A 57,671-nucleotide genomic window follows, 5' to 3' on the forward strand; every position below is an offset into this window, starting at 1 on the left:
TGCGACAAGCGCGGCCGGCGCGTCGGACGCCCGCCGGCGTGTGAGGCACGGTTCCGGCGCGGCAACCGCCCGCGCCCAGGGCGTTGCTCTGGGCTGAGCGCTCGCAGGCTTTCAGCCTGCCGGGTGGTTGCGATCCCCACCCAGGGCGGCGTCGCTCCGCTCCTGGCCCTGGGCTGGGTTCTCACACCCCTTCGGGGTGAAAACACATTAGCGATTGCTCATCCCGTTCATCACTGACGTGACTGGAGGTTTGACCGTGCCATCCCCGCGCTGCACCCTGCTGCCGCTGCCGGATCATCAGGTCGCGTTCCTCATCGACGGCCGCGAGCGCCTCCGGTGGCACGACGGCCCGCAACACCCGCGGCCGTTCTTCTACCCGCTCGTCGGCCCGGCGTCCGGGCTGTCGCTCACGCGAATGGGGCACCCCGGCGCGCCGGACCACGACCACCACCGCTCCATCTGGTTCGCGCACCACAAGGTCCTCGGTATCGACTTCTGGGGCGACCGCTCCCCGGCCCGCGTCCGGCAGCTCGACTGGCTCGCGTACCAGGACGGCGACGCCGAGGCGGTCATGGCCGTGAAACTCGGCTGGTTCGACGGCCACGACCCGAAGCCGCTCCTGGAACAAGAACTCTTCGCCGCCGTCCGGCCGGGGCCGCGGGACGAGACGCTGCTCGAACTCCAGACCGCGTTCCGGCCGACGGCCGCGAGCCTGGAGTTCGGCAAGACGAACTTCGGGTTCCTGGCGGTCCGCGTGGCGAAGGCAATCTCGGCGTTCTTCGGCGGTGGGGTCATCACGAACAGCGACGGCAAAACGGGCGAACCGGCGATTTTCGGACAGCCGGCGAAGTGGGTGGACTACTCCGGCGAGCAGCCCGGCGGGCACGCGGAAGGGGTCACGTTCTTCGACCACCCGTCGAACCCCGGCCACCCGACGGCCTGGCACGTCCGCGAGGACGGCTGGATGGGCGCGTCCGCCTGCTTCCGCGAGCCGCGGACGATCACGAAGGCCGAGCCGCTGACGCTCCGCTACCTGCTCCACGCCCACCGCGACAAGCTCGACCCGCCGCGGGCAAACGCGCTGTTCGACGAGTTCGCGGCCATGAAGCCGTTCATGTTGGTGAAAGCCCCGGCGAAGCACACAGCCTGGGGCGTCAAGCGCGGTTGAGGCAACTTGCCGGTCGTGCCAAATCTTCCGCCGGGTTTGTACGGAAGCACTGAAGTTGAAGAAGTTGCACGCCGCTCCCGCCCGTTCAACGCACACATCCCGCGGCCGCGCGGCGGCGAGTCTTTGTTTCGAGGCGGTTTCTGCTTTCTTTCGGCCGTGACGTGTGTTTGGCACGGGCCGTGCGATTGTTCCCGGCATCAACCGGAACCCCTAGCACGGAGGCCACAACCATGTGCAACAATAACGCGACCCAAGCCGCCGAAACCACCACCTCGACGCGGTCCGTCGAAGACATGCTCCACGAGATCGCGTTCGTCCTGCGGATGACCCGGAAGGTGACCGGCGAGATGAAGCGGGACCGCCGCGAGGCGATGGTCGAGAAGCTGCAACGCCGCGGCACGAAGCTCGACGAGCTACTCGCGCTGCCGGTCTGATTCACCGCATTGAACGCGGTGGCCGCGGGGCGAGTTCCAACCGGCCGGTGTTGCTCCGGGCGAGTTGGAACCCCGCCTCACGGCAGGCCGGCCCACTTCCGCAGGACCCATTCGAGCGTCAGAAGCACCAGGAAGATGCCCAGCACCCACCACGACCGACGGAGGGGGCGCTCGATGAAATACTCCCGCGTGGCCGACTGCGCCGCCAGCGCGTCGATCAGTTCCTTCGCCGTCTCGATGGAATACACCTTCCCGCCGCCCGCCTGGGCGAGTTCTTCCAAGAGCGACAGGTTCGCCGCGAGATCGACGAGTTCCTCGTTGTCCGGCGGCGCGACCTCGAACGTACACCGCAGCTTCGTCGCGCGGCCGTCGGGGCCGGGCGGGCCTTGAAGTTGGTCGGCCCACTCCGGGATTTCCAACTCCACCGCGTACTTGCCCGGCGTCAGGTCGTGGGCCTTGCCGCTCAGGTCCCGCGGCCGGCCCTCCGGGTGCGTCAGCGGGATGAGGCCGACCGGCGTTTCCTTCCCGTCCACGTCCTCCGGCAGCCGGATGACCCGCGCCCCCTTGAGGGCGTTCGGGCCGAGCTTCTTCACCGCGTCGGACGTGCGGACGACGACCTCCACGTCCTGCCCGCCGGCGTAGATCGGCTCCCGCGTGCCGAACCGGATCGTGCCGCTGGCGTTCGTCACCGGCAAGAGCCGGTCGGACGCGGCCCATTGCGCCACCTGCCCCCAGAACCGGTGGTGGAAGAAGTCGCCGGTCTTGAACCGCCACCGCCACGTCGAGTCGATGCCAACGTACAACACCCGGCCGAACCCGTAGCTGTGCCGGGCGATCACGGCCCGGTCCCGCGGCCCGCCGCCGGGCACGGCCGCCAGCGACTCGGCCCCGTCCTTCAGCTCGCCGACGGCGGCCCAGTAGTGCAGCGGGAACCGGTCCCACGCCGCCCGATTCTGCCCGGCCGAGTCGCCCATCGAGAGGAACCAGCTCCGCTCCCCCTCGCCGGTGATGTTCAGCGGGAACCCGTCGTCGCTGTTGAACGGCTTCGGGTTCTTGATCGGCAGCAGCTTGCGGAACGGCTCGTTCTCTTGATCCGCGTAGACCATCGGCAGCGCCCGCTTCCCGGCCAGCATCACGAGCGTCCCGCCGGCCTCGGCGACGTACTTCTCGATCGCCTCCCGCTGGGCGGGGTTCATCTGCGTCGGCTCCACGTCGCCGAGGACGATGCAGTCGTAGGACGTGAGCACTTCCAGGTCGTCCGGCAGCTTGTTCGCCGGCGTGCCCATCTTGCGGAGTTCTTCGTCGCTCAGCTTGCCGAGCCGCGGCTGGCGGAACACGACGCTCCGCACGTCCATGTTCGGGTCGCGGCCGAGGCAGGTGTGCAGGTAGTGGAACTCCCACCGGCTCTCGCCGTCGATGAGCATGACCTTCGCCCGGTCCTTGACGACGTTGACGCGGGCCGTCCGCTTGTTGTTCTCCGGGAACCGGTCCTTGTCGCCGGCCTCCGCGGTGACGGTCATCAGTTGCGGGCCGGGTTCGTCCATCTTCGCCTTGAACGTCAGCGGATAAACGGCGTCCCGGCCATCGTGGTCCACCGACTCTTCCAGCGGCGGCTTCCGCTGCCCGTCCGGGTTGGTCGGGAAGTCGAGCGTCACCTTCACCTTCCCGGCCGGCCAGCCGGTGATGCGGACGCCGACCTCGACGGGGACGATGCTCCCTTTAAACACGGTCGCGGCCTGGGCCTGGGCCGTGACGACGGCGATGTCCGTCGGCGGGTCCTTCGGGGCGATGGCGACGGAGAAGATCGGAACCTTCCGCTGCCCGAGTTCGCCGGCGCGGATCGCCGGGGACTCGCCCCAGTTGTGGCGGCCGTCGGTCAGCAGCACGACGCCGAGCAACTTCGCCCCCTTGTCCTCGTTGCCGTCGCCGGCCGACTCCGCGGCGCGGGCCAGCGGCAGCTTCAAGTCGGTATAAAGCGTCGTCTGGCCGTCCTTCTTCGTCGGGGAGAGAGCCTCTCTCAGCCGTTCCGCCGTGGCGGGCAGCGCGACCACGTCTTTCCCGAAGCCGATGAGTTCGAGCTGGTGCTTCTCCTTCACGGCGTCGATCAGGCCGAGGCCGTCCTTCGTGAGTATCCGCGAGCAAATCTCCAACCGGTTCACGTCGTCGATCTTCTTGATGACGGCCGCGAACCGCTCGGCCTCGCCCGCCGCGCCGAACCCGAACCGCGGCGCGCCGCCGGATTCGCTATCCTTCGCCCACGATTCGAGTTGGGCGTCGGTCGCTAGGTCCGGCACGAGCTTGAGCGCCTTCGCGATCCGCAGTTTCTCCGCCGTCGGCCGCGACGGGTCGGTCACCTTCATGCTGTCCGACCGGTCCACGGCGATCAGCACCTTGCCGGGGACTTCCTCCTTCACTGACCGGGCCAGCACCGGCTCGAACGCGAGCGTGACGAAGACGACCGCGAACGCCGCGATCCGCAGGCCGACGAGCGCCAGGGCGAACCGCCGGCGGATCAGCCGCATCTCGTACCGGTAGAGCAGCACGAGTAGCGCGAAAAAGAGGACGACGCACAGCAGCGTCAGCCCGCCGCGGGTGGAGGCGGACAGGCCGGGAAACGGCAGCGACAGCCGGAGGAAGGCGTCGGTGAACGGGAGGCTAACGGAGGTCATGGACGCCCATCGACGCGCGGGGACTGAACAAGCCGTAGGTAAGGAAAAGTATACCGTATCCGCGGTGCGAAAGAGTGAAACAAAAATCATTAGGACCGACCTACCTTGTCGATTCGGCCATTCAAAGATTAGAGTTTCACCAACGAATCTCTCCCGAGCCGTCATGTTGAAGACGTGTCCGAACTGCGAGCGGTCCCTCTCCGAGCAAACGGACGCGCGGTTCTGCATGTATTGCGGCAAGCCCCTCGACGACACCCGCATCCGCGGCCTCGCGAACGTCGGCGACTCCAGCGCCGCGTCCGAATCCCCCACCCTCATCCTCGATCCGGTTTCTGACCCGGACCTCACTACCGACTACCGCACCACGTCCCACCCGGAGCCGCAACCCGACCCGCCGCCGCCCGAGCGGGTGGGGTGCTACCGGTTGCTCCGCAAGCTCGGGACCGGCGGGATGGGGCAGGTGTTCGAGGCCGAATCCGACGACAGCGGCGAGCGGGTCGCTCTCAAGCTGCTGTCGCCGAAGCTCGTGACGAACCCGACCTCGGTCGAGCGGTTCAAGCAGGAGGGCCGCCTCGCCAGCCAGATCAGCCACCCGCGGTGCGTGTTCGTGTACGGCGTGGACGCCGACGAGGGGCGGCCGTTCATCGTCATGGAGCTGATGCCCGGTAGCACGCTCAAGGACCTCGTGGACAAGCGCGGCCCGATGGCATGGGACCGGGCCGTCCACCGCATCCTGGACGTGCTCGACGGCCTCATCGAGGCGCACCGACTCGGGATGCTCCACCGGGACGTGAAGCCGTCGAACTGCTTCCTGACGGACGACGACCGGGTGAAGATCGGCGACTTCGGCCTGTCGAAGTCGCTCGACAGCCGCCACCAGCAGAAGCACCTCACGAGTTCCGGCGCTTTCCTCGGCACGGTCCTGTTCGCCTCGCCGGAGCAAATCCGCGGCGACGAAGTTAGCTACGACTCGGACGTGTACTCGGTGGCGGCAACGTTGTACTACTTGCTCGTCGGCCGGCCGCCGCACCACCACACGAGCATGACGGCGGCGTTGGCGAAGGCGATCTCCGAGCCGCCGCCGTCGATCCGGGCGCAGCGGCCGGACGTGCCGCGGGAAGTCGAGCGGATCGTGTTCCGGGCGCTCGACCGCGACCGCAACCGGCGGTACGGGAGCCTGGAGGAATTCCGCGACGCGCTGCAGGACGTGCTGCCGGAACGGCAGCGGCCGCCGCGGATGCGCGACCTCGTGTCCGCGTACCTGATCGACGTGATGTTCTGCATCCTGTTCCTCACGATCCCGTTCGTCGTGCTGTACGACTTGATCGTCGCGAAGCCGAGCGTCGCGGACGGGATCGAGGGGGACTGGCTGTTCCTTGCCATCCTCATCGCGTACTTCACCGTCTCGGAAGGGTGGTTCGGCTCGACCGTCGGCAAGCTGCTGTTCCGCCTGCGGGCGACCCGGCTCGGCCAGGTCGGGCGGCCCGGCCCCGGCCCGGCGTTGACCCGCACGGTCGTGTTCCACGTCATCGTCGTCGCGCTGTTGATGCTCGCCGGCGTCTTGATGCTCGTGCCCGCCGTCGGGCCGGTCGTCGGCGTCGCCGTCCTGTTCGCGGGCGTCGTCGGGCTGTTCCTTCAGCGGAAGCAATCGAGCACGCAGCAGGGCGTCCACGACTACGCGAGCGGCTGCCGGGTCGTGCAGCGGCCGCGGAGCGAGCACCGGCCGCGGCTGAAGAGCCAGTTCGAGAACCCGTTGGAACACCCGACGGCCGACCCGCAACTGCCGGCCGTCGTCGGCGGGTTCTCCGTCCGCGGGCGACTCCAGGACCTCGCGGACGGCGCGGCCGTGTGGGTCGCCGAGGACGAGTCGCTGAACCGGCGGATTCTGTTGTGGGTCCGCCCGGCGAAGCTGCTCCCGGACGGGCTGCCGCCGTCCCCCGTGCGGCCGGGGCGGTTGCGGGCCGTGAGTACCGGCGAACTGGTCTGGAACGACGGGGCCTACGGGTGGGTCGCGTTCGTGGCCCCGACCGGCGCGCCGCTCGTCGATGTCGTCACGAAGGAACACCTGCTGTCGTGGGCCGACGCCCGGATGGTCCTCGAACAGGTCGTGCTGGAACTCCAGGACAGCGAGGCGGACGGCAGCACGCCGGCCCGGCTGGGCGTCGATCACTTGTGGGTCGAGCCGAACGGCCGTGTTCACCTGTTGGAATTCCCGATCCCGCCGAAGCGGCTCAAGGCCGTGCCCGCGTCGCCGAACGCATTGGAATTGGTCCGGCAGGTGGCCGCCGTCACGCTCGAAGGGGGCGTGAAGCCGTCGGGGACCGGCATCGAGTCGCCGCTCCCGCCGCACGCGACGCGGGTGGTCGAGCGGCTGTTCCGGGCGGACGACCCGCCGACGCTCTTGGCCATGCACGAGGAGCTACTCGCCAGCCACGCCCACCAGCCGGAGGTGACGAGCGGGATGCGGACGGCCCACCTCGGCCTCGTACTCGCGATCTCCGGGTGGGCGCTGTTCGCGGCCGTCGTCCTGTCCCTGGGGTTCTGCGTCCGGTACGCCGTCCGGGCCGACGAGGCCGCGAAGCAGACGCTGGCCGTCCTGCACGCCCTCGATTCGCCCGAAGTCGTGGCCGCGTGGCGTGAGAACAGCCCGTTCCTCCGGGACGTGCTGGCCCCGGAACACCTGCCCGGCATGAAAGCGGCCCTGGCCACGGAGCACGCCCGCGCGGTCGAGCGGTTGCAAAATCAACGGGAGACGTTGAGCCGGCCGGAGCGCGTGTTGGCCGACAGCTTGAGCGCGTTCCAGAACGCGCCGGACGAACTGTTCCGGCAGCCGGAGTACCACGCCGTGGCCGAATACCGGCTGCTGCTCGCCGCCGGCGGGCGGAATAACCCGGAGGCGGTCGAGGGGGAGGCCCGGCGGGTTCACGCGGCCGGCGACTCGTTCCTCCTGGTGCTGATCGTCGTCGTGTTCGCCGCGTTCGCGTTCGCGTTCCGCGGTGGTGTGTCGTACCTGCTGTCCGGGATCGCCCTCGTCCGCCGCGACGGCCGCCCGGCGGGCCGGTGGGTGTGCGCCCTCCGCGAGGTCGTGATCGGCGCGCCGATGTTGATCGTGCTTCTGTTGAACACCTGGGTCCAGGCCCTACACCCCGACTGGGTGTACGTCCGGCTCGGGTTCGTGATGCTGACCGTGGTGACGTTCCTCGGCTACCTGATCGTCGGGCTGCGGTACACCCACCAGGGGCCGTATGACGAGTTGGTGGGAACCTACATGGTCCCGGCCTGACCGGCCGGCCGGCGGAACTCGGCCGCGTACCGCGGCGCAACGAGGACGACGAGGGCGAAGACGCCGATCAGCAGCGACGGCATTTCCAACAGGACGGCAAAGTCGAACTGCCCGGCCGCGTGGCCCGGCCGCACGGTCCGTTCACGCAGCGTCCACCCGCCGACGGCCAACACGCCGAGCGAAGAAAGAATTCCCAACCACCAGCCCCAGCCGTGCCGGGCCGTCACGCCGCCGCTGGCGAGGACGTTCAGCCCGGCCACCACGAGACGGACCGCGGCCGCGGCGTACACGGCCATTTCCTCACCCTCGGCCCGCTTCCAGAAACTCGCGGCCGAGTAAATCGCGCCGACGACGAGGAACGCGGCGGACACCCAGAGCAGCTGCCCGACGGCATCGACCATCGGGCTACAATCGTCGAACGGGTCGAGCCGGCGGTACGGCATCACCGGCGCGGCGGTTGGCTCCGTGCTCCCGGTTCGATCCACTACCTCGAGCGGGACGAGCGGCTGGGCCACGGTCACGAACGGCCCCTCCGCGGCCAGCGCCCGTTCGGCACACCCGCAGCCGGGGCATGCCACGAGTTTGCCGAGGTTCCCCGAAGTGGTCGTCAGCCGAATCCGACAGACGCGGCACGGCCGGATTTCGACCGTCCCTTCCAGGAGCAGTTCGTTCGGGTCCAGCGCCACGGCGGTGACGGGTTCGCTCATCCGGCCTCCGGTCCGAAAAACTTTCCTCTCGCACCCAGACGTATTCGGGGCTAGAATCCATCTTAATCAAACGGGTTCTCCTGCCAGCGTCGCTCCCGCGACCCGAACCCGGTCCCGCCTCGAGGGTTTCCATGCCTTCCCTCCGCCGCGTTTCGCTCGCGCTCGTCCTGCTCCTGTCGGCCGTGCCTGCCGCGTTCGCCCTGCCGCCCGTCGAGGGCGAGCGGAAAGACCTGATCGGCCAGCCGACCGGCCTGCAGATTAGCCCGAATACCGTCACCCTTACCGGCGTCCGCGACGCCCGACAGCTCGTCGTCACCGGGCAGTACGCGAACGGCCAGCTCCGCGACCTGACGCCCGCCGTTGACGTGAAGGTCGAGCCGGCCGGGATCGTGGAAGTTTCGGACGGCCTGTTCCTCCGCGGGAAGAAGGACGGCACGGCGAAGCTGACGATCACCGCCGGCAGCCAGACCGCGACGGCGACGATCACCGTCTCCAAGATTTCCGAGGCGACGCCGGCCAGCTTCCGGCACGACGTGGTCGCCGCGCTGAACGTCGGCGGGTGCAACATGGGCGCGTGCCACGGCACGCCGAGCGGGAAGAACGGGTTCAAGCTCAGCCTTCGCGGGTTCGACCCGGCGGCGGACTACCTGCAACTCAGCCGCGAGCAGTTCGGCCGCCGGTCGGACAAGCACAACCCGATGGGCAGCCTGTTCCTGCTGAAGGGCATGGGCCGCGTGCCGCACGAGGGCGGGTCGCGGTTCGGGCCGAGCAGCCTGCCGGCCGAGATGGTCGCCGCGTGGCTCGGCGAGGGGATGCAGGACGACGCCCCGACGTTGCCGGCCGTGCAGTCCGTGACGGTACTCCCCGGCTCGCGGGTGCAGCTCGCCCCGGCGAAGTGGCAGCAACTCGCGGTCGTCGCCACGTTCGCGGACAAGAAGGCCCGCGACGTGACCCGGCTGACGAACTTCAGCAGCAGCGACCCGGCCGTGGCCGACGTGACGCCGACCGGCCTCGTCGAGTTCAAGCGGCCCGGCGAAGTGGCCATCCTGTGCCGCTACCTCGAAGAGATGGTGTCCGTCCGGCTCATGTTCCTCGAACCCCGCGAGGGGTTCCAGTGGCCGAAGACGCCGGAAGCGAACTACGTGGACACGCACGTCTTCGCGAAGCTGAAGCAGATGACGATCCTACCGTCCGACGTTTGCACCGACTACGAGTTCGTCCGCCGGGCGTACCTCGACAGCATCGGCCGACTGCCGACCATCGACGAGTCGAAGGCGTTCCTGACGGACAAGGCCGCGGACAAGCGGGCGAAGCTGGTGGACCATCTGATTCAACAGCCGGAGTTCTCGGACTTCTGGACGCTGAAGTGGGCGGACATCCTGCGGTCGAGCCGGAAGACGATCCAGCTCAAGGGGTCGCACGCGTTCCACGAGTGGCTTCGCAACAAGATCGCCACGAACACGCCGATCGACGTTATGGTGCGGGAGTTGCTGACGGCGGACGGGAACACGTTCAACAACCCGCCGGCGAACTACTACCGGATCGCGAAGGACCCGCAGAGCTTGGCAGAGAGCACGGCCCAACTGTTTATGGGCGTGCGGATGCAGTGCGCGAAATGCCACAACCACCCGTTCGAGCGGTGGACGCAGGACGACTACTACGGGTTCGCGGCGTGGTTCGCCCGCGTGAAGCAGAAGCCGGAGCCGGGCGTCGCGAAGGCGAACGCGGCGACGGCGGCCGAGGTCGTGTTCACGGCCCGCGAGGGCGAGGTGACGCAGCCGCGGACCGGGAAGGTGATGAAGCCGCGGTACATCAGCGTCGGCGACGCGGACGTAAAGCCCGGCCAAGACCGCCGCGAGGTGCTGGCCGAGTGGCTCACGTCGCCGGGCAACCCGTTCTTCGCCAAGAGCGTCGTGAACCGCGTCTGGTTCCACCTGATGGGCAAGGGGATCGTGGACCCGGTGGACGACTTCCGCGACTCGAACCCGTCGAGCAACGACGAATTGCTCGACGCGCTGGCGAAGGACTTCGCGGCGAAAAAGTTCGACCTGCGGCAACTCGTGAAGACGATCATGACCTCGCGGACGTATCAACTGTCGGCCGTGCCGAACGAGACGAACAAGGACGACGCGAAGTACTTCTCGCACGCCGTCACGAAGCTGCTGACGGCCGAGCAACTGCTCGACGCGCTGTGCGACGTGACGGCCGTGCCGGAGAAGTTCGCCGGGCTGCCGGCCGGGACGCGGGCCGTGCAACTTGTGGACGGCGAGGTGAACCACCCGTTCCTGAAGGCGTTCGGCCAGCCGGCGCGGGAACTAGCGTGTGAGTGCGAACGCGAGAGCGACGGCAACCTCGGCCAGGCGCTGCAGCTCATCAACGGCCCGACCGTGAACGAGAAGGTCCGCAACGCGGCGAACCGCCTCGGCACGCTGCTGACGGCGAAGAAGTCGGAGGCCGAGATTCTGGACGAGATTTACCACGCGGCGCTGGCCCGGCCGGCGTTCGACGACGAGAAGAAGGTCGCCCTCGGACACATCGCGAAGGGGGCCGACAAGCGGAAGGCGTGGGAGGACGTGCTGTGGGCCGTCATCAACACGCGGGAATTCCTGTTCCGCCATTGATCACGAAGTGAAAGGAAGAAGCCCGGCCGAACGGCCGGGCTTCGTTTTTTTGATCGTGGGGAGTTACTTGATCGGCAGCGTCACGACACCGTACCCGTGGGCCGTCCACACACCCGCGGCCGCCATCATCACCATGCCGGCGAGGCCCATCGCCCACTTCGCGGACGGGTGCGTCAGCGACTCGCCGCCGAACACCTTCAGGCACTCCTCGGCCACCCAGTTCACCGCGTACACCGGCCACGCCAGCACCGGCACGCCGGCGGTCGCCGCGGCCTCCGCCGGCGGTTCCACCGTCGTCGTCGGCTCCGGGTCGTTCGACGGCATCGGCAGCGGGTTGACGTTGATCTCATCCAGTTTGATCCGGCCGAACTGCGGCATCTCGACCGCCGCGACGAGCGGCACTTCCGCCGGCGGGCAGTACGGCAGCGACGGCGTGACCGGGACCGTTGGCGTCGCGAACATCGCGTCGTTCGACACCGTCGGCGGCGTCGGCTCGGCCGGCTCCGGCGGGTCCGGCGGCAGCAGGTACTTGCTCGTGACCGGGGCCTCGTGGCGGGTGACGTCGATCGGCTCCGGCATCGCCGTGAGATCGACCTCGTCCGCCGCCGCTTCCTCCGGCGACGCGAAGCTCGGCACGGTCAACGGGGCCGCGACGTAAGGTTGTTTGGGGGCCGCCGGCGTCGGCCGGTCCACCCGCCACGACTCGCCGACCGGCGGCAGCGGTAGCTCGGCCGGCATCGCAACGGGCTTCGGCTCCGTCGTCGGCGTCGGCAAGGCGAGCATCCGCTGGAGGAGGGCGTCCAACTCTTCGAGTTGTTGCCGGGTCAGGTCGTTGGCCGAGGGGGTGGTCGTCATCGCGTATCCGTCCACGCGGGGTGGGTCGTCCAGTGGCGAAGTTTACGCAAACGGCCCGTTCGGTAAAAGATCAATCTTCGCGTCCGGGTTCCATTTTCCCGTGCGATATTTTCCGTGTACGATAACCCCACGGTCTCGAATCCCACCCGCCGTGTTCGCTCGTTCTCCCCGGAGCGTGCCCCCTTGAACCGCTTCGTTCTCCCGGCCGGGTTGTTGGCCCTCGCCGTCGGCTATCTCTCGTCTGGCCCGCGCCCCGCCACGACCGCGGCCGACCCCGCCGACGACTACGCCAAGACCGTCCGCCCGCTCGTCACCCGGTACTGCCAGAACTGCCACTCGGACAAGCGGCAGGAGGCGGACGTGAATCTGCAGACGTTCGCGACGCTCGCCGACGTGCGGAAGGGCACGAAGGTGTGGCAGAAGGTGGCCGAGATGCTCGACTCCGGCCAGATGCCGCCGCCGGAAGCGAAGCAGCCCACCGACGACGAGCGGACGAAACTCAAGACGTGGGTGAAGGCGTTCCTCAAGGACGAGGCCCGCGCGCACGCCGGCGACCCCGGCCGCGTCGTGCTGCGGCGGCTGAGCAACGCCGAGTACACGTACACGCTCCGCGACCTGACCGGCGTGCCGGCGCTGACGCCGGCGAAGGAGTTCCCGGTAGACGGGGCGGCCGGGGAGGGGTTCACGAACACCGGCAATGCCCTCGTCATGTCGCCGACGCTGCTCACGAAGTATCTCGATGCCGCGAAGGGGGTCGCCGCCCATGCGGTCCTGCTGCCGGACGGCCTGCGGTTTTCACCGAGTGCCACCCGCCGCGACTGGACGAACGAAATCCTGGCGGACATCCGCGCGACCTACAACCGGTACACCGACGCCGGCGTCGGGTCGAAGGTCAGCCTGCAAGGGCTGGTATGGGACGGCAAGGAGGGCGGCCGGCTGCCGGTCGAGAAGTACGTCCGCGCCACGATCGTCGAGCGCGACGCGATCCGGGCGAACCGGAAGTCGCTCGACCAGGCGGCGAAGGACCACGGCTTGAGCGCGAAGTACCTCGCGGCCGTGTGGGACACGTTCACGACCGCGGAGCCGTCGCTTTTGCTGACGGACTTGCGGAAGCGGTGGGCCACCGCGACGCCGGACGACACGGCCGCTATCATGGCCGACATCGAGCGGTGGCAGGCGGCGCTGTGGAAGTTCAACAGCGTCGGACACATCGGAAAGCTGGACGGCCCGAAGGCGTGGCTCGAACCGGTGAACCCGCTCGTCCCGCGGCAGGACGTTCGGTTCAAGCTCCCGCCCGCGACCGGCGACGAGGTCCGCTTCTACCTCGCGGCGTCCGACGCCGGCGACGGCAACGACCCGGACTTCGTGACGTGGCAGCAGCCGAAGCTGCTCGCCGCGAACAAGCCGACGATCCTGCTGAAGGACGTGCGCGCCGTCGTGCAAGACCGCACCGCCCGCCGCACGAAGGCGTTGGAGAAAACCGCAGATTATCTCCGCGCCGCCGGCGAAGTCGCGGTGGCGAAGGCCAGTGTCGATCCGGCGACGCTTGCGAAGAAGCACGACCTGGACGAAGGCGTCCTGCGCGCGTGGCTGGCCTACCTCGGCGTCGGCGACGGCGGGTCGGTGGCGATTCAGAGCCACTTCAAGACGAAGCTGCCTCGCGTCGGCGGGTACGCGTTCATCAACGGCTGGGGCAGCCCGGAGACGCCGATGATTCTCGCGAACTCTTCGGACACACACGTGCGCATCCCCGGCAACGCGAACCCGCACTCGGTCGTGGTCCACCCGGCCCCGGAACTGCAAACCGCCGTCGGCTGGCAGAGCGCGACGACCGCGACGATGAGGGTCGAAGTGAAAGTGGCTCACGCGCATCCTGAGTGCGGTAACGGCGTGACCTGGGTGCTCGAACACCGCCGCGGCGCGACCCGCCGGCGGCTCGCCGCGGGGACCGCGCAGGGCGGCCGCGAGCAGAAGATTCCGGCCGTCGAGAAGGTCCTGGTGCGGCCGAACGACCTGATCGCGCTGCTGATCGGCCCGCGGGACGGCAACCACGCCTGCGACCTGACCGGCGTGAACCTCACGCTAACGGCCGGCGACAAGACGTGGGACCTGGCGAAGGACGTGTCCGGCGACATCCTCGCGGGCAACCCGCACGCCGACGCGCACGGCAACAAGGCCGCGTGGCACTTCTACACCGAGCCGGTGGCCGCGGCCGGCGACGCCGGGTTCGTCGTCCCGACGGATTCGATCCTCGACCGTTGGGTGAACGCTGACCAGCCCGGCGAGAAGGTGAAACTCGCGGAATCGTTTCAAAAAATGCTGCTCGGGCTCGCCCCTGCGAACGGCGACACGCCAGACGGCGTGTTATGCCGTCAACTCCGCTCCCTCTCCGGGCCGTTGTTCGGCAATCTCTCGCCGGCCGCGGACGTGAAACTCACCGAGACGAACGAGTGGGGCATCGACCCGGCCCTGTTCGGCAAGCACCCGGCCGGCGGCGCAGTGGACGCGAACAGCCTGTGCGTGAAGGCCCCAAGTGTTGTTGAAGTGCGGCTGCCCGCCGACCTCGCCGCCGGGTACGAACTCGTCACCGCCGGCGTTCCCGTTGGCGACGCCGCGAGCGTGCAACTCCGGGCGTCGGCCGCCAAGCCATCCACGACTTCGCTGGAGCCGGGCCTGCCGGTCCTCGTCGCCGAGAGCGGTCCCGCCCGTAAGCGTCTCGCGGCTCAGTTCGACCAGTTCCGCGACTTTTTCCCGCCCGCGGCCTGCTACACGAAGATCGTGCCGGTCGATGAAGTGGTCACGTTGACCCTCTACTACCGCGAGGACGACCGCCTCGCCAAGTTAATGCTGACGGACGCCGAGCGGGTGCGGCTCGACCGGCTCTGGGAGGAACTGCACTTCGTCAGCCAGGACGCGCTGACCAGCGTGGACGCCTTCCAGCAACTCATGGAGTTCGCCACCCAGGACAGCAACCCGAAGCTGTTCGAGCCGCTGCGGAAGCCGATCCACGACCGCGCGGCCACGTTCCGCAAGCAACTCGTGGACGCCGAGCCGAAACATCTCAACGCCGTCCTCGACTTCGCCGGCCGCGCATACCGTCGGCCGCTGACAGCGAAGGAGGGGGAGGAACTCACGGGCTTGTACCGCAAGCTCCGCGCGGAGTTGCCGCACGACGAGGCGATCCGGCTGACGCTCGCCCGCGTCCTTGTTTCGCCCGCGTTCCTCTACCGTATCGAGAAGCCGGGACCGGCGAAGGACGCCGTGGCGGTGACGGACGCGGAACTCGCTACCCGCCTCAGCTACTTCCTCTGGTCGTCCGCCCCCGACCCCGACCTGTGGGCCGCGAAGCCGACCGACGCGGGCGAGTCGGTGCGGCAGATCAAGCGGATGCTCGCCGACGGCCGCACCCGGCGGCTGGCGACCGAGTTCGCGTGCCAGTGGCTGCACGTCAATAACTTCGACCAACTGAACGAAAAGAGCGAGCGTCATTTCCCGACGTTCACGGCCCTCCGCGGCGACATGTACGAGGAGACGGTCCGCTTCTTCACCGACTTCTTCCAGAACGACCGGTCGGTCCTCGATTTGCTGGATGCCGACCACACGTTCGTGAATGAGTCGCTTGCCAAGCATTACGGCATCCCCGGCGTAACCGGCCCGGAGTGGCGGCGGATCGACGAAGCGAAGAAGCACGGCCGCGGCGGCATCCTCGGCCTCGCGACGACGCTCACGACGCAGTCCGGCGCGTCGCGGACAAGTCCGATCTTGCGCGGCAACTGGGTGTCCGAGGTGCTGCTCGGCGAGAAGTTACCGCGGCCGCCGAAGGACGTACCGCAGTTGCCGGACGACGAATCCGCGACGGCCGGGCTGACCGTCCGGCAGTTGGTCGAGAAACACACGACGGACCCGAAGTGTGCCGTCTGCCACAAGCGGATCGACGCCTACGGGTTCGCCCTGGAGCGGTACGACGCCATCGGCCGGCGGCGGGAGAAGGACCTCGGCGACCGGCCGATCGACACGAACGTGACGACGATGGACGGCGCGAAGTTCGACGGCATCGACGGCCTACGGACCTACCTCCTCACCACGCGGAAGGACGCATTCGTCCGGCAGTTCTGCAAGAAGCTGCTCGGCTACGCCCTCGGCCGCGGCGTGCAGTTGTCGGACGAGCCGCTGCTCGACGAGATGCAGGAGCGGCTCAAGGCGAACGGCTACCGCGTCGGCGTGGCGCTGGAAGCGATCGTCCGAAGCAAGCAGTTCCGCGAGATTCGCGGCAGCCAAAACACGACCGAAGACTAACCTTCAACCGAGGCAATCATGTCCACCCACGTTCTCTCCCGCCGGGCGATGCTCCGCGGCGTCGGCGTCACGATGGCCCTGCCGTGGCTCGAATCCGTCCGCGTCTGGGGCGACGAGCCGAAGGCGAAGGCGAGCGACGCCCCGGTCCGCGTCGCCGTGTTCTTCGCCGGGAACGGGTTCCACGGCAAGGAGTGGTGGGCCCGCGGCGAGGGCAACACGCTGGAGTTCGGCCAAGTCCTGAAGCCGCTCGCCGACCTCCGCGAGAAGACGACGTTCATCGGCGGCCTCTACAACGCCGAGGCCCTGAAGGGGAACATCCACAGCTCGCAGACCGGCAACCTGCTGTCCGGCGCGCCGCTCGCCTCCGGCGGCGACATCCGCTCCGGCACGAGTTTCGACCAACTCGTCGCGCAGACCTACGGCCGCACGACGAAGGTTCCGAGTCTCGTGCTGGCGTGCGAGGCGGCGAACCCGTCGGTCCACAAGAACTACTCGATGCTGTACAGCTCGCACGTCTCGTGGACCTCGCCGACGACGCCGACGCCGCTCGAACTCTACCCGGCCCTCGCGTTCGACCGGCTGTTCAAGGACGGCGCGCAGAAGGGGGACAAGAGCGTCCTCGACGCCGTCCTCGCCGACGCGAAGGACTTCCGCAAGGACATCAGCAGCGGCGACCAGCGGAAGCTCGACGAGTACCTCGACTCGGTCCGCGACGTGGAGCAGCGGATCGACACGGCCGGGAAGAAGGGCGAGTTGCAGGGCTGGCGGCCGACACTCACCAAGCCGAACATGCCACGGCCGAAGGACGGGCTGCCGCAGAACGTCGCCGACCACATGCGGCTGATGTGCGACATCCTCGTCCTCGGCTTCCAGACCGACACGACGCGGGTTTGCACGCTGAAACTGAACAACGACCACTCGTCGCTGCGGTTCCCGCACCTCGGCGTCGATTACATGATCCACCACCTTCTGTCCCACTCGGACACGGCCGACTGGCTGAAAGTCAACCAGTTCTTCGTCGAGCAGCTCGCCTACGTCGCGAAGAAGCTCGACGCCATTCAGGAAGGCGAGCGGACGGTGCTCGACAACTCGATGCTGCTGTTCCTGTCGAGCATGATGACCGGCAGCCACGACAACAGCCAACTGCCGGTCGTGATGGTCGGCCGCGGCGGCGGGCGGGTCGCCGGCGGCAAGGTGCTGAATTACCGCGACAAGCCGAACCGCCAGATGTGTCGGCTGTACCTGTCGATGATGGACAAGATGAACGTCCGCCCCGGCGCGTTCGGCGACGCGAAGGAGATGCTGAACGAACTGTAAGGCTTCAACAGCGAGTCGGTATCTTCAACCGCCTCCCGCGGCCGGACGACCTGCCGCGGGTTTCCCTTTTTCGTGGGGACGACCCCGCACCAACGCGAGGTGCGTTATGGGCTGGGTCTACCTCCTCTTCGCAGGGCTGTTCGAGATCGGTTGGGCGGTGGGGCTGAAGTACAGCCACGGGTTCACCCGGCTCTGGCCGAGCGTCGGCACGGTCGCCGCGATGGTCGTGAGCCTGTTCCTGCTCGGCGTCTCGCTCCGCACGCTGCCCATCGGCACGGCCTACGCCGTGTGGACCGGCATTGGCGCGGTCGGCACGGTACTGCTCGGCATCACGCTGTTCGGCGAGTCCGCGAGCGCGGCCCGGTTGATTTGCGTCGGGTTAATCGTTTTCGGCATCGTCGGGTTGAAGCTGACCGCGCCGGCCGTCAAACAAGGAGGAAATGATCGAATCGAAGGGCGGCCATAGTAGGCACACTCCGTGTGCCGTTTCCTTCCTGCCGCGAGCGCCTTCACGGAGTCGCTGCGACCCACAGCAAACGGCACACGGAGTGTGCCTACTACTTTGACCCGAAGCAGTAGAGCGTCCCTTTGTCGGTCCCGACGAGCACGCAGTCGGGGCCGACGGCCGGGGAGCCGGTCACGGCGCTGTCGAGGTTGATCTCTTGCACCTTCTTGCCGGTCTTCAGGTCCAGGACGTAGAAGTTGCCGTCGTTCGACAGGCAGCCGACGTACACCCGTTCGCCGACGACGACCGGCGACCCGTCCACCTGCCCGTCGGTCGTGAAGTCCCACCGCCCCGTGCCGAGCTGCCGGTCGATGGCGTACACCTTCTTATCCTGGCTGCCGATGACGACGAGCTTCTCCGTCGTCGCGGCCGAGGCGTAAAACGGCTGCTGCCGCCGCGGGGCCTCGAACGTCCAGACCTTCTTCATGTTCTTCAGGTCGATGGCCACCACCTGCGACTTGCCCATCGTTCCGAAGTACGCGAAGTCGCCGACCACGGATGGCGTCGCGGCCGCCTGGTCGTCGAGGTTCACTTGGCCGAGTTCCTTGCCGGTCTTGGCGTCGAGGACGTGAAAGATGCTGTCGCACCCGGCCACGAACGTCCGGTCGCCGACGACCGTGGGCGTGCCGTTCGACCCGCCGTCGATCGGGAACTCCCACACCTTCTTGCCGTCCGGCCCGACGCAGTAGAGCGGGATGTCGCGGGAGCCGAGCAGCACGTTCTCGCCGTGGAAGTTGACGCCGGACTTGATCGCCCCCTCGACGGCGAACTCCCAGACCGGCTTGCCGTCCGCGGCCGTCAGGCAGACGAGCTTGCCGTCGGTCGTGCCGACGTACACCCGGTCCTTGCGGACGGCCGGCGACGCGGACACGGTGGACCCGAGCGGGGCCTTCCACTTTTGTTGGCCGGTCTTCAGGTCGATGGCGTAGACGTGCTTGTCCGCCGAGCCGACGTAGACGACGCCGTTCACGATGGCGACCGCACCCTCGATGGCGTTGCCGGTCTTGAACGTCCACCGCTCCTGGAGTTGGTCCGGCAGCTTCGCGTTCGCCACCCCGACGCCTTCCGGCGTGCCGCGGAAGACGGGCCAGTCGTCGGCCGTGAGGGGGATGAAGGGGATTGAAAGGAGCGCGAGCGAAAGGAGGAAGCGGGTCATCGGGTCACCACGCGGCACGGTAGATTTCCAGGATTTCCGGCTCGCCGACGGTCCGCGGGTTGAACCGGGCCGTCCACTGCTGGTTCGCCTCGTGCGCCAGCAAAGGGAGGATACCGTCGTTCACGTTCGCCTCTTTCAGCGAGGTCGGCAGCCCGGCGGCCTTGACGAGGGCCGTAATCCGCTTCGCGAGAATCTCCGCCGGCGGCTCGTGGTTGTCGAGCTTCGCCTCGCCGACGAGTTGGGCGTAGAGGGGGTGCGCGGCCGGGGCGTTGAACCGGACCACGTGCGGCAGCATGAGGCCGATGGCGACGCCGTGGGTGATGCCGTAGTGGGCCGTCAGCGGGTTCGCGCAGCTGTGGCAGACGCCGAGCATCGCCGCCTCGATGGCCATGCCCGCGAAGTGCGAGCCGAGCTGCATCGCGGCGCGGGCGGGCAAGTTGTCGGGTTCGCGGAGGACCGTCTCGAAGCTCGATTCGAGGTGCTTCCAGGCGGCGAACGAATACGTGCGGGACATCGGGTTTGCCTTCGTGCAGACGAACGACTCGACGGCGTGCGCGACGGCGTCGATGCCGGTGACGGCGGTGACCGTCCGCGGCTGCGAGAGCGTCACCTCCGGGTCGAGGATCGAGACGCGGAACGCGGCCTTCTTGTCGCCGCAGGCCATCTTCATGTGCGACGAGGCGTCGGTGATGAGGGCGTAGCTCTGGGCCTCGCTGCCGGTCCCGGCCGTCGTCGGCACGCCGACGCTCGGGAGCATCGGCTTCGTCGCCTTGTCGTGCCCCTTGTAGTCGGCCATCCGGCCGCCGTTCGTGTAGATGAAGTTGATCCCCTTCGCGCAGTCCATGCTCGACCCGCCGCCGACGGCGACGATCAGGTCAGCGCCGGCCGCCAGCGCCGTCGCGACGCCGTCGGCTACCTCTACCTCGGTCGGGTTCTCCTTGACGCGGTCGAAGACGGTGACGTGAAACCCGGCCGCGCGGAGCGACGCCTCTGCCCGGTGCGGGTGGCCGGCCTTCTCCAGCCCCGGATCGGTGACGAGCAGCACCCGCGACCCCGGCAGCGACCGCGTGAGTTCGCCGAGCCGGTTCAGCCCGCCGGCCTCGAACACGACCCGGCCGAGCGGCTGAACGTCAAACGCCTGCGGTGTGGCCATCGGCGATCTGGAGGGCGCGTTGTTTGTAGAGGTGGGTGAAGAGGTTGCCTTCATGCGGCTGGTCCCAGGTCAGCCGATTGGTCGGCAACGGCCCGATGTTGAGGCGGTCGATGTTCCCGCACGCCATCGCCTCGCCGACGAACCCGGCGTCGTTGGTGAGGACGGTCGCCGCGAGGGTGTAGCCGATGCGCTTCAGCACGTCGGCCTGCGGGCATTCTATCACGCTCGCGTAGGGGAACAAAAACTCCTTGTTCGCCAGCGGGTGCTCCGGCGTCTCGCACCGGACGATGGTGGGCAACAGGTACGCGAGCCGGCCGTCCTTCACCAGCCGCGGCGTGCCGCGGAATTTCTCGGTCACGTCGGTCGCGCCGGGCGTCTTCAGCGACTCGTCGATCAGGTTGTTGATCGCCTCGCCGACCTCCGGCTTGGCGAACGCGCTGATCTCGCACGCCGGGTCGTCCCACGGCCGCGGCTTCACGCCGGCCAGCTTCTTCGCCAGCGCGTCGGCGATCTTGTCCGCGTTCTTCGGCGTCCACACGGCCGAGGCGTTCACGCACGCCCGGCCGCCGTTCGCCGCGATGGCCTCCACGAGCATGTCGAGGTACTTCTCGTAGTTGTCGGCCTCGTCCTCGCCGAAGATGATCTTGCTGTACCCGGTCCCGTGGATCTCGACGCGGTGGTCGTTCTTGTACGGGGCCATCGTCCGGTCGTCGCCGAACGCCATCGACCGGCCGCACAGCCGGAGGATGTCCCCGGCCCCGGCGTGGTCGGCCGGTAGGAAGCCCAGGACGTGGGCCGGGATGCCGGCCTTGAGGAACGCCTGGAGGACGCGGTACGGCGTCCACGGCTCCTCGCGGCCGGGCTTGAGCAACAGCGGGATCTTGAACGCGAGCGTCGGCACCCACAGCGAGTGGACGCCCGGCGAGTTCGACGGCAGCACGGCCCCGAACACGTCGGTCGCCGGGAAGAACGCCTGCATCCGGCCGTTCTTCCGCGTGTACCCCTTGTCGAGCGCCTCCAGGTCCAACCCGCGGGTGAGGCCGCCGATGACTTCCTCGATGTTACTGAGGACGTAGTGGACCTTGCGAGCGTTCCGGTCGCAGAAGACCATCGGCGAGCCGGTCGTGGCGGACAGGTTCCGCACGTAGTCGGCGAACGTCAGCTCCGCGTCGCCGCACGGCAGCGTGCCGTTGAGGAAGTAGTCCGCGGCCTTCTTGTACATCGCGAGGATGTCGCGGATGGGAATCGCGGCGAGGTCCTTGCGGGCGCGCTCGCACGTCCCGATGTCGCGGGAAATCTGGCTGCCGGTGACCTGGCTGACCTCGGCGACCGGCTCGCCGGTGACGTGGTGGACGAGGGTGGCCTTATCGAGGCTGGTGTACGGCTTGCCGAACCGGAGCGCGGGGATGCGGATCATCGTCGGGGGGTCCTGGGTTTCTTCTTCGAGTGCTTACTCAGTAATTCTACCGCCCAGTCCGCGTCGGGCTTACGCAGGCCGACGGACGGGGGCGAAGCGTAGTCGATGCGATTCTCGTACCCGGCATCGGCGTAGGCCCGGTTGAGGCAGGCGCGGAGGTCGAGGGCGATCTCTCCGTGCTTCGGCTTCAACGGAATCGGGAGTACCGGCATGGGGTCGCGGACGGTGAAGGCCCACAACGAGGCCCGCGGGTATCGGTTGGCCCGGCTGACGAGGGCGTAGTAGTCCGCCTGCGGCCGCGGCCGACCGACGGGCACGCGCTCGCCGTCCAGCAGGAGGTCGATTTCGACAAGGTTCGTTCCGGTGGCGAGGTACTCGTCCCGCTTAAACAAGTAACTGTCGCGGTCCTCACCGGGCTTCTTGTTGGATGGGCTGAGGACTTCGATAACCGACACGAGTCGGTTGCCCGGTTGATCGACGACTTTCAAAAACTTGTGTGCCTTCTTCTTGGCTAGCTTCGCCATCATGACTTCGTTCGTCGGCTTCGTCACCCGGCTCGGCTTGGCTGCGACAGCCGTAACGCCGGTTTCCGCGACGTATGCGTCCGGATACCCGAACGGTTGCCGGTCGTCCGCGTCCTCCTCCTCGACCCAGACGTGCTGTTCCACGTCCGCGTAGTAGCCGTCCGGTAAGTAACTGGTCAGCGCCGCGCCAATCGCGACGATGAATCGCGTGTGAAAGCCCGACCAGAAGGCCGGGTCTTCCAGGTACGGGTCCATTCCGGGGAACGGCGACGGCATCGGGCCACCTTTAGTACACGCCGACGACCGTGGACCCGGCGATCTCCGAGAACGGCCGCACGCCGCTGACGCCGTCCCACGGGTACTTCTCGAACGGCTTCTCCCGCTCCCCCTCGTCCCGCTCCGGGAACCGCGGCACGAAGAACTCCTTCGTCAGCGTCGTCAGCAGCACCCGGCCGGTCCCGCCGTAGGGGACGATCTCGTCGTAGTTCTTCGGGTTCACCACCTGGATGACGGCCCGCGGCTGCGGGGCGTAGTACGTGATCTTGAACCCGTCGTCCGGGCCGATCGGCTTCGAGCACGCCAGCCCCATGAGCGTGTTGCCGTAGGTCGGCGTCATGTACACGTCGCCGTTGTCCAGCATCTCCTCGTAGGCTTCGCGGGTGAACTGCGGGGTGAACTCCGTGCCGCCGGAGAAGATGCCGACGATGCCGGTGCTCTTGATCGACCGCAGCCCGCCGGCCGGGACCGGCTTGCCGAGTGACCGGTACTTGTCCTCCAGCTTGCCGGCCCGTAGCGCCTCGTCGAGCGCGGCGAGAAGCTTCGGCGTCGTGAACATGCACTTGATCTCGTGGCCGCCGGCGAGGACCGTCAGCGCCTGGTCGATGCAGTGCTCCTTGTACGCATTCGCCTCGGAAATCTTCCGGTCCTTGATGCACTTCACGACCCACCGCGGGTCGAGGTCCACGGCGAAGCAGATGCCGCCGCGGTACTGGGCCAGGTGCTCGATCGCCAGCCGCAGCCGCCGCGGGCCGGACGGGCCGAGCATCAGCCAGTTGCTCCCCCGCGGGAAAGCCTTGTCCGGCAGCGTGTCGGACATCATCTCGTAGTCGATCTTGAAGTCGTCGATGACGATCCGCGACTTCGGCAGCCCGGTCGTGCCGCCGGTCTCGAACACGTAGACGCCGCGGTTCGCGAACGCCTTCGGCACCCACTTCCGGACCGGGCCGCCGCGGAGCCACTCGTCCTCGAAAATCGGGAACCGCTTAATGTCGTCGAACGACTTCACGTCGGTCAGCGGGTTGAAGTCGAAGGACTTCGCCTTCTCCAACCAGAACGGCGTGCCGGTCTCCGGGTTGAAGTGCCACTTCACCGTCTCGACGAAGTGCGCGTCGAGCTGCTTCTTGGCGTTCGCGATCTTTTCGTCGAGCGACCCGCCGGTCACGGGCGTCGGCTTGCCAGGCGTATCGGGTAACACGGGTGTGCCCTTGTGGGAGGATGTCTTGCTATTGATAGGTCCGCAGCCGCGGCCGAAGTCTAACGGAATCCGCCCGCGAATCGCCGGGATTCGCGGGCGGTTCACGGTTACTTCTTTTTGAAGGCGGACACCGACTTCTCGGTCATCACGTACAGCACGCCGTCGGCCACGACCGGGGTGCTGCGGACGGCCGCGTCGAACTCGACCTTCGCGAGTAAGAACTCTTTCTCGATCTCCTTCCGCATCTCCTGCGTCTTCGTCCGCAGGTCCTTGTCGTCGGCCGCCTCGATCGTCAGCTCGTTGATCGTCTTCGGCGTCTTCGCGTGCTTGAACACGAAGATTTCGCCGCCTTCCGTCGCGAGGTAGACCTTGCCGTCCACGTAGTACGGCGACCCCCAGATCGCGCCCTTCGTGTCGTACTGCCAGAACTGCTTGCCGGTCTTCGCGTCCAGGCAGTGCAGCTGGCCCTGCAGCTCCGAGATGTACACGACGCCGTCCACGATCGCGGCCGTGCTCATCGTCCGGCCGAAGACGAAGTCGCGGGACGCGACCTTCCGCTTCTCCGGCCCGCCGAAGTGCCACACGACGGCGGAGTTCGGGTTCGGCTTGCCGGTCATGACCTCCTTGCCGTCGGCCGTCTTCTCGACCTTGTCCACGACCTCCGGCGAGATGTCCCCCTTCTTCCCGGCCGGGTCGATGCACCAGAAGTGCGAGATGCCGGTGAAGTGCTCCGGGTCCTGGCCGAGGCCGATGAACACCTTGCCGTCGTGGACGACCGGCGTGCCGACGAAGTCGTTCCGCGTCCCGGTGCCGCCGAGGTCGTAGACGGCGCTCTTCGGGTTGGCGTCGAACTTCCAGATGATCTCGCCGCTGGCCGGGTCGAAGCTGTACAGGTAGCCGTCGCCGCCGGGGAAGATCACCTGCTTGACGCCGCCGATCTCCCCGTACACGGCGTTCGACCACTGCCCGTGCATGATGTCCTTGCCGGGGACGTTGCTCTTCCACTTCAACTTGCCGGTCTGCTTCTCGACGCAGACGAAACTCGGGGCCTGCGGCGTCGGGATGTTGATGTGGTTCTCGTCCACGCCGTTGGCCGTGACGACGTAGACGTAGTCGCCGACGACGAGCGGGCTGCACGCCGCCATGTTGTGCGGGAAGACGTTCTGCTCCCCGATCATGTCGTACTCCCAGATGATGTCCGCGTCCGTCTTGTCCTTGTACTTCTCGGTCGTGACGCCCTGGTTGCCGTCCGCGAGGCCGTTCACGTCGGCGCAGACGAGTGTGCAGCGGTTGCTGACGTAGTAGACGCGATTCCCCTCGACGAGCGGGGTGGAGCAGATGCCCTCCTTCGGCCAGTCGTTGACCTGGCCGGACGGGAGCTTGTCGTGGACGGCCTGCCAGAGGAACTCGCCGGTCTTCTGGTCGAAGCACATGAGGTTGCCCTTGTCGATCGGCTCCTCCTCGCCGTCGGCGTTCTTCCGCACGTCCCGCTTGTTCCGCGGCTTCTCGTTGTTCGTGCCGACGAACACCTTGCCGCCGGCGATGATCGGCCCGCCGTAGGCCCGCGACCCGAGTTCCGCCGTCCAGAGTTGCTCCGGCCCGCCCTGTTCCGGCTTCTCGACGACGTTCTTGTCCACGAGGTTGACGAAGTTCCGGTCCGGCGTGCCGCCGAACATCGTGACCTCGCTGCCGCCGGCCTTGACCGCCACGTCGGCCTTCACGGCCTTCGCGTCGGCCGGCGTCGGCTTGGCGTCGTCTAACTTCTTCGGCTTCGCGTCCGGCGTCGGCTCGGCCTTCGCCTCCGGCTTCATCGGGCCCGGGGCCGGCGTCGAGACGGGGACCTTCGCGTCAACCTTCGCCGTGTCGTCCTTTTTCAAATCGGCCTTCGCCACCTCGGCCGGTTTCGCGTCGGCCTTCGGGGGAATGCCCTTCATCGCGACGTACCCGACCCCCGCTACCGCGCCGAGCGAGAGGAGGGCCGCCGCCAGCGTTCGTATCGCCTTCATGTGTTCGTCTCGTGTGGTTCGGGGTCGGGTTACTTCTTGGCGTTCGGGGTGACTTTGAGGTTGTCGTAGTAAATGTCCGAGCCGGGGGCCGTCGTCCCGTCGTCCTTCGCCTGCATGTTCGTGACGTACCCGTACAACGCGGCCGCGCCTTCCGTGTTCGGCAGCGGGTCGTCGAATTCGATGGTCCACTTCTCCGGCTCGGGCTTGCCCTTCTCCCAGACCTTGCCCTTGATGCTGCCGCCTTTTCCGCCGGGTGTGACGGTGAACTTCGCGGCGTACCAGACGCCCGGCTTCCAGTCGAACTCGATGGCCTTGTTCACCCGCAGTCGGGCCTCCCACGACACGATGCTGAGCGTCCGCTTGTTGTTGAATCCGGGGTCGGGCTTTCCTTCGAGGACGAGTAGGTAGCGGCTGTTGATCACGCCCATGTCCGGCAGCTGCCCGCGGACCTCGGTGCCTTGCAGGTCGCACTCGATGGTGTAATCGGCGGCGGCCGGGCCGGTGATGTACCCGTTGGCCCGCGCGAACGGCGGGCGGCTGTCGGTGTTCACCTTCGCGAGCACCTTGTTCTTCTTCCCGCCGTCGTCGATCTCCTTCACGAAGTATTTCGCGTTCGCGTTCACCCACCCGCCGGGGGCGACGTTCACGGGGACCTTCTCGAAGTCGTTCGCGTAGGGAAGCTGAGGCACGACCCGGACGCGGGCGAGCGGGGCGGTCAACTTCCCGACCTTCGCCGCGACGTACCCCTGCTGGCTCGGCGTCTTGTCGATCACGACGGCCGCCGTCGCGCCGCCCGGCTTCAGTTCGGCCTTCAGCGCCGGCGGCGTCGGCTGGCCCATCGGGACCGGCGGCACGGCCAGCGTCCACTCGACCTTCGCGTCGGCCGGTGCCTTCACCTCGCGGCCGTTCGCGTCCATGAACACCACCTTCAGGGCGAGTTCCTTGCCCGGCGCGACCGCGACTTCGGCCGGGAAGATGCGGATCGACGCCGGGGCCGCGGCCTCGTTAAACGGCGTCTCCGCGGTCGCGGCCGCGGCGCTCTTGGCCTCCGCCGGCCTCGCTCCGGCCTCGCCGATGCAGTACGTGAAGTCGCGGGTGGAGAAGTACAGCCGGCCGTTCACGGCGATCGGCGTGCCGTGCGTCTCGACGAACCCGGACCCGGCCGCCACCCGGAACGGGATGACGTTCAGCTCGACGGGCGGCTTTTTGCCCTTCAGTTCCAGCACGGCCAGCTTCGCGTTCACGTCGAAGATAAACAGCTTGCCGTCCACGACGAGCGGCGCGCCGCGGGAGACCGTGCCGAACTTGTACGTCCAGAGGCCGTCGCCGGTCTTCGCGTCGAAAGCGTACAACTCGCCGGCGTCGTCCGGCAAGTAGAGGATGCCGTCCGCGATGGCCGGCGACGCGAGGCCGAACCGCACGCCCTGCCGGCTGCCGCCGGTCGCGAGCTTGATCCGCTTCGTCTCCCACACCAGCTTCGGCTGCTTCGTGCTCGGGTTCACCTGCGCGGCGTCCACGCAGATGACCTTGCCGATCGGCCCGCCGCCGAGGTTCTCTTCACCGTGCGAGATGAAGACGTGGTTGCCGCTGACGACCGGCGACGGGTTCACCACGCCGGCCCCGAAGGCGTAGGACCAGACGTGTTCGCCGTTGCGGACCTTGAGCGCGTGGACCGCGCCGTCCGCCCCGCCGGTGATGAGCAACCGCTGGCCGTTGATGACTTCCACGACGGCGTTCGAGTAATACGTCCCCTTCATCATCCGCTGCGGGTTCGACACCTCCTGCCACCAGACGACCTCACCAGTCTTGCCGTCGAGGGCGAGATACCGGTTGCCGCCGCGGGCGTGGTTGCCCCACGACGAGTTCACGAACCCGACGATGACCAGCCCGCTGTCGAAGATCGGCGACGAGATCCGCCCGCCGTACCCGGTGATGCGGCCGAACTCTTCGGTCAGGTTCCGCTGCCACTTCACGTCGCCGGTCTTGGCGTCGAACGCGAAGACGTGCCCCTGCGTGCCGTGGCAGTAGACGAGGCCGGCCTCCGGGTCGGCCGTCAGGCTCGTCCACCCGAGGCGGCTCGACACGATGTCCGTGTGGAAGACGTTGAACTTCTTCTCCCAGACCTGCTCGCCGGTGGCCTCCTTCAGGCAAACGACCCGCTCGCCTTCCGTCAGCCCGCTGCCGGACGCGGTGATGAGGTAGAGGTGGCCGTTCATGACGAGCGGGGCCGACCGCCCGCCGACGTTCGACCGCCAGATCAGGCCGTTCTTGCCGACCTGGTTGACGCCGAAGCTGCCGGGGATGCCCTTCTCCGGCGAGAACCCGGTCTGGTCCGGGCCGCGCCAGTGAATCCAATCGGCCGCGGGGGTCGTCGCGGCCGCGACCAAGAGGGCCGCCAGTGCCGCGACGCGGGGGAGGGGGGATCGGGGTCCGGCCGACATTCGTGAGTCTCCTCGTGACGGGGTGCGGGCAGGTGGGGTCAACGTTTCACGACCAACCGCTTCGCCTTCATCTCGAACCGGGGCAGGCTTCCGGGCGGAAGCGTCGTCACCTGGGCGCGGAACAACAGTTCGTCCTGGATCGCCCGGCGGACTGAGGCGGCCACGTCCGGCGAGTCCGCCGCGGCCGGTTCCAGTTCCAGCCACAGGTCGGTCAGCGGGCCGGTGGTGTCGATCGTCAGCCGGTACTCCGCGACCTCCGGGAACCGCCGGACGATGGCCTCGATCGCCGCCGGGTAGACGTTGTTCCCGCGGACGTGGAACATCTCGTCCGCCCGGCCGAGGATGCCGCCCTCCAGCCGAGTCGTTGTACGAACTCCGGCCGCCGCCCGCACCAGGTCGCCGGTGCGGTAGCGGATGACCGGGCAGGCGATCCGCGTCAGGTTCGTCAGCACCAGCTCGCCGACCTCGCCGGGCGGGGTCGGGCCGCCGGTCGCGGGGTCGATGACCTCCGCATAGCACGCCTCGTCCAACACGTTCATGCCACCCGGCTCGTCGGGTAACTCCAGCGCGACCGGGCCGACCTCCGTGAGGCCGTAGTGGTCGATGACCTTCGCTCCCCACCCCGCCTCGATCCGCTGCCGCGTGGCCGGGATGTTCCCGCCCGGTTCGCCGGCGAGGATCAACAATCGCACGGCCGAGTCCGCAAGTCGGATGCCTTCCCGCTCCGCCACTTCCGTCAAGTGGTAGGCGTAGGTCGGGGTGGCGAAGACGACCGTGGCCGCGTGCTGGGTCAGGAACCGCAGCCGGGCGGTGCTGGTCATTCCGCCGCCGGACAGGACGCGGAACCCGGCCCGCGCCGCCCCCTCGAACCCGCTCCAGAAGCCCAGGAACGGCCCGAACGAGAACGGGAAGAACAACACGTCCGACCGGGTGAGGGCGAGGTCGCGGAAGACCGTTGCCCAGCAGTCGAGCACGGCCGACCAGCTCTCCGGCGTGTCGAGCCAGCAGAGGGGCGAGCCGGTGGTCGTGCCGGACGTTTGGTGGAACCGCGTGTACCGGTCGCGGGGGTCGGTGTGGTTCGTGCCGTAGGGCGGATTCAAGGCTTGGTCGCGGACGAACTCGGCCTTCGTCGTGAGCGGCAGCCGGCCGAAGTCGTCCCAAGCCGTCAGCACGGGAACCCGCCCGCCGTACTTCTCGCGATAGAACAGGTTGCCGTTCAATTCCGCGAACAGGTGGCGGACCCGGTCCCACTGGCGGGCGCGAAGGGCGGCGATGGCATCGCTCACGCGGTCACGTCCTCCGGCGGCGTCGAGGGCCAATACCCGGACCGGTCCGCCGCCTTACAAGTGCGAGTTACTTTTTCAGATCGAAGCAGTACAGGTAGTCGAAGTCGCGGAGGAACAGCTTCCCGTGCGCGACGACCGGGTGCGCCCAGATCGCCCCGCGGCCCTTGTTCGTCGGGCTGCGCTTCGGCAGCTTCAGCTTGCCGACGGCGTTGAACCCGGCGTCCGTCGCCTTGATGACGGTCAGGTCGCCCGACCGCTCCTCGTAACACAGGAAGTGGCCGTCCACGTAGGTGATCGACCCCTTGCCGATGCTCTTGTCCTTCCAGACCGGGGCGTCCTCCGCCTTCTTGAACGCGAAGCAGACCCACCCCTCCTTGTCGCTGTGGCCGTAGACGAAGTCGCCGAGCTGAATGACGCCGCCGTGGTGGTTCTGGACCGTCTCGTACTTGGTGTACACCTTCTCCGCCTTGACCGTGTCGCCGCTCGCGGACAGCTTGTAGCACTCGCACCCGGCCTGGTAGCCGGCAGTGAAGAACGCGTACCCGTCCGCGACGATCGGCGTCGGGATCACGGCCGTCTTCCTAGCGATCTCGCCGACCTTGAACATGAGCTTCCCGTCCTTCGCCCGGACGCCGAGGGCCGAGGTCATGGTCTGTTGGACGTAAATCCGGACGCCGCCAACGTCGGCCGCCACGACCGACGAGTAACCAGCCGCGTCGTTGAAGTCCTTGCACGCCCAAGCCGTCTTGCCGGTCTTCGCGTTGAGCGCGACCATGCCGGTCCCCTTGCCGGGGGTGCAGATCACGTTCTCGCCGTCGATCAGCGGCGACTCGCTGTAGCCCCACGTGGGGATCACGCCGCCGAAGTCCTTGACCAGATTTTTCCGCCAAACTTCCTTCCCGTCGGCCGCCTTCAGGCAGAGCAGGTCGCCGGTGGACCCGAGGCAGTAGAGGTGGTCGTTGGCGAACGTCGGGGTGGACCGCGGCCCGCCGCCCCACCCGTCGAGGAACTTGCCGGGGCTGGTCTTGAACGGCGTCCGCCAGACTTCCTTCCCGTCGGCCAATTTCAAGCAGAGGACGTGCTCGGCCGACCCGGCGGCGTTCGCGTCGCCGCCGAGGAGGAACACCTTGTCGCCGACGACGGTGGGCGACCCGTACCCGATGCCGACCTTCAGATTCTCCCACGCGACCGCCGGCCCGTTCTCCGGCCACCCGGCGATCAGCCCGGTTTCGGGCGACTTGCCGTCGCGGTTCGGGCCGCGCCACTGCGGCCAGTCGCCCGTGGAAGCGGTAGATGGGGCGGCCAGCGCGAACGCCGCGAGGAGCAAGGCGGAGGACATGAATCGACCTCAAGGAAGGAGTAGAGGCAGGTTACTGCATGATATAGGTCGCGCGGTTAGCCGGGCTAGGCCGGGGCGATGTGCCGGACGAACTCCGGCGTGACGTGCCGCACGGCCCCGTCCCCTTGGTCGAGTTCGAGGCCGTCGAAGCCCAGGTCGAGCAGCCGGCCGGCCTCGTGGGTGCCGTCCGCGAGTTCGACGACGACGTGCCGGCCGAGCAGCCCGAACCTCCACTTCCAGTCGGATTCCAGGGGAACCCGCTCCCCGTCGAGTAGCCGGGACCACTCGGCGTCGAGCTTCCTCACAACCGTCTCGGTCGCGGTGTGCAGGTCGAACTCGCGGTTGGAAAGAATGCCCAACGAGGTCGCGTCGAGCAGGTTCGCACTTGTGAAATCGGAATGAGACTGGTTCAGGTTCAACCCGAAGCCCACGACGGTCGCGCGTCGCTGCTCGATGAGGATGCCGCAGACCTTCTTGCCGCGGACGAGCAGGTCGTTCGGCCACTTGATGCGGGCCTGCACGCCGGTCAGCTCGCGGATCGCGTCGCCGACGGCCACGGCCGCCCACGCGGTCAAGATCACCGGGCGGTTCAGTTCCGCCGGCGGGCGGAGTGCGACGGACGCTAGGAGGGAGGCTTTCGGCCGGCTCTCCCAGACGCGGCCGTGCTGCCCGCGGCCGCGCGTCTGGTGACGCGCGACGACGAGCGTGCCGTCGTCGAAGTCGGCGGCCGTGTCGTTCGTGCTGGTTAGCGAGTCGAAGACGAGCACCTGCCGGCCGACGTGTCGGGTGTCGAACGTCCAGGTTTCGGTCGGCGGGGTCACGCGAGGAAGTCGAGGGCGATGTCGAGGGCGACGGCCGAGTGCGTCAACGCACCGACGCTGATCCGGTCCACGCCGGTCTCGGCGATGCCCCGGATGGTCGTCAGCGTCACGCCACCGGACGCTTCCAGCAGCGTCGCTGGCGACACGGCGTTTCGCTTCGCGACGGCCGCTCGCATCACGTCCGGCGGCATGTTGTCGAGCAGCACGATCTCCGGCTTCGCGGGCAGGACGCGGTCGAGTTGGTCGAGCGAATCGACTTCGACCTCGACGGCCAACCCCGCGTTGCCAGGGAAGGCGCGGGCCAGCTCGACGGCGCGCCGCACGTCGCCGCTGACGCCGGCGATGTGGTTGTCCTTGATGAGGATCGCGTCGTACAGCCCGATCCGGTGGTTCGTTCCGCCGCCCATGCGGACCGCGTACTTCTCCAACTGCCGCCAACCGGGGGTCGTCTTCCGCGTGTCGAGTACCAGAACCGGTAGACCGGCCACGGCGTCCGCGAACTTCCGCGTCTGCGTCGCGACGCCGGAGAGGCGCTGGATGAAGTTGAGGGCCGTCCGCTCGGCGACGAGGATGGCTTGCAGCGGCCCCGACACGCGGGCGATGGTCGTCCGCGGTTCGACCCGTTGGCCGTCGGCGATGAGCGACTCGAAGCGGAGGTCGCGGGAAACGGTTTCGACCACCATCGCGGCCGCCGGCAGGCCGGCGATGGTGCCGCCGCTCCGGGCGACGAACGCGGCCGTGGCCTGCTTGTCCGGCGGGATGAGCGCGAGCGTGGTGCGGTCGTTCGTCGTGCCGAGGTCTTCGGCCAGCGCAAGGTCCACCAACCGGCGGCAGGCGAGACTTTCGGACGCGGAGATACCACCGGGCATCAGCGCATCCCCGCGGCGGCGGTCGCCCGTTCGAGCGCTAGCGTCATCTGGCGGTCGGCGTCCGACTCGACGAGGTCCGGCAGCACGCCCTGGCGGTGGAGCGGCGTGCCGCCCGCGGTCAGCACCTTCGCTATCGTCAGCACGAGGGTGCCGGACCGCATCTTGTGGACGCCGCCCGAGTCCGCGCCGTCGGCGGCGGACAGCTTGAACGGGAACTGCACGACGCCCTTGCCGAAGCTCGGCATCCCGACGACCGTGGCCCGGCCGTGTTCCTTCAGCGCGCTCGCCACCACCTCGGCGGCGGACATCGTCTTCGTGTCGATCAGGACCGTCAGCGGCACGTCGAGGGCCATAATCCCACTTTCCGAAGAGAATACGCGGTCGGAAAACTCGGGAACCTGGGCCTCGGTCGTCGCGATGATGCCGGACGGCAAGAACCGCTCGGCCACCCGGACGCCGGCGAGGAAGTGCCCGCCGGTGTTGCCGCGGAGGTCGAGGACGAGCGACCGCAAGCCCTGGTCCTTCAGCCGCAGGATCGCGGCGTCGAGTTCCAACAGCGTCGCCTCGCCGAACGACGCGAGTTTGACGTAGCCGACGCCGTCCTTCGTGTTCAACATCGAGACTTGCCGCACGGTGGGCAGCGGCGTCGGCAGCCGCACCGGGACGGACATCAGCGTCTCGCCACCGAGGACCTCGATCTCGTGTGTGCCATCGAGCGGCTGGCGGAGGGCTTCGGTCAGGCCCACGGCCGTCGCCGGGGCGAGCGGGCGGCCGTTGACGCGGCCGATTCGGTCGCCGGTCCGCAGGGTCGTGTTCTGCGCCGCCCACGAGTCGGCCAGCACTCGCTCGATGACGAGGTTGCCGTCGCGGATCGCAACGACCAGGCCGTAACCGGCGAGTTCGGCGACGCCAGCCGTGTCGGACGGCGGCTGCGTCGGCGACAGGTAGACCGTGTACTCGTCCAGGCTGTTGCACGACCCGCAGAGCAGTTCGAGGATGATGGCTGAACTCGCCTTCAGCCCCAACTCGGTCTGCGCCGCCCGCGTCAGCTCCACTACGGCGGCCCGGGCCTCGCGGACGGTCTTCGGCGGCTGCGACTTCCAGAAGTCTTGCAGCGTCCGCCGGAACTTCGCCACCGTTGCGTCGCTCGCGGCGGGCAGGTAGTCTTTGCGGAACGTGCGGTTCGTCAGCGCCCGGTCGAACTCCTCGACGCCGCTGCCGAACAGCTTCGCCGGGGTCGCCCGGTCGCGGTCGGCGTGCAGCGTCGAGAGCTTGTCGAGGACCTCGGCGTACAGGTTCAGCGCGTCGGCCGACGACAGCGCGACGACGTGCTGCTGGAACAGCGGGTCGCGGTGGCGGCGGACTTGGGCCGCGTGCCGGTAGCAGGCGGTGATCTTGTCGCGGACTTCGGAAGTCTGCCGGCCGCCGAGGTACGCCTTCAGGTACAGTTCGAGCGCCCGCTCCCACTCGCTCGCCTTCTCGGCGACGGCGGCGCGGGTCAACAGCGTCTCGGCTGACTCGATCGGCTTGGGGGCGGCGGACGCAAACGCGACAAGGAGGAGAGAGGTCAACGTCGCGAGGGTTCGCACAGGTCGCCGCGTCGGCATCGTGGACCCCGGTTCGGAAGGAAAGATCAAAAAGTGACCTGGGGTGATGATAAACCACACTCGGCCGGCGGGTCAAACATTCCGTTACCGATCCGTGACCTGACTGCCAGAACGGCAGCGACTCCGCCACCGCCGCCACCGCCACGGGTGCCACCCGTGGCGGTGAGACATTGACGCGCGACGTATAATTCCCGTTCTGGATTTTGCCCTTCTGGAGTGATGCGCGTGGCGGCGGATGAACTTCGACAATCGCTCGTGTCCCGGCCGTCCACGGTTGTCGTGAAGGTCGGCACGAACGTCCTCGCGAACAAGGCCGGCGAACTCGACCGGCGGCGGATTCAGTCGCTGGCGGAGCAGATCGCTCGCCTCCGCGCGGCCGGGCATCGGATCGTACTCGTTAGCTCCGGCGCGATCGGGGCGGGTGTTGGTAAACTCGGCCTCGGCAAGCGGCCGACCGACCTGCCGCACCTCCAGGCATGCGCCGCCGTCGGCCAGTCGGCCCTTATGCAGCTCTACCAGGAATCGCTCAACCCGTTCGGCATCCACGCCGCGCAGATTCTGCTCACGGCCAGCGACTTCGACGCCCGCGTCCGCTACCTGAACATGCGGAACACGATCTCGATGCTGTTCGAGTTCAACGCCCTGCCGATCATCAACGAGAACGACACCGTCAGCATCGCCGAGATCAAGTTCGGCGACAACGACCAACTCGCCGCAATGGTGGCAAACCTTCTCCAGGCTCCCTTGCTCGTCCTGCTTACCAACGTGGACGGCCTCTACTCGGCCGACCCGCGCTCGGATGCCAACGCGAAACTCGTGACGGCCGTTTCGCACATCGACGCGGCCGTCACCGGCATGGCCGGGGCCAGCAAGAGCGACCTCGGGACCGGCGGCATGAAGAGCAAGCTGCGGGCGGCTCGGCTCGCGACCGCCGCGGGCGGGGCCGTCGTCATGGCGAACGGTTCGATTGACGGCATCCTCGACCGGATTTTCCAAGCCGAGCCGGTCGGCACGCTGTTCCTGCCGCACGGCGATTCGGTCCCGGCGTGGAAGCGGTGGGTCGGGTTCACGGCCCAGCCGAAGGGGACGATCAAGGTCGATGCCGGGGCGCGACGCGCGGTGGTGGAGAAGGGGACGAGTCTGCTGCCCGTCGGCGTCCGCGCGGTCGAGGGGGAGTACGGCAAGGGGGACGTGGTGGCCGTGACAGACGCCGACGGCCACGAGATCGCCCGCGGGCTGACGAACTATTCCGCCGCCGACACCCGGAAGATCATGGGCTTGCCGACCGAGCAAATTCAAAGCCGGGTCGGGAACCTGCCTTACGTCGAGTTGATCCACCGCGATAACCTGGTGGTGACGGGCTGATCCGATCGTAGAACCCGGAGCGGAAGCGATGGGGTGTTGCGCAACACCCCATCGCTTCCGCTCCGGGTTCTAACTGAGGAAGAAGCTGATTTTTCGCCGTTAGTTTCCGCCGCGTGGGTCGTTTCCTCTGGTAACGCGACACGGGGCCAAACCCGGTAACCCTACGCCGTGAACGTACCATCGACCCCCGGCCGCGACGCCGGGGGGGGTCGCCGAGCCGAGTTCGAGGCCCTGTACCAACGGCACAGCCGGGCGGTGTGGGCGGTCGCGTTCGCCCGTTGGCTGGACGCCGACTCGGCGATGGACATCGCGCAGGAAGCGTTCCTGCGACTGTGGCGGGAGTGGGAAGCGGGGGAAGAGATTCAGAACCCCCGCGCGTGGCTTCTGCGGGTCGCTCGCAACCTGGCGGAAGACTACGCGAAGAGTTCGTTCCGGCGGAACGGGACGGCCCCGCCGGAGCAGTTCCTGGGCGTGCGGTCGTTGGAACCGTCGCCGACGGAAAAGCTGGAACTGGCCGAGCGGAACGCCCTCGTGCGGGCGACGCTGGAGGACCTCCCCCCCGGCGACCGCGACATCCTGACGTTGAAGTACGCCTTCGACTACGAGACGCAGGAGATCGCGGAGATACTCGGAATTCAAGCGACGGCGGTACACATGCGGCTCAGTCGGGCGCGGCAGCGAATGGCCGACCGGCTGGGCACGAACGGAGACGGCAAGAAACCATGACCCAACCGACCTCCTCTCCGGACGCCCCCGACGAAATCGACCGGGCGTTCTCCGACTATTTCAAGGGCCAACTGCCGAGCAGTTGGCCGGCGTGCCGGGCGACGGCGGCGGTGGAACCGGCGAAGCGGGTTCCGGACCGCGACGCGACGTGGGCGAGCCGGGCGACGCTCGTGGCGTCCGTGGCGCTGCTGCTGGGCGTCGGCTTCTACTTCGCCGGGAACGTCATGCCGACCGGCCCGACCGCACCGGGCAAGGGCGGCCGGTTCGACGACGCGACGGCGAACGGCACGGAGCTACTGAAGTCGGCCGGGCCGTCCGGAAAGATCGACGACCCGATGAAGGGCATCCCGCCGATGCCGATGCCGTGAGTGCGATCCAGGGTTTTCACCCCGAAGGGGTGGGAGATGTCAGCCCAGGGCAAGGGCCGTCAGGCCCGCCGCCCTGGGTGGGGGCCGCAACCACCCCGCAGGCTGAAAGCCTGCGACAAGGCGGTCCCAGATACGCAGTCGCCCCCGCGTCCCCGCGCCCAGGGCGTTGCCCTGGGCTGAGCCCTCCCAGGCTTTCAGCCTGGAAACCAAAACCGCGCCGCCGGTTCGGTTGCACATTTCATTTTCGCCGAAGTTTCTTCGGCACTTCGGCTAGACACGCCCTAGAATGTCACAATATCCTGACGGATGAAGTTTCAACGCTTTCCCTGTTCCCCTGGTTCAAGGACCGATGGAGTCTGACGTTACCACCCCCGACCCCGACGACCTGCCCACGACCTTCCCGACGACCGACGACGAGTCATCTCTCGACGAAGAACCCGCACCCCCGCCGCCGCCGGAAATCGTCACCCCGGCCGAGAACGCGCCGACGGTCGCCTACTCCGACCTGAAGCTCATCCGCCCGCTGTTCGACGCCGTCGAGGCGGCCGGGTACAAGTTCGCCACGCCGGTGCAGAGCGCCGTCATCCCGCACGCCATGAAGGGCAAGGACGTCATCGGCCAGGCCCAGACCGGGACCGGGAAGACGGCCGCGTTCCTCATCCCGTTCCTGAACCGGTGGCGGCCGCACCGCATGAAGGGGCCGATCGGCCTCGTCATGTGCCCGACCCGCGAATTGGCCGTGCAGGTGGCGACGGAGGCCGTGAAGCTGGCCCCCAGCCGCCACTTCCGCACCGTGCCGGTCTACGGCGGGGCGCGGATGGGCCGGCAGCTCGAACTGTTGGGCAAGGGCTGCGACCTCGTCGTCGGCACGCCGGGGCGGATCATCGACCACCTCCGCCGCGGGTCGCTGTCCCTCGAACAGGTCCGCTACGTCGTCCTCGACGAGGCCGACCGGATGCTCGACATCGGGTTCCGCCCGGACATCGAGCGCATCCTGCGGCGCTGCCCGGAACAGCGGCAGACGCTCCTCATGTCCGCGACCGTGCCGGATTCGATCAAGAAGCTCGTCCACCGGTACATGAAGGACCCGATCCACCTGAACATGTCGCCGAGCGTGCTGACGGTGGACAAGATTCGGCAGACGTACATCACCGTGGACGAGGAGAAGAAGTTCGACCTGCTGCAAAAGGTGATCGACCGCGAGAAGCCGCGGCAGGGGCTGATCTTCGTCGAGCGGAAGCGGTGGGCCGACCGGCTGTACCGGAACCTGAAGCACGTCGTCGCCGGCGTCGCGGTCATCCACGGCGACTTGCCGCAGTCGCAGCGGGAGAAGATCACCGCGGCGTTCCGGGCCGGGAAGGTGAAGTTCCTGATCGCGACGGACGTGATGAGCCGCGGGATCGACGTGGAGGGGATTTCCCACGTCATCAACTACGACCTGCCGATGGACATTGAGAACTACGTCCACCGGATCGGCCGGACCGGGCGGATCGGGCGGGACGGCGTGGCCATCTCGTTCGTGACACCGGAGCAGGGCGGGCAGTTGACGGACATCGAGATCACGATCAACAAGCTGATCGACCGCGATTACATCGACGGGTTCGAGTCGCACGCCCGCCGCGAGCGGCCGGACGACCGCGTCCGGGTGCTGTCCGTGGACGGCGCGCCGACCGACGACACGCCACTGGAGGAGCCGCCCCCGCCGGCGAAGAAGGCCGTGTACGGCAAGGCCGGCCGCCGGTACAGCTCGCGGCTGTGACATCTTGTAGGGCGGGTCAAGGCTTTGCGCCGACCCGCCGGGCGGATGGGACCGACGGAGGGTCGGCGCAAAGCCTTGACCCGCCCTACAAGAACTTTTTTCACCTCCCCCATTGACACCCGCCCTCCGTTTCGGCTACACCCGTCGCGCGATGCTGCACCACCGCGCGACTCTCCGGGTTATCGCACTCCTGCCGCTGCTCGCCCTCGGCTGTGCGTCGAAGGACGTGTGTAAGACGTGCGACCTCAACCGCGTCCGCTCCACCGTGAGCCGGGCCACGGCCATCCCGCCCGAGATCGTTCCCGAACCGATCGACCCGCCGCCGGTCCCGCGGTCGGTCCTCTGCCTCAGCGGCGGCGGCATGTACGGCGCGTACACGGCCGGGTTCCTCGCCGGGTGGACGCAGACGAAGACGCGGCCGCAGTTCGACGTGGTCACCGGCGTCAGTACCGGGTCGTTGATCGCGACGGTCGCGTTCCTCGGCCCGCAGTACGACGACGCGGCCCGCGAGTTCTACACGCAGATCAAGTCGAGCGACATCTACAAGGTTCGCGCCTGGGTCCTCATTCCGGGGGCCGGGTCGGTCGCGTCCAGCGATCCGCTCCGCAAGCTCATCGCCTCCGTCGTGGACGACAAGCTGCTCGCCCACGTCGCGGCGGAACACCGCAAGGGCCGGCGGCTGTACGTCGGCACGACGAACCTCGAAACCCGCCGGCTCGTCGTCTGGGACATGGGGGCCGTCGCGTCGAAAGGCGGCCCGGACGCGGTCGAGCGGTTCCGCACGCTCCTGCTCGCGTCCTGTTCCGTCCCCGGCATGTTGCCGGCCGTGCCGATCGCGGTCGAGAAGAACGGCAAGAAGGTCACCGAACTGCACACGGACGGCGGCGCGACGGCCCAACTGTTCGTCCCGCCCGGCGCGCTGGCGCACAAGCCAGACGGCTCGCCGTCCGGCACGGATTTGTACATCGTCGTGGCGGGGAAGCTCTACGCGGACCCCGGCCCCGTCCGCCCGCGGGTGCTGCCGGTCGCCGGGGCCGCGGCCGCGAGCATCCTGCACGCCCACTGCCGGGCGGAGATCGCGACGCTCTACCACCAGTCGCGGCTGACCGGCGGGAACTTCTTCTTGACGGCCCTGCCGGACAGCGACAACGGGGTGCCGCTCGGGTTGAACTTCGACCCGAAGGAGATGGCCCGGCTGTACGAGGTCGGGTACTGCCACGGGATCGGCGGCCCGGCGTGGACGACCGCCCCGCCGTTCGAGAACGCCGCCACCGACCCGCCGCGGGACTGATGCGATACAATGTGGGCATCACCGTTCCCCAACCCCGTGAATGCGTATGTCACTCACCGAACTGCTTCCGAGCGTGCGCGAGCTGACGCGGAACGAAAAGATTCGATTGATTCAAGTCCTGGCCGACGACTTGGTCCAGGAGGAATCGCCACCGATGCCCGCCGGCGAGTACCCGATTTGGTCGCCGTATGACAGCTACGAGGCGGCCGACCAACTCCAACGATTAATCGACGCGAACAAGGCCCAGTCGTGACCCCGCCCGGACAGTGATACCCGTTCGTCATGCGGAACGCGGCGGCCGGGGCGACGAGCCTCGCACCGATCCTTCCGTTGCAACTAACGCTGACGAACACGATCGCAGCCGAGGGACTGTTGGACACCGGGGCGACTATTAACGTGATGCCGTTGTCGCTCGGAACGCAACTCGGGGCGGACTGGAACCGGCTGACGACGGCCATCCGGCTCGCCGGGAACTTGGCCTCGGTCCCGGCGAAGGGGTTGATCGTCGAGGCCGTGATCGGGCCGTTCCCGCCCGTGAAACTCGCGTTCGCCTGGGCGAACACGGACGCCATTCCGCTCCTCTTGGGCCAGGTCAACTTCTTCGCCGAGTTCGACGTTTGCTTCTTCACCAACCGCGGCGAGTTTGAAGTCCTACCGAAAGCGTGAAACCTCTCCCATGGACCGCACCCGCTACGACGCGTTCGTCCGCACGTTCTTCGACTGCGACCCCCGAGAGGTCACACAGATATTCTCCGAGTTGCTCGACGCCATGCGGGCGGAGGAGTCGTTGCCGCCGGGCCACTACCTGTCGCAGAACTACGACACCGCCCAGGCCAACCCCGAAATCCACGTCCTGCCCGGCAACCTCAAGGACGCCCGCGACGCCGTGTTCCCGTACTTCTGGGGGACCGACGGCTGGTCGTCGCCGCTGCACCTCGAGAACGTCCGCGGCCCGGCGAACTACGCCTCGCTGATCGGCGCGATCGCGTGCCTGCTCAAGAACCCGAACCTCTGCACGGACAGCTACAGCCAGCGGTCCAACGAGCTAGAGGTGAAGGCGATCACGGCCCTGGCGAACCTCGTGTTCTACCACACCGACGACCCGTGGGGCGTGTTCACCATCGGCGGCACGATCTCCAACATGTATGCCGCGAAGATCGGCATCGAGAAGGTCGTGCCGGGGGCGATGCGGAAGGGCCTCCGCGGCGAGACGGTCGCCGGCATCGTCTCGGAGGCGGCCCACTACTGCGCCGCGACCGTCGCCGGGTGGCTCGGCCTCGGCACGGAGAACCTGCACGAGATTCCCACGGATAAATCGCTGTCGATGCGGCTCGACCTGCTCGCGGCGAAGCTTGACGAACTGTACGCGAAGAAGGTGAAGGTCGCGTTCGTGATCGGCACGTTCGGCACGACGGACGCCTTCGGCATCGACGACCTCGTCGGCATCCACACCGTCATCCACGAGAAGGCCGGGAAGTACGGCGTCCCCGTCCCGCAACTCCACGCGGACGCGGCCGTCGGGTGGGGCCTCTGCTTCCTCAACGAGTACGACCTGGACAAGAACGTGCTGAAGCTGACGCCGGAGTTGAAGCCGGTCGTCGCGAAGGTGCAGCAGATGTGCCGCGGGCTGCGGGTGGCGGACAGCGTGACGATCGACTTCCACAAGACCGGCCGCGGGCACTACCCGTCGAGCGCGTTCATCGTGAACCGGCGGGCGGACCTGAAGTACCTCGCCCGGAGCAAGGACGACACGCCGTACTTCCCGGAGGCGGACAGCCGCCGCGACCCGGCCCTGTTCACGCTCGAAACGTCCCGGCCGGGCCTCGGGCCGTACACCGTGATGGCGTCCCTCGACGGCATCGGGCTGCTCGGCTGGCAGATGCTCATGGCCCGGTCGCTGGAACTGGCGGACATCTTGAAGCGGCGGCTGGAGAAGCTGGAGTTTTGCAAGGTGTTGAACGCCGAGACGTGCGGGGCGAGCGTCGTCTGGTGGGTGCTGCCGCGGGGCCGCGACGCGCGGGCGATCTACGACCGGATGGAGGCGGGCGAGCTGTCGCCGGAGGAGACGCACCGCTACCTGACGGAAATCCGGCGGCTGTACAACAAGCGGGACCGCACGCTCGACCCGGCCCGCGACGCGCGGCTGAGCTTCACCACGGAGGTCGGCTACCGGCCCGGCGGGGTGAACGTCCCGGCGTGGAAGGCGGTGTTCTTCAACCCGAAAACGGACGAGGCGGTCATCGACCGCCTCGTGGAGAGCATCGAGGAAGTGGCGTAAGCGATCACCAGTTTTCAGCCGCGGAGCGGCGGCAGTCGTTAGCCAGGGGTGAAACCCCTGGAAGCCGAGTGTCATGCACAAGCCCCGGAGGGGCGGCAGAACGCGGTTCAATCCCAGAGATACCGTTCGTCGTATTCAATAGCGTGTTTATTCAAGAACGACCGGAATTCGTCTTGAAACGACATCGTTCGGTGGTGTTTGGCCTGATTAGCGATGTACTGCTTGACTCGCCCCATCGTCGTCAGGCCGACGGTGAATGCCCCGTACCCGGCCTGCCACGCAAAACCCCGCCGGTCCGAGAACGTGTCATGAACCCAGCCGGAGGAACCTGCCTTCACCACCCGCATCACGTCGGCGAGGGCGTGCTGTTGGTTCAACCGCACGAGCAGGTGGACGTGATCCGGCATCCCACCAGCTGACAGCAGTTGCCCGCCTTCGGCACGGAACAACCCACCAACGTAGTCGTACAGCCGCGGTTGCAGTTCCGGTGTGATGGTCGGTTCGCGATGCTTGGTGCTGAAGACGATGTGGTAGTGCAAAGACGTGAACGTCTGGGGCATGTTTGGCCCTGATCTGCCGCCCCTACGGGGCTTGGGTGGTTGCGTCGCGTTCCAGGGGTTGCGCTTCGCTCCACCCCTGGCTAACGACTGCCGCCGCTCCGCGGCTAAATCAGCTCCCGAATCCGCTCCCCGTCGGCCACGTGCTGCGGCCGGCCCGTCGGGTCCAGCACGGCCGTCTCCGGCGTCAGGCCGAGCGAGTGGTACAGCGTCGCGAACATGTCGCCGAACGTCACCGGGCGGTCCTTCGCGTACTCGCCGAGGCGGTTCGTCGAGCCGACGACCTGCCCGCCCTTCAGCCCGCCGCCGGCGACGACGGCACAGCTCACCTGCGGCCAGTGGTCGCGGCCCGCCTCCTTGTTGATCCGCGGCGTGCGGCCGAACTCGCCCCACGCGATCACCGTCACGTCATCGAGCATGTCCAGCCGGTCCAGGTCCCACACCAGCGCCGACAGGCACTGGTCGAGCTTGGCCCCGTGGTCGCGGACGAGGTCGAAGTTCTTGCCGTGGCTGTCCCACCGGCCGTAGCTGAGCGTCACGCACCGCGCCCCGGCCTGCACCAGCCGGCGGGCGACGAGCAGGTGCTCGTTCACCGTCGGCGCGCCGTCGTACTGGAACTTGTACGGCTTGCCGTCGCCGTACCGGTCCCGAACCTTCGGGTCCTCCTTCGACACGTCCAGCGCCTCGATCAGCCGGCTAGAGGTCAGCACGTTCATCGCCCGCTCGGTGTGGGCGTCCATGCCGAGCAGGCTGCCGTTCGCGTCCAGGTCTCGCTTCAGGCTATCGAACCCGGCGAGCAGTTGCTTGCGGTCGGCCATGTGGACGGCGTTCGTGCCGTTCATCTTCATGTTGGCGATGTCCGGGCCGTTCGGCCGGAACGGGCCGAACGTGCTGCCGAGGAACCCGACCTTGCCGGCGTCGCTCCACTCGACGTGCTGCGTCCGCTCGGCGAGGCCGACGAACGGCGGCACGGACGGATCGACCGGCCCGTGCAGCTTCGCCAGCACCGACCCGATGCTCGGCCGCCCGCCGAGGGCGGACAGCGACTCGTTGCGGAACCCGGTCGTGCATTGGTACGCGTCGTGCCCGCCGGTCGCCCCGACGATGGAGCGGACGATGGAGAACTTGTCCATCATCGTCGCCATCTTCGGGAAGACTTCGCAGACGTCGATGCCCGGCACGTTCGTCTTGATCGGCTTCATCTCGCCGCGGATTTCGCTCGGCGCGTCGAGCTTCAGGTCGAACGTGTCCTGGTGCGGCGGGCCGCCGCCGAGGAAGACGTTGATGATCGCCTTGTGCTGGTGCGTGCTAACGCTCTGGGCCTTGTTCGCGGCCTCGGCCCGGTACACGTCCGCCAGCGTGAGGGACGCGGCCCCGAAAGAAAGTGCGCCGACCTTAAGGAACGACCGGCGCGGGACGCCGTCGCACATGCGGCTGGTTCCGCCGAGGAACGTCAACATCGGGCAGCCTCCGAAAGAAGAGGGAGGAGTGGGGTGGGATGATCGACCGTCGTGCTTGTCAACTCTTTTCTCACCCACACTTTAGCGTCGGCTTGATGCTGGAGCAAGCGAAATCACAACAAGCCTATTCTACCAGGATTTACGGTGCTGTAGGTGGTTCGGATGACTCAAACGCCGCGACGAGGCGTTCGACAACCGGCCGCGGCTCGTCCACCGTCGCGACACATGCACTCACGGCCACGCGGGTTGCGCCTGCGGAGACGGCTTGGCTGATCGTTTCCGGCGAAATGCCGCCGAGTGCAAACGCCGGGAGCGAGGTCGCGGCGAAGGCTTCCCGCACGAACGCCAGCCCTGCGAGTTGGTCGAACGCCTTTGTGCTGCTGGGGAACGTCGGGCCGACGCCGAGGTAGTCGGCCCCGTCGAGCACGGCCCGCCGCACCTGTTCGAGATCGTGCGTGCTGACGCCGACGAGCGCGTCCGGCCCGACGATCCGCCGCGCGTCCGCGACGGTCAAATCGTCCTGGCCGAGATGCACCCCGTCGGCTTCAGCAAGCCGCGCGATGTCGGGCCGGTCGTTCACGATGTACAGGGCGTTCGCCTTCCGCGTCCAGCCGCGGACCTGCCGCGCCCGCTCGATCAGTTCGCGGTCCGGCAACTCCTTCTCGCGAAGCTGGAAGACGGACGCCCCGCCCGCCGCCGCCTCCGCGATGGTCCAGTCGAGTGTGTTCACGCACTGCGAACCGGTCAGAAGCACGTACACCCGTGCGGCCGCCAACCGGTCGCGTGCGTCCGTGCCGAGGGCCGCGCGTTCCAGCGTGTACGCGGCGTACCGGACCTGCTCGACCTCGCGGGCGAACCGGCTGTCGTCGAGTTTGCCATACTCCTCGAGGCTGCGGAGCGATTCCTGCAACCGCTTGAAGTTGACGGCCGCCACCTGCCGCGGCGACGCCCGCTCGTACTCGCGGCCGGCCGTGACGGTCGTGCCCACGTCGCCGGGCGTGTCCCGCGACTTCAGCAGCAACCCACCCGGCAGCAAGTCCGTCGCTTCGGCAAGCCGGTGACGCAGTTTCTTCAACTCTTCCGTCAAAAGGCGGTCGTTCAGCGAGAACCGGGCGAAGTCGTCGAGCACCCGCAGCGATTCGCGGGCGCGGTTCAGGTTCACGTCCAGGATGCGGGCCGCGTCCGTCTGCTCCGTCGGGTTCGCGGCCGCGAACTCCACCGGCGACGCGGGCGAGGCTTCGCCAGGCCCCTCGATCAGGTCGCTTCGCAGCGCCGCCTCGACCTTCGCGACACTCACGCCGGCCCGCTCTAACGTCGCGCGAAAGGCGTCCTCGTGGGCCATCACGGCGAACATCACGAGGTCGGTCGTCAGCGCCGGGTCGCCGCGGAGCCGGACGGAGTGCCGCCGGGCCGCGACGTGCAGGTCCGTCGCGGCCGGGGCCGCACCGCCAGTGGTTCGCTCTTTCAAGTTCTGCTGAAGTCGCGGCACGTCCACGCCGAGGCGGACCAGCAACTCGAATGGCCGCCCCTCCTCCTCGTCGAGCAGCGCGAGCAGCCAGTCGGACAGCCGGACCTTTGGCGAACCCAGCCGCTCGGCCCACGCCGACGCGCCGGTCGCCGCCCGCTCCACGCCCGGACTGATCTCGTGACTCATGCCGCGTTACCCAGTCGGAACACTTCCCGCCGTTCATCCTACTTGCCCAGGGTCCGCCGGAAAACTTACCCGGACGACCCGGCTTCCCGCCCCCCGCCCGTTCAACCGGCACGACCGACGGATTTCTTCCGCCGAGTCCGGTTTCCCGCGCAAGCCGCGTTCGAGACGCAACCGCCGCCGGACGATGATAGAGAGCCTGCACACTTTCCGCGAACACCCTCCGCCATCCGGCACGGCCGCCGGTGGCCCGTGGAGACGGCGTCATGATGACCGCCCGACGTTCCCGTTGGCTCTGTCGGCTCAGCGCCGCCGCCTGCCTCGCGGTCGGCACGGCGGCCGCCACGTCCGGCCAGGAGAAGGCCGCCCCTCAGAAAGTGGTCGCGAAGAAGGAAGACATCAGGAAGTCGAAGGAGAAGCAAGGCCCGGCCGTCACGTCCGAAACGACCTTGAATTTGCAGGACTGCATCGCCATAGCCCTGGAGCGCCAGCCGAACATTCGGGCGTCCGCCGCCAGCCTGAAGGCCACGGAGATCGGCAACCGGTCGCTCGGCAACCTCGGCACGCTCGCGAAGCTGCTCACGCCCGATTTGAAGTTCCGCCAGCAACAGGCGGCCCGCGGGCTGACCACCGGCCAGGCCGACCTATTGAAGGTCCAGTACGAGACGGTCTACGACGTGACCCGGCTCTACTACACGTTCGTCTACGCCCGCCAGCAGGAACAGACGGCCACCGACATCATCGACCAGATGGAAGTCTTCTACGACATCGCCGCGGAACTGGTGAAACAGGGTGCGCAGCCGGACCTGAACCAGTTCTCCCTGTACCGGATGGAGGACGCCATCGCCGAGGTGAAGCGGCCGCGGATCACGGCCCGCACCGGGCAGAAGCTCGCGCTCGCGGCCCTGAAGGAGGCGATGGGGGTGGAGCAGTCGTTCTCGTTCGTCCCGAAGGACGCGGAGATGCCGCTCATGGGCGGCGAGGTGACGCAGGACCAGGTCACCGGGTTCGCCATGTCCCGGCGGCCGGAACTGTCGCTCGCCGCGGCCGGGGTGGATGCGTTCCGTCTGGAGGTTTGTGCCCAGAACGCGATCAAGCGCCGCCAGAAGGTTCCCACCCTGGCGAGCGGCAGCGACCTGCACAGCCGGATGGTCCCGGCCCCGCTGCGGAACGGCGAGTACCGGCCCGGCGCGCTGGCCCCGGAGATGCCCGTCGCCCTCGTCGGCACGCGGGAGGACCGCGTCGCCCGCGCGACCGAGTTCAGCAACCGGCAAGAGACGGTCCTCGAGAAGACCCGGAACCTCGTCGAGCTGGAGGCCACGAACGCCTACCTGAACTGGGAGGCGTCGGTCGATCGGTTCAAGCTGGCGAAGGGCCGGTTCGAGAGCAGTCAAAAGATGGTCGAGCTGTCCCGCACGACGGCCCCGAACATTCGCAAGTACGACCAATTGATTTTGAACGAGGCGCTCGCGGCGAAGTCCCAGGCCGAGTACCTGGAGGCCGTGTTCGAGAACCTCAAGGCCCTCGCCACCCTGGAGCGGGTGACGACCGGCGGCGTCAAACCGGACTTTCCCCAGAAGTGATTGACCGTTCCTCGGGAGGTGGGCTGTGGAACAACGGTTCAGGGCCGCGGCACTCGCGGCGTTGGGTTGCCTTCTCTTCGCCGGCACGTCGTCGGGGGCGGACGGCCCCTTGCAAATCGGCATGGTCCAGAGCATGTTCCGGGACGTACAGCCGGCCATCGTGCAGGCCCTGGCCCGCCCGTTCCGGTCGCTCATGGAGAAGCAAACCGGCCTGAGCTACGACGTGGAACTCTGCCCCGACTCGCTGGCGATGGTGAAGCGGTTCAAGGAACAGAAGATCGAACTCGGCGTCATGCACGGGTTCGAGTACGCCTGGATCAAGGCGAAGAACCCCGACCTCGTGCCGGTGTCCGTCGCACTGCCCAACGGCGGGATCGTGCAGGCGATGGTCGTCGTCCACGAGGACTGCAAGGCGGCGGGGATCGCGGAACTGGACGGCGAGAGCGTCCTGATCCCCCGCGGGACGAAGGCCCACTGCATGATTTACCTGGAGAAGCTGCGGGCGGGCGTCCCGAAGACGGCGGCGCGGACGCTCGCCAAACCGGGCCTGACGCCGGAGGAGGCGCTGAACCTCGTGGCCAACGGCGAGGCCCCGGCCGCCCTCGTCGATGCCGCGTCGCTGGCCGCGTACAAGGTGTTGCAGCCGGGGGCGTCGAAGCGGGTCAAGGTGCTGGCCCAGTCGGACCACTTCCCGCCGGTGCTGATCCTCACCCGCAAGGGGGCGATGAAGGACGAGGCGATCACGAAGCTGCGGGACGGCCTGTCGGTGGCGCACAAGACGGCCCAGTACAAGCCGCTCATGATGATGTGGAACATGCAGGGCTTCGAGAACGTCCCGAAGGACTATGACGCGCAGCTGGAGAAGTGTCTGCAACAATACCCGGTGCCGAACGTGCCGCCGGCGACCGAGACGAGTCAGAAGGAGTAGACTGTCGAGGAGTTGGACCCGCGCCACCCCCGCACCGCGGGGGTGTGTTTTTTTTACCTGACTTCCGAAGTCCGGCTTCGACTTCGGAAGTCGAACGGGACGAGAGCGTTTGCCGTAACCGCGAAAGCCGCCGCGCGGGATCGACTTCCGAAGTCGAAGCCGGACTTCGGAAGTCAAGAGTGGTCGTCGCGGTCACCGCAACTAACCTGGAATCGTCCGCAACCCGCATGATAAAGTCTTTGAACATTTGAACAAATCGAGGCGACCCGATGGCGGAGACGATTGAGACGGTGTCGATCGCCGGCGAGGTGCGGTCGCGGTTCCTCCGGTACGCGATGTCCGTCGTCACCGGCCGGGCGCTGCCGGACGTGCGGGACGGGTTGAAGCCGGTCCAGCGGCGCATCCTGTTCTCCATGTTCAACGACGCGAACCTCACGTTCGACCGCAAGGCCGCGAAGTCGGCGAAGATTGTCGGGGACGTGATGGGCAACTACCACCCGCACGGCGACGGCGCGATCTACGACGCCCTCGTGCGGATGTCCCAGGACTGGGTCATGCGGGTCCCGCTCGTCCACGGCGAGGGGAACTTCGGCTCCGTCGATGGCGACCCGCCCGCGGCGTACCGGTACACCGAGGCAAAGCTCAGCCGGTCGGCCGCGTACCTGCTCAACGAGATCGACCAGGAGACGGTGGACTTCCGCGACAACTACGCCGGCAACAAGCGGGAGCCGGTGATGCTCCCGGCCCAGTTCCCGAACCTGCTCGTCAACGGCACGGCCGGCATCGCCGTCGGCATGGCGACGAACATCCCGCCGCATAACCTTGCCGAAGTTTTGAAAGCGTGCGTGTTCCTGATCGAGAACCCCGACGCGAGCGTCGCGCAGTTGCTCGACAAGGTGAAGGGGCCGGACTTCCCGCTCGGCGGCAAGATCGTCACGGACCGGACGACGCTCCGCAAGATTTACGAGGACGGCACCGGCAGCATCAAGGTGCAGGCCGAGTGGAAGCTCGAAGAGGTCGCCCGGCGGTCGCAGATCGTCGTCACGTCGATCCCCTACGGCGTGGACAAGGGGGCACTCGAGAACCTGATCGGCGGGCTGATCGACGAGAAGAAGCTGCCGCAGTTGCTCAGCGTCTCGAACGAGACGAACGACAAGGACGGCATGCGGATCGTGCTGGAACTGAAGGGCGAAGCCGACCCCGCGCTCGTGATGGCGTACCTGTACAAGCACACGGATTTGCAGAAGAACTTCGCGTACAACATGACCGCCCTCGTGCCGAGCGAGGACGGCAAGACGCTCGTGCCGCAGGACGGGCTGAGCCTCAAGGCGATCCTGCAACACTTCCTCGACTTCCGTCTCGACACGGTGAAGCGGCGGTTCGAGTTTGAACTGCGGAAGTTGCGGGCGCGCATCCACATCCTCGAAGGCTTCCGGATCATCTTCAACGCCCTCGACCGGGCGATCAAGCTGATCCGCGAGTCGAACGGCAAGGCGGACGCGGCCGACAAACTGAAGGCCGAGTTCGCCCTGGACGACGACCAGGCGAACGCCGTCCTCGACGTGCAGCTCTACAAGATCGCGAAGCTGGAGATCAACAAGATTCTCGAAGAGCTGCGCGAGAAGCGGAAGCGGGCCGAAGAGATCGAGGCGATCCTCGCGTCGAAGCGGCGGCTGTGGACGGTCATCAAGGCCGAGATGGAGAAGCTGGCCGAGGAGTTCCCGGAGCGGCGGAAGACGCGGATGGCCAGCGAGGACGACGTGCTGGAGTTCGACGAGCAGGCGTACATCGTGAAGGAGAACACGAACGTCGTCCTCACCCGCGACGGGTGGATCAAGCGGGTCGGCAAGCTCGCGTCCGTCGAGAGTACCCGCGTCCGGGAAGGCGATTCCGTCGTCGCCGTCGCCCCCGGCAGCACGCTCGACCACGCCGTCTTCTTCGCCGACGACGGCACGGCGTACACGATGCGGATCAACGAGGTTCCCGCGAGCAGCGGCTACGGCGACCCGATCGCGAAGTTCTTCAAACTGGCCGACGGCGTGCGGATCGTGAACGCCGTCACGACCGACCCGCGGTTCACGCCGGCCGACGGCAAAGACGGGCCATACATGCTCGTCGCCACGTCCGCCGGGAATGTGTTGCGCATCCCGCTCGCGGCGTTCCGGCCGGAGTCCACGAAGGTCGGCCGGCGGTACGTGAAGCTCGACGACGGCGACAAGGTCGTGATGGCGCAGCTGGTCGCGTCCGAGGAGAGCGTGATGCTCGCTTCCCGCCAGGGGTACGTGATCCACTTCAAGCTGGACGAGGTGAACGTCTTGTCCGGCGCGGGCCGGGGCGTCATCGGCATCAAGCTGGGCGACGACGACACTTGCATCGGCGGCGTGCTGATCGGCGGCAGCCGGTTCGACAAGATCGTGGTCGAGCAGTCGAACGGCAAGGAGGCCCAATACGGCCGCGAGGCCCGGCGGCTGGTCGCCCGCGGGGGCAAGGGGGACGAGGTCGTGAAGCGGCTGACGCACACCCGCGTCGTCCCGCCGGCGATCGAGGTCGTGAACTGGGACGAGATCGAGGGCAAGCCCGCCAAGAATAAGGGCAACGGAACGCTGTTCGAGTGAGCCATGAATCAGACGACGCCTACGGCCGCCGACCTTGAAGCACACCCGGTTGTCCGGGCGGCACTAGATCAGGCATGGCTTGACTCGATGCCGGATGACGCAATCCAGCGACACGAGGAAGGGGGGTGGATTTATTTGAACCTCCTTACCGGCGACATCCTGATCGAACGGGCCGCACCGGGGATTCAAGCCGCCATCGACCTTTCTTCGCCGCCGGTCTTGGCAAACGCGGTCGTGGTCGGGAAGTTCCACACGCACCCGAACCCGACGAGCGAGGGATGGCTGCCCGGTCCGAGCCGGAGCGACCGGGTCGTTGACGCCCGGCACGGCGTACCCGACTTGATCCGCGCCGACGACGGGGTGTACCATTCCGGTCCCGACAGTCGCCGCGGCGGCCTCGGCGGGAATCCCGGATTTCCAGCGTGAGGGGATGGAATGACGACGCAACAGCTCGCACAGCCAGCCGTTTCTAGTGGGCAGGCCCTTCAGGTCGCCTGCGCCGACGCGAACAAGGTCTACCGCGACCTCCACCTGTACGCCATCGCGATTCGGCTCGAACCGGACGGGTGGCACATCGACTTCGATTTCAAGGACGCCGACGCGCAGAGCGGCGGCCCGCACTACGTCATTGACGCGACGACCGGTGCCATCGCCTCGAAGTATTACGAGCAGTAACGGCACCCTTCATCACGACTCACCTAGACCGAGCAGACATGAGCGCACTCCCGATCCCTCGCACGAAGTACACCGCCTCCGAGGACATCCAGGTCCTCGAAGGGCTGGAGCCGGTCCGCGTGCGGCCGTCGATGTACATCGGCAGCACCGACGCGAAAGGCCTCCACCACCTCGTCTGGGAAATCGTCGACAACTGCGTGGACGAGTACATCAACGGCTACGCCGACCACATCGCCGTCACGCTCCACAAGGGCGGCGACAGCATCACCGTCCAGGACAACGGCCGCGGCATCCCGGTGGACAACCACCCGAAGTTCAAGATTAGCGGCCTCGAACTGGTGCTGACGAAGCTGCACGCCGGCGGGAAGTTCGGGAACAAGGACTCGAACTACTTCTACTCCGGCGGCCTGCACGGCGTCGGCGCGTCGGTCGTGAACGCGCTGTCGAAGAAGCTCGTCGCCACCGTCCGCCGCGACGGGTTCGAGTACCAGCAGAAGTACGCGAAGGGCATCCCGCAATCGAAGCTCGAAAAGGTCGGCCCGTTCCGCGGGCACGGCACGATCATCCACTTCCAGCCGGACGACGCGATCTTCCGCAACACGCACTTCGACGCGGACGTGATCCGGCAGCGGCTGGAGGACATGACGTACATCCACAGCGGATTGACCGTCACGTTCAAGAACGAAATCACCGGCGAGTCAGTCGAGCTGAAGAACCCGGCCGGGCTGCCGGCGTTCCTGGCGAAGCTCGTGGCCGACGCGCAGAAGCCGCCGGTGACGCCGACGGCGTTCCACGCCGCCCGGAACAACGGCGAGCGGATGGAGGTCGCGCTGCAGTGGACGCAATCGACCGACGAGACGTTCCGGTCCTACGTCAACGGCATCCGCACGGCCGCCGGCGGGACGCACGAGAACGGGCTGAAGGCGGCCGTCCGCAAGGCGATCAACAACTACATCGAGACGCACGACGAGGCGAAGAAGACGGTCAAGAGTGTGAAGATCACGGCCGAGGACATCCGCGAGGGCGTCGTCGCGATCGTCTCCGTGTTCGTGCAGGAGCCGCAGTTCCAGGGGCAGACGAAGGAGAAGCTCAACAACGCGGAACTCGAATCGCAAGTGGACGGCTTCGTGCGGCCGGCCCTCGAAGCGTGGCTGAACAACAACAAGTCCGCGGCGGACGAGATCGTCTACCGCATCTTTCTGGCCGCCCAGGCGCGGGAGGCGTCCCGCGAGGCGGCGAAGGAGGTCAAGCGGAAGACGCCCGGCACGCGGCGGGGTACGCTCCCCGGCAAGCTCGCCGACTGCAAGTCCACGGACCTGGACGAGAGCGAGTTGTTCATCGTCGAGGGCGACTCCGCCGGCGGCAGCGCGAAGCAGGGGCGGAACAACAAGACGCAGGCCGTGCTGCCGCTCCGCGGGAAGATTCTCAACGGCGAGGAGCTGACGACCGGCAAGGTGTTGCAGAACCAGGAACTCGCGGACCTCGTGAACGCCATCGGCACGGGGGCCGGGGACAAGTTCCACTACGACGGCCTGCGGTACGGCAAGATCATCCTGCTCATGGACGCCGACGCGGACGGCTGCCACATCGCCACGCTGCTGCTCGACTTCTTCTTCCGCCACGCCCCGGAGCTGATCCGCAAGGGGCACGTCTTCATCGCCCAGCCGCCGCTGTACCGGATCGACGTGGGCAAGGAGACGCACTGGGCGAAGGACGACGAGCACAAGGAAGAAATCCTCGCCGGGCTGCGGGCGAACGCGAAGTACGACATCACGCGGTTCAAGGGCCTCGGCGAGATGCCGTTCCGGGTGCTGGCACAGACGACGCTCGACCCGAAGTTCCGCAAGCTCTTGAAGGTCGAGATCAGCGAGAACCTGGAGGCCCACAACACGTTCAAGGACCTGCTCGGGAAGGACGCGGAGCCGCGGTACGAGTTCATCAAGCAGAAGGCCGACCTCGCCACGGCCGAGGAGCTGGACGTCTAAGGCGAGCGGCACGGCGTGAGCGTGCCGGTGCTGCATGTATAAATCAACCGGCACGCTCACGCCGTGCCGTTCGCCTAAACCGCGACCCCTGAGTCGCGGTTTTTTCGTTGACAGTCCCGCCAGGTCGGGTTACTGTTCTAGTCAACCGATACACCGACACGCCGAGGGCGGCATGACGATCCGCGTGCGGTCCGACTCGCCGGTCCCGATCTACGAGCAAATCGTCACGCAGGCGGTGTTCGCCGTCGCGAGCGGCGACCTACCGCCCGGCGAGATGCTGCCGAGCGTGCGGGACCTGTCGGCCGAACTCGTGGTCAACCCGAACACCGTCGCCCGCGCGTACCAGGAGCTCGAACGGCTCGGCGTGATCGCGGCGAAACGCGGCCTCGGCATGGAGGTCACCGCCGACGGCCCTAAGCTCTGCCGCGAGCGGCGGAAGGCGGTCGTGCTGGCGCGGCTCCGGGACGCCCTCCGCGAGGCGGCATCGGCCGGGCTGGACGCGGACGACGTCTGCCAAATGGTCGCGGCCGAGTGGCCGAAGCTCCACACGTCTCGGAACGGGAAGTAATCGTAGCCGGAGGAACGCATGTCTAGCGAGGCGGCGATTTCGATTGAGCGGCTCGTGGTCCGGTACAAGGGCAAGCCCGCCGTCAACGGGCTGTCGCTGAAGGTTCCGAAGGGGTCGGTGTTCGCCCTGCTCGGCGACAACGGGGCCGGGAAGTCCACGACGATGAAGGTTCTCGCCGGCCTCGTGTCGCCGAACGGCGGGCGGGCGGAGATGCTCGGGTTCGACTGCTGGAGCCGGGCCTACGACCTCCGCCACCGCGTCGGGTACGTGCCGGAGAAGCCGCGGTTCTACGACTGGATGACGGTCGCGAACGTCGGCTGGTTCACGGCCGCGTTCCACCGCAAGGGGTTCCTCGAACACTACGAGCAGTGGGTGGGCAAGCTCGCCCTCGACCGGACGAAGAAGCTGAAGGAACTCTCGAAGGGCGGGTACGCCCGCGTCGGCTTGGCCCTCGCCCTCGCCGCCGACCCACAGATTTTACTTCTCGACGAACCGACCTCCGGCCTAGACCTGTTGACCCGCCGCGAGTTCCTCGCGAGCCTCGTCGAACTCGCGGCCGAGGGGCGGACGATCCTCATTTCCAGCCACTCGATCGCGGAGTTGGAGCGGTTCACGTCGCACGCCGCGTTCGTGCAGGACGGCCGCGTCATCCTGTCCGCGACGCTCGACGACCTGCGGTCGCAGTTCCGCCGCATCTCGTTCCGCGCCGCCGGCGTGTCGCTCGACCTCTCGACCGTCGGCAAGGTGCTGCAAACGCAGCGCATCGGCAAGTACGTGCAGCACCTCGTGCAAGAACCGGACGCGGACGGGATGGCGATGCTCCGCGACAACCCCCTCGTCTCCGACTTCGAGGAAACGGCCGTCAACCTGGAGGACGTGTACGCCGCACTCATGGCCAAGCCGGACGACCGGCGGACGCCCGCCCCGGTCCGGCAGCGGACCGAGCACGAGTTGGAGAATCAACTCTCCCGCGAGGGGGTGTGACCATGTTCCGCGCGATGCTCTGGAAGGAAGTCCGCGAGCAGGCGGCGATCCTGATCGCGCTGCTCGTGCTGGGGTCCGGTGTCATTGCGGCCGCGGCCGTGCTCGGGTCCACGACCGGCCTGGACGCCGGCGTCGCCGACTTCCGCGCGTACACGAACGCCGGGCGGCTGGCCGTGCTGTCGCTGGCGGTTGCGGCCGGCGTCGTCATCGGCGGGACGCTGTTCGCCGGCGAGAAGGAGAACGAGACGCTCGGCGTGTTGGAGCAATTGCCCGCGACCCGGCTGAAGGTCTGGTGGGCGAAGCTCGCGGCCGGCGTGGTGATGGCGACCGCGGCGGGCGTAACGCTCCTCGCGATGGGCACGTTCATCGGCGCGCTCGGCAGCACGTCGCTCACCGTCTGGCTGATGTGGGGCCTCGTCCTCGTCTTCGTCGCGTTCGGGTGGGGGACGTTCGGCTCGACCATCACGGAGTCCACGCTCGGCGCGTGCGCCGTCGGGCTGGTCTGCGCCGTAATCATGGGCACGCCGACGTTCGCCGTCGCGGCCGTGCTGCTCCGGCAAATCTTCCGCGTTCGGCAGCAACTGGTTTCCGGCATCTGGCTCGAACTGCCGGCGCTGCTGGCGATGTACGCGGTCGCCCTCCTGCCGCTCCTGCTCGCCGGACTGATCTTCACCGCCCCGGACCGGGCGCGGCAGGCCGTCCGTCGGGACGTGTCGGCCCCGCGGGCGCTCGTGCGGCGGATCAACAGCCCCGGCCTCCTCGGCAGCCTGCGGGCGCTCCTGTGGCTGACGAACCGGCAGTGGGTGGTCGCCGCCCTCGTCGGCGTCGGCCTCGCGCTGCTCACCGGCGTGGTCGGGCTGCACGAGGACGTTCACCTGATGCTCGTCTGGCCGCTGGCGACGGCGCTGGCCGGCGTCCTCGGCGGCGTGCTGGCGTGGGCGGACGAGCAGCGGAAGGACACGTTCCGGTTCTGGGGCGAGCGCCGCTTGCCGCTCGGCCGCCTCTGGATGATGAAGGTGGCGACGAGCTTCGCCCAAACCCTCGGTTGGGCGCTTTTGATCTTCGCCCCAAGCCTCGTCCGGCAACTGGTGAGCGATCACCGCGTCCCGCTGGTCCCCGGCGCGTTGCGGTCCGGGGTACTGGGCGAAGAGCAATCGGCGTTGGTTTATTACCTACTCGTCTGGCCACTGTACGGGTTCGCGTTCGGCCACCTCGCCGGGCTGCTGTTCCGCAAAACCATCGTCGCCGTCGGCGTCGGGTTGTTGGCCGCGGCCCCGGTCGCGTCGTTGTGGTTGCCGTCGCTGCTCACCGGCGGCGTCCACCACTGGCAGCTCTGGCCCGTGCCGCTGCTCGTGCTGCTCGCCACCCGGCTGCTGCTCCGGCCGTGGTCCGCCGACCGGCTCGCCACCCTCCGGCCGCTCGGCACGCTGGCCGTCGTCGGCGCGGCCTGCGTCGCGTGGGTGGCCTACGGCCTGTTCTACCGGTTCCACGAGGTCCCGGTCGTCGCCGAGATCGACGACGACCTGGCGTTCGCCCAAACGGTCCCGCAACTGGACGGCGACGACGGCGGCCGGGCGTTCCGGCAGGTGACGAGCGGCTTCCGGCTGGTGTTCCGGGAGGGGTACGTGCGGTCGCCCGACGGGCGGGCGCTTCGCCTTACGGACGGGGACCGGCCGACCCGCGACCAGTTGCAATACCTCGCGACGGACCGGTGGCCGGAGGACGCACTGAAGGCTTACGGCGGGTGGCTGGCGGACCCGGGGCTTGAGGGGGTCGTGGCCGGGCTAAAGGAGGCGGCGGCCAAGCCGCACGGCCCGATCGAGAACCCGCGGGGGCTGACGGTCTTCCAGGGCCTGTACCGGGACGCGGACGAGGTCGTCCCGGCCGTAGGCGTGTTGCTGGCCCGCGGGCTGTGGAAACAGTTGGCCGGGGACCACGACGAGTTCCCGGCCTGCCTGGACGCCGCCCTCGCGGTGACGCGTAACGCCCGTACGATGCAGCCGCGGCAAATCTGGCACTACGGACTAGTCGCGGAGCGGCAGTGCTTCGACGCGGCCGACGCGTGGGTCGCCCGCGTCGGGAACCGGCCGGACGCCGTCCGCCAACTCCTCGCCGTGTTGCGGAAGCACGATGCCGCGTGCCCGCGCGACGCGTACCAAGCGTTCCTGACGGAGCGGATGATCGACAGGAACGTCCTCGTCGAAGTCAGCCAGTGGGGGCCGCGCGCCCTGGAGTACCAGCTCGGTTCGCTGTGGGGCCGGTACGACTTGCCGGCCGTCAAGCAGAAGGCGGAAGTCGAGACCGAGTTGTTCAGCTTCTCGCTCGCCGTGCCGTGGGAGCGGGAACGCTACCGGCGGTTACTCGGCCTGAACAACGCACCCGGCAACGCGGTCCGCATCGACGAGTACATGAACCGGTGGTTCGCCCGCCACCTGACGCGGGGCGGCATCCCGAAGTTCGCCATGTCGGACCTCGTGTCCGAGACGCTTACGCGGCTGGCCGTGACGCAGGCGGCGCTGAAGCTGTTCGAGGCCGAGCAACAGCGTGCGGCGAAGTCGCTCGACGAGTTGGTCCCGCACTACCTGCCGGCCGTGCCGGTCGATCCGTGCGACGGAAAGCCGCTGCGGTACCGCATCTCCGACGGCGAGCGCATCAAGATGGGCGTGAAGGTCAACGACATCCCGCAGTTCCCGGAGGTCGTCCTTCTAATCCCGGTCGGCCCCGAGGAGCGGGCGGGGCTGAGCGGCGCGGTCGGCGGGTTCGCCCACACCGACCGGCAGTTCGGTCCCGCGCCGGGGATCGGCCCCGATAATTCGTTGGAAATCGACCTCGACGCCGTCGCGGCCGTGGCCGGCGGCCTCGTCCAGTGGCCGCTGGCCCCGCTCGAAGAGCTCGGGGAGGAACCGGGTGTAACACCGGCCGGAAGGGCC

General features: G+C 67.8%; 42 protein-coding genes (1 of these 42 only partly in view). 24 read left to right on the forward strand and 18 right to left on the reverse strand.

Features of this window, described 5'->3' with window-relative positions; translation table 11 throughout:
• The first annotated feature begins 256 nt into the window (after positions 1 to 256).
• Positions 257 to 1,168 (forward strand): DUF6807 domain-containing protein, encoded by a 912-nt coding sequence (locus tag AC5JJ2_RS24865; RefSeq protein ID WP_495860744.1) that lies wholly within the window; start codon positions 257 to 259, stop codon positions 1,166 to 1,168.
• Positions 1,169 to 1,398: 230 nt separating this feature from the next.
• Positions 1,399 to 1,602, forward strand: coding sequence for a hypothetical protein (locus tag AC5JJ2_RS24870; protein WP_495860745.1), 204 nt, complete (start codon positions 1,399 to 1,401; stop codon positions 1,600 to 1,602).
• 77 nt (positions 1,603 to 1,679) lie between these two features.
• Here AC5JJ2_RS24870 and AC5JJ2_RS24875 read toward each other — a convergent pair whose 3' ends face one another.
• On the reverse strand, positions 1,680 to 4,271 hold the full coding sequence (locus tag AC5JJ2_RS24875) for a hypothetical protein (protein WP_495860746.1): 2,592 nt from the start codon (positions 4,269 to 4,271) through the stop codon (positions 1,680 to 1,682).
• Between the two features lie 163 nt (positions 4,272 to 4,434).
• Here AC5JJ2_RS24875 and AC5JJ2_RS24880 point away from each other — a divergent pair, with 163 nt between their 5' ends.
• Positions 4,435 to 7,554, forward strand: coding sequence for a protein kinase domain-containing protein (locus tag AC5JJ2_RS24880; protein ID WP_495860747.1), 3,120 nt, complete (start codon positions 4,435 to 4,437; stop codon positions 7,552 to 7,554).
• Here the strand turns inward: AC5JJ2_RS24880 and AC5JJ2_RS24885 are convergent.
• Positions 7,536 to 8,261 (reverse strand): hypothetical protein, encoded by a 726-nt coding sequence (locus AC5JJ2_RS24885; protein ID WP_495860748.1) that lies wholly within the window; start codon positions 8,259 to 8,261, stop codon positions 7,536 to 7,538. The genes AC5JJ2_RS24880 and AC5JJ2_RS24885 overlap by 19 nt on opposite strands.
• Positions 8,262 to 8,392: 131 nt before the next feature.
• On the opposite strand from AC5JJ2_RS24885, the gene AC5JJ2_RS24890 reads away from it, so the two are divergent.
• Positions 8,393 to 10,882 (forward strand): DUF1553 domain-containing protein, encoded by a 2,490-nt coding sequence (locus AC5JJ2_RS24890; protein WP_495860749.1) that lies wholly within the window; start codon positions 8,393 to 8,395, stop codon positions 10,880 to 10,882.
• 63 nt (positions 10,883 to 10,945) lie between these two features.
• Here the strand turns inward: AC5JJ2_RS24890 and AC5JJ2_RS24895 are convergent, their stop codons facing one another.
• Positions 10,946 to 11,737, reverse strand: coding sequence for a hypothetical protein (locus AC5JJ2_RS24895; RefSeq protein ID WP_495860750.1), 792 nt, complete (start codon positions 11,735 to 11,737; stop codon positions 10,946 to 10,948).
• A 183-nt stretch (positions 11,738 to 11,920) separates the two neighbouring features.
• Here AC5JJ2_RS24895 and AC5JJ2_RS24900 point away from each other — a divergent pair, with 183 nt between their 5' ends.
• From AC5JJ2_RS24900 to sugE, 3 genes are all read left to right on the forward strand, one after another.
• On the forward strand, positions 11,921 to 16,033 hold the full coding sequence (locus AC5JJ2_RS24900) for a DUF1592 domain-containing protein (protein ID WP_495860751.1): 4,113 nt from the start codon (positions 11,921 to 11,923) through the stop codon (positions 16,031 to 16,033).
• Positions 16,034 to 16,051: 18 nt separating this feature from the next.
• The gene (locus AC5JJ2_RS24905; RefSeq protein ID WP_495860752.1) at positions 16,052 to 17,350 is read left to right on the forward strand and encodes a DUF1552 domain-containing protein; all 1,299 of its coding nucleotides are present in this window, start codon (positions 16,052 to 16,054) and stop codon (positions 17,348 to 17,350) included.
• Between the two features lie 106 nt (positions 17,351 to 17,456).
• Complete coding sequence (gene sugE / locus AC5JJ2_RS24910) at positions 17,457 to 17,816, forward strand: quaternary ammonium compound efflux SMR transporter SugE (protein ID WP_495860753.1); 360 nt, start codon at positions 17,457 to 17,459, stop codon at positions 17,814 to 17,816.
• Positions 17,817 to 17,907: 91 nt separating this feature from the next.
• On the opposite strand, the gene AC5JJ2_RS24915 is transcribed toward sugE, so the two are convergent.
• From AC5JJ2_RS24915 to AC5JJ2_RS24970, 12 genes are all read right to left on the reverse strand, one after another.
• Complete coding sequence (locus AC5JJ2_RS24915; RefSeq protein ID WP_495860754.1) at positions 17,908 to 19,011, reverse strand: outer membrane protein assembly factor BamB family protein; 1,104 nt, start codon at positions 19,009 to 19,011, stop codon at positions 17,908 to 17,910.
• Between the two features lie 4 nt (positions 19,012 to 19,015).
• Positions 19,016 to 20,164 carry an iron-containing alcohol dehydrogenase gene (locus AC5JJ2_RS24920; protein ID WP_495860755.1) on the reverse strand — a complete coding sequence of 383 codons (1,149 nt, stop codon included), beginning with the start codon at positions 20,162 to 20,164 and terminating at the stop codon, positions 19,016 to 19,018.
• Positions 20,142 to 21,581 carry an aldehyde dehydrogenase family protein gene (locus AC5JJ2_RS24925; RefSeq protein ID WP_495860756.1) on the reverse strand — a complete coding sequence of 480 codons (1,440 nt, stop codon included), beginning with the start codon at positions 21,579 to 21,581 and terminating at the stop codon, positions 20,142 to 20,144. Before AC5JJ2_RS24925 ends, AC5JJ2_RS24920 begins: the two co-directional genes overlap by 23 nt.
• Positions 21,578 to 22,381: a DUF4058 family protein gene (locus AC5JJ2_RS24930; RefSeq protein WP_495860757.1), complete on the reverse strand. Its 804-nt coding sequence runs from the start codon at positions 22,379 to 22,381 to the stop codon at positions 21,578 to 21,580. The genes AC5JJ2_RS24925 and AC5JJ2_RS24930 overlap by 4 nt, the downstream gene beginning before the upstream one ends.
• A gap of 10 nt (positions 22,382 to 22,391) precedes the next feature.
• Complete coding sequence (locus AC5JJ2_RS24935) at positions 22,392 to 23,579, reverse strand: hypothetical protein (RefSeq protein ID WP_495860758.1); 1,188 nt, start codon at positions 23,577 to 23,579, stop codon at positions 22,392 to 22,394.
• A 107-nt stretch (positions 23,580 to 23,686) separates the two neighbouring features.
• Complete coding sequence (locus AC5JJ2_RS24940; RefSeq protein WP_495860759.1) at positions 23,687 to 25,585, reverse strand: outer membrane protein assembly factor BamB family protein; 1,899 nt, start codon at positions 25,583 to 25,585, stop codon at positions 23,687 to 23,689.
• Between the two features lie 29 nt (positions 25,586 to 25,614).
• On the reverse strand, positions 25,615 to 28,026 hold the full coding sequence (locus tag AC5JJ2_RS24945; RefSeq protein WP_495860760.1) for a PQQ-like beta-propeller repeat protein: 2,412 nt from the start codon (positions 28,024 to 28,026) through the stop codon (positions 25,615 to 25,617).
• 38 nt (positions 28,027 to 28,064) lie between these two features.
• The gene (locus tag AC5JJ2_RS24950; RefSeq protein ID WP_495860761.1) at positions 28,065 to 29,312 is read right to left on the reverse strand and encodes a phenylacetate--CoA ligase family protein; all 1,248 of its coding nucleotides are present in this window, start codon (positions 29,310 to 29,312) and stop codon (positions 28,065 to 28,067) included.
• Positions 29,313 to 29,379: 67 nt separating this feature from the next.
• A complete protein-coding gene (locus AC5JJ2_RS24955; protein ID WP_495860762.1) occupies positions 29,380 to 30,651 on the reverse strand; it encodes a PQQ-binding-like beta-propeller repeat protein in 1,272 nt (423 codons plus the stop codon).
• 65 nt (positions 30,652 to 30,716) lie between these two features.
• Positions 30,717 to 31,472, reverse strand: coding sequence for a biotin--[acetyl-CoA-carboxylase] ligase (locus AC5JJ2_RS24960; RefSeq protein WP_495860763.1), 756 nt, complete (start codon positions 31,470 to 31,472; stop codon positions 30,717 to 30,719).
• Positions 31,469 to 32,341, reverse strand: a complete 873-nt coding sequence (gene nadC, locus AC5JJ2_RS24965) for a carboxylating nicotinate-nucleotide diphosphorylase (protein ID WP_495860764.1) — start codon at positions 32,339 to 32,341, stop codon at positions 31,469 to 31,471. The genes AC5JJ2_RS24960 and nadC overlap by 4 nt, the downstream gene beginning before the upstream one ends.
• Positions 32,341 to 33,912: a S41 family peptidase gene (locus tag AC5JJ2_RS24970; RefSeq protein ID WP_495860765.1), complete on the reverse strand. Its 1,572-nt coding sequence runs from the start codon at positions 33,910 to 33,912 to the stop codon at positions 32,341 to 32,343. The genes nadC and AC5JJ2_RS24970 overlap by 1 nt, the downstream gene beginning before the upstream one ends.
• A gap of 255 nt (positions 33,913 to 34,167) precedes the next feature.
• Between AC5JJ2_RS24970 and proB the strand changes: the two genes are divergently transcribed.
• The 8 genes from proB to AC5JJ2_RS25010 all read left to right on the forward strand — a co-directional run bounded on the left by proB (position 34,168) and on the right by AC5JJ2_RS25010 (position 41,735).
• Positions 34,168 to 35,313 (forward strand): glutamate 5-kinase, encoded by a 1,146-nt coding sequence (gene proB / locus AC5JJ2_RS24975; RefSeq protein ID WP_495860766.1) that lies wholly within the window; start codon positions 34,168 to 34,170, stop codon positions 35,311 to 35,313.
• Positions 35,314 to 35,481: 168 nt separating this feature from the next.
• Positions 35,482 to 36,039 carry an RNA polymerase sigma factor gene (locus AC5JJ2_RS24980; protein ID WP_495860767.1) on the forward strand — a complete coding sequence of 186 codons (558 nt, stop codon included), beginning with the start codon at positions 35,482 to 35,484 and terminating at the stop codon, positions 36,037 to 36,039.
• Complete coding sequence (locus AC5JJ2_RS24985; protein ID WP_495860768.1) at positions 36,036 to 36,407, forward strand: hypothetical protein; 372 nt, start codon at positions 36,036 to 36,038, stop codon at positions 36,405 to 36,407. The genes AC5JJ2_RS24980 and AC5JJ2_RS24985 overlap by 4 nt, the downstream gene beginning before the upstream one ends.
• 349 nt (positions 36,408 to 36,756) lie before the next feature.
• Entirely contained in the window at positions 36,757 to 38,166 is a 1,410-nt protein-coding gene (locus tag AC5JJ2_RS24990; protein WP_495860769.1) for a DEAD/DEAH box helicase, read from the forward strand.
• 151 nt (positions 38,167 to 38,317) lie between these two features.
• Positions 38,318 to 39,457: a patatin-like phospholipase family protein gene (locus AC5JJ2_RS24995; protein WP_495860770.1), complete on the forward strand. Its 1,140-nt coding sequence runs from the start codon at positions 38,318 to 38,320 to the stop codon at positions 39,455 to 39,457.
• A 46-nt stretch (positions 39,458 to 39,503) separates the two neighbouring features.
• Positions 39,504 to 39,710, forward strand: a complete 207-nt coding sequence (locus AC5JJ2_RS25000; RefSeq protein WP_495860771.1) for a hypothetical protein — start codon at positions 39,504 to 39,506, stop codon at positions 39,708 to 39,710.
• Between the two features lie 29 nt (positions 39,711 to 39,739).
• Positions 39,740 to 40,123: an aspartyl protease family protein gene (locus tag AC5JJ2_RS25005; RefSeq protein ID WP_495860772.1), complete on the forward strand. Its 384-nt coding sequence runs from the start codon at positions 39,740 to 39,742 to the stop codon at positions 40,121 to 40,123.
• Positions 40,124 to 40,133: 10 nt separating this feature from the next.
• Positions 40,134 to 41,735, forward strand: coding sequence for a pyridoxal phosphate-dependent decarboxylase family protein (locus AC5JJ2_RS25010; RefSeq protein WP_495860773.1), 1,602 nt, complete (start codon positions 40,134 to 40,136; stop codon positions 41,733 to 41,735).
• 107 nt (positions 41,736 to 41,842) lie between these two features.
• Here AC5JJ2_RS25010 and tnpA read toward each other — a convergent pair whose 3' ends face one another.
• From tnpA to AC5JJ2_RS25025, 3 genes are all read right to left on the reverse strand, one after another.
• The gene (gene tnpA, locus AC5JJ2_RS25015; protein ID WP_495860774.1) at positions 41,843 to 42,295 is read right to left on the reverse strand and encodes an IS200/IS605 family transposase; all 453 of its coding nucleotides are present in this window, start codon (positions 42,293 to 42,295) and stop codon (positions 41,843 to 41,845) included.
• A 104-nt stretch (positions 42,296 to 42,399) separates the two neighbouring features.
• Positions 42,400 to 43,752, reverse strand: coding sequence for a DUF1501 domain-containing protein (locus AC5JJ2_RS25020; protein WP_495860775.1), 1,353 nt, complete (start codon positions 43,750 to 43,752; stop codon positions 42,400 to 42,402).
• A 139-nt stretch (positions 43,753 to 43,891) separates the two neighbouring features.
• Entirely contained in the window at positions 43,892 to 45,406 is a 1,515-nt protein-coding gene (locus AC5JJ2_RS25025; protein ID WP_495860776.1) for a thiamine phosphate synthase, read from the reverse strand.
• A gap of 263 nt (positions 45,407 to 45,669) precedes the next feature.
• Between AC5JJ2_RS25025 and AC5JJ2_RS25030 the strand changes: the two genes are divergently transcribed.
• The 9 genes from AC5JJ2_RS25030 to AC5JJ2_RS25070 all read left to right on the forward strand — a co-directional run.
• The gene (locus AC5JJ2_RS25030; RefSeq protein WP_495860777.1) at positions 45,670 to 46,986 is read left to right on the forward strand and encodes a TolC family protein; all 1,317 of its coding nucleotides are present in this window, start codon (positions 45,670 to 45,672) and stop codon (positions 46,984 to 46,986) included.
• 25 nt (positions 46,987 to 47,011) lie between these two features.
• On the forward strand, positions 47,012 to 47,914 hold the full coding sequence (locus AC5JJ2_RS25035) for a phosphate/phosphite/phosphonate ABC transporter substrate-binding protein (protein ID WP_495860778.1): 903 nt from the start codon (positions 47,012 to 47,014) through the stop codon (positions 47,912 to 47,914).
• Positions 47,915 to 48,183: 269 nt separating this feature from the next.
• A complete protein-coding gene (locus AC5JJ2_RS25040) occupies positions 48,184 to 50,529 on the forward strand; it encodes a DNA gyrase/topoisomerase IV subunit A (protein ID WP_495860779.1) in 2,346 nt (781 codons plus the stop codon).
• Positions 50,530 to 50,616: 87 nt separating this feature from the next.
• On the forward strand, positions 50,617 to 50,955 hold the full coding sequence (locus tag AC5JJ2_RS25045; protein WP_495860780.1) for a hypothetical protein: 339 nt from the start codon (positions 50,617 to 50,619) through the stop codon (positions 50,953 to 50,955).
• 9 nt (positions 50,956 to 50,964) lie between these two features.
• Complete coding sequence (locus tag AC5JJ2_RS25050; RefSeq protein WP_495860781.1) at positions 50,965 to 51,204, forward strand: hypothetical protein; 240 nt, start codon at positions 50,965 to 50,967, stop codon at positions 51,202 to 51,204.
• 38 nt (positions 51,205 to 51,242) lie between these two features.
• Positions 51,243 to 53,189: a DNA gyrase/topoisomerase IV subunit B gene (locus AC5JJ2_RS25055; RefSeq protein ID WP_495860782.1), complete on the forward strand. Its 1,947-nt coding sequence runs from the start codon at positions 51,243 to 51,245 to the stop codon at positions 53,187 to 53,189.
• Positions 53,190 to 53,361: 172 nt separating this feature from the next.
• Complete coding sequence (locus AC5JJ2_RS25060) at positions 53,362 to 53,757, forward strand: GntR family transcriptional regulator (RefSeq protein WP_495860783.1); 396 nt, start codon at positions 53,362 to 53,364, stop codon at positions 53,755 to 53,757.
• Positions 53,758 to 53,775: 18 nt separating this feature from the next.
• The gene (locus AC5JJ2_RS25065) at positions 53,776 to 54,741 is read left to right on the forward strand and encodes an ABC transporter ATP-binding protein (protein WP_495860784.1); all 966 of its coding nucleotides are present in this window, start codon (positions 53,776 to 53,778) and stop codon (positions 54,739 to 54,741) included.
• 2 nt (positions 54,742 to 54,743) lie between these two features.
• Positions 54,744 to 57,671, forward strand: partial view of a hypothetical protein gene (locus AC5JJ2_RS25070; protein ID WP_495860785.1) — the 5' portion only. Its footprint extends 201 nt past the window's final position; only the first 2,928 of its 3,129 coding nucleotides appear in the window; its start codon is at positions 54,744 to 54,746; its stop codon lies beyond the right edge, outside the window.

The organism is Limnoglobus sp. (assembly GCF_059499385.1).

Coding starts and splice junctions, on each gene's coding strand:
- AC5JJ2_RS24870 (WP_495860745.1), top strand. CDS start 1,399: ATGTGCAACAATAACGCGACCCAAGCCGCCGAAACCACCACCTCGACG.
- AC5JJ2_RS24875 (WP_495860746.1), bottom strand. CDS start 4,271: ATGACCTCCGTTAGCCTCCCGTTCACCGACGCCTTCCTCCGGCTGTCG.
- AC5JJ2_RS24880 (WP_495860747.1), top strand. CDS start 4,435: ATGTTGAAGACGTGTCCGAACTGCGAGCGGTCCCTCTCCGAGCAAACG.
- AC5JJ2_RS24885 (WP_495860748.1), bottom strand. CDS start 8,261: ATGAGCGAACCCGTCACCGCCGTGGCGCTGGACCCGAACGAACTGCTC.
- AC5JJ2_RS24890 (WP_495860749.1), top strand. CDS start 8,393: ATGCCTTCCCTCCGCCGCGTTTCGCTCGCGCTCGTCCTGCTCCTGTCG.
- AC5JJ2_RS24895 (WP_495860750.1), bottom strand. CDS start 11,737: ATGACGACCACCCCCTCGGCCAACGACCTGACCCGGCAACAACTCGAA.
- AC5JJ2_RS24905 (WP_495860752.1), top strand. CDS start 16,052: ATGTCCACCCACGTTCTCTCCCGCCGGGCGATGCTCCGCGGCGTCGGC.
- sugE (WP_495860753.1), top strand. CDS start 17,457: ATGGGCTGGGTCTACCTCCTCTTCGCAGGGCTGTTCGAGATCGGTTGG.
- AC5JJ2_RS24915 (WP_495860754.1), bottom strand. CDS start 19,011: ATGACCCGCTTCCTCCTTTCGCTCGCGCTCCTTTCAATCCCCTTCATC.
- AC5JJ2_RS24920 (WP_495860755.1), bottom strand. CDS start 20,164: ATGGCCACACCGCAGGCGTTTGACGTTCAGCCGCTCGGCCGGGTCGTG.
- AC5JJ2_RS24925 (WP_495860756.1), bottom strand. CDS start 21,581: ATGATCCGCATCCCCGCGCTCCGGTTCGGCAAGCCGTACACCAGCCTC.
- AC5JJ2_RS24930 (WP_495860757.1), bottom strand. CDS start 22,381: ATGCCGTCGCCGTTCCCCGGAATGGACCCGTACCTGGAAGACCCGGCC.
- AC5JJ2_RS24940 (WP_495860759.1), bottom strand. CDS start 25,585: ATGAAGGCGATACGAACGCTGGCGGCGGCCCTCCTCTCGCTCGGCGCG.
- AC5JJ2_RS24945 (WP_495860760.1), bottom strand. CDS start 28,026: ATGTCGGCCGGACCCCGATCCCCCCTCCCCCGCGTCGCGGCACTGGCG.
- AC5JJ2_RS24955 (WP_495860762.1), bottom strand. CDS start 30,651: ATGTCCTCCGCCTTGCTCCTCGCGGCGTTCGCGCTGGCCGCCCCATCT.
- nadC (WP_495860764.1), bottom strand. CDS start 32,341: ATGCCCGGTGGTATCTCCGCGTCCGAAAGTCTCGCCTGCCGCCGGTTG.
- proB (WP_495860766.1), top strand. CDS start 34,168: ATGCGCGTGGCGGCGGATGAACTTCGACAATCGCTCGTGTCCCGGCCG.
- AC5JJ2_RS24985 (WP_495860768.1), top strand. CDS start 36,036: ATGACCCAACCGACCTCCTCTCCGGACGCCCCCGACGAAATCGACCGG.
- AC5JJ2_RS24990 (WP_495860769.1), top strand. CDS start 36,757: ATGGAGTCTGACGTTACCACCCCCGACCCCGACGACCTGCCCACGACC.
- AC5JJ2_RS24995 (WP_495860770.1), top strand. CDS start 38,318: ATGCTGCACCACCGCGCGACTCTCCGGGTTATCGCACTCCTGCCGCTG.
- AC5JJ2_RS25000 (WP_495860771.1), top strand. CDS start 39,504: ATGTCACTCACCGAACTGCTTCCGAGCGTGCGCGAGCTGACGCGGAAC.
- AC5JJ2_RS25005 (WP_495860772.1), top strand. CDS start 39,740: ATGCGGAACGCGGCGGCCGGGGCGACGAGCCTCGCACCGATCCTTCCG.
- AC5JJ2_RS25010 (WP_495860773.1), top strand. CDS start 40,134: ATGGACCGCACCCGCTACGACGCGTTCGTCCGCACGTTCTTCGACTGC.
- tnpA (WP_495860774.1), bottom strand. CDS start 42,295: ATGCCCCAGACGTTCACGTCTTTGCACTACCACATCGTCTTCAGCACC.
- AC5JJ2_RS25020 (WP_495860775.1), bottom strand. CDS start 43,752: ATGTTGACGTTCCTCGGCGGAACCAGCCGCATGTGCGACGGCGTCCCG.
- AC5JJ2_RS25025 (WP_495860776.1), bottom strand. CDS start 45,406: ATGAGTCACGAGATCAGTCCGGGCGTGGAGCGGGCGGCGACCGGCGCG.
- AC5JJ2_RS25030 (WP_495860777.1), top strand. CDS start 45,670: ATGATGACCGCCCGACGTTCCCGTTGGCTCTGTCGGCTCAGCGCCGCC.
- AC5JJ2_RS25040 (WP_495860779.1), top strand. CDS start 48,184: ATGGCGGAGACGATTGAGACGGTGTCGATCGCCGGCGAGGTGCGGTCG.
- AC5JJ2_RS25045 (WP_495860780.1), top strand. CDS start 50,617: ATGCCGGATGACGCAATCCAGCGACACGAGGAAGGGGGGTGGATTTAT.
- AC5JJ2_RS25050 (WP_495860781.1), top strand. CDS start 50,965: ATGACGACGCAACAGCTCGCACAGCCAGCCGTTTCTAGTGGGCAGGCC.
- AC5JJ2_RS25055 (WP_495860782.1), top strand. CDS start 51,243: ATGAGCGCACTCCCGATCCCTCGCACGAAGTACACCGCCTCCGAGGAC.
- AC5JJ2_RS25060 (WP_495860783.1), top strand. CDS start 53,362: ATGACGATCCGCGTGCGGTCCGACTCGCCGGTCCCGATCTACGAGCAA.
- AC5JJ2_RS25065 (WP_495860784.1), top strand. CDS start 53,776: ATGTCTAGCGAGGCGGCGATTTCGATTGAGCGGCTCGTGGTCCGGTAC.